The following is a 56,372-nucleotide window of genomic DNA, read 5'->3' as shown; positions in this document are numbered from 1 at the left end:
TAAGCAGCGATAGGCAATGCCATCAATATTTTCTAGTAGAATGTCTAAGTTAAGTTTATTTTCCACAATGGTTTTTTCGGTATTGAGATAATTAGATTGGATTAAAGAATGTTTAAATATAGATTGAGTCTAAGTGGTTAATATTATTGGTGAGTGTAGAGGTGTATACTACCTGAACACCGAGATACTTATTTCAATACTTAAGTATTTTATAAAAAATTCATTTATTCTCTTTTCTACAAATATGATGAAAATACTTAAAACCCTATTCTTATGTATTTCGATTTTATGGAGTACTGCCCAGGCAAGCACTTTTGAATATCAGTGTATGGACGCCTATAAAGATAAAATTGAGACATTCTATCCTAAAGACCAGTCAAGTAATCAGACAGATAAAGATTGGGTATATAAGTTAAAAGGTTACTACTGGTTAGCAAAAGTTGTTGGTCATCCTATTGCTGTATTTATTGTGGCGTTTGTTCCATTCTCTATCCCAATTGTTCTTGGAATTACTGCTGTTGCTTCTTTCTTTGATCTTTTACAAAATGAAAAAGGAATTATTGGAACATATATTATTTTAAAAATGTCTGAGCTCTCTGAAGAAGAAATTGCTAATCAGGATATAGATTCTAAAATCGAAGAAGAAGTACTTGAGTTACAAGAGAATAAATATAGTCGTGACAATAATCTATTCTATATATTTGTAAAACGAGTCAATCGTAAATATAAGAATTCAAATTATTCATATGAAGAAGTTCGCAATGCCGTTATTGAAATTGCTAGTGAAAGTAATGAACTTTGTATGCGTAAAGGAAAGGAGAGATATATCTCCTTAAATCGTCTAATTCGTTTAACTAAAAAGAAACTAAACGCTAAAAAAGGTCTAATAGAAAATGCGCTTTAATTTACCAATTATTCTAATTTTATTCTTAATCACTTTCAATACTCAAGCACAATTGTGTAGTGAGGAGCAAGAAAGAAGCTCTCTGGCCGAAATTACAAGCATCACTAAGAATATGAGTGATGACGGTGTATATATAACGAATCTCATGGATTTAAGACAAGAATATATTAGAGCTTATGTAACTAAAGTTAATCGCATCGAGCGTACTTGTTCTTCAAGGTCAGTTTATCAAGCTATTATTAAGCTCTACGAAAATATTAATTACCCAAGCGTTTATCTTAAATATGTACTTTCGAATCAGAGAAGAGATCTAAATATTAAAGAGTATATTATTGGTGATGAATGGAATCGTACTCATATTAGTGAAAATGATTCGCCAGATGTAGAAACACTAAAGAGCTCAATCTTAATCACTGGACTTGGCGTAGTAAATACTGCCAATAAATTAACACTGAAGAATGTTGGTACAGCTTTTTATCTCGGCCATTTTGCAGGAGAGCACCTTGTTGCTACTGCTGCCCATGTTATTGATCGTGAAAACTTTAAAGATATGCTTTTTCATTTTATTGCCGGACCAAAATTTTCTTTAAAAGCAAAAGAGCTTGTTTTCTATAGTGATGATTTAGATTTTTCGATTGTTTCAATCGACATGGAGGATAAAGAATCAATTCTTATGGAAACTGTAACACCTGTGAAGTTAAATTTTGATAAAGTTGCCGTTGAGGGAACTCCTCTAACTACTGTCGGATTTGGTTTCTTTGATAATGAGAAACTTGGACTAGCACGTTACGAGAATTCTCATGACTGTCAGATTATTTTTGGAGATGATAGAGTAAGAAAGCTTGATAAGGTTTATTCAATTGCTACAGGTTGTGATTCTTCAGGTGGTGATTCAGGATCTCCATTAGTTGATCGTGAAACAGGTGAGCTGGTTGGTATCATCACAAGAATTCAAACTGAGAAAATTGGTTTAACGTCAAAACAATTAATAGAAGAGAAAGAAGCTAATATTTCTAGCATTTGGAATGATGGTAGTTTTGCAACTTCGATGAAGTATATCAAGGCAGAGCTAGAAAAAGTAGATCATCCAACTATTAAAAGTTTATTGGATTATTAATGAATAGAAAGCTCCTTGATTTGTTATATGATAATTCTGCTCTCGTGAAATTTTGCAAAAGCAAGGACATCCCTGTACCAAAAAAATACACTTCAACTCGTAAAAATGATATTAGAGAGAGTTTAAGTGATATTTCTAAATTCACACGTCATGATGAGAAGAAAAATAAATACCTTTATCAGTTCTTTGCTTCAAATGATATAGGTCTTAGAATAATAAAAGTTGATGTTCAAATTGCTCCAAAATGGTCTGTACTTGAAACTAGAGACATGATCGAGGATGTGTTTAAAAATGTTAAACGCATTAAAAGAGCACACTTCTATGTTCCAGTAAAGTCACAAATATATAATCAATTGCTCGAGTTAGGCGGCCGAAGCCGTGGAGAGGAGCTTCTGGCAAGTGTTGATGATGGCCTAAAGTACCTTTCAAAATATGAGTTTGATAAGAATGTTAAAATCGTAAAACTCAATAAAGATTTAAGAGATGAGGTTGTCGATATTGAGTACCTTGCTCACAAGTTTAGTGCAACTTCACGCTGTGAGAATTTTCCCCGTAAGATGTTTTTGGGTTTTGTGGATGGTCTTATTAAGTATGATGTGGACGCGTTAGTTGCTGTTGAGAACGGGAAGGCAATTGGTTTCATCGTTCCAAGTATTACAAGAACTAAGATAGGTCATATAATGTCAATTTCAGTTCATCCGGATGCTCAAGGCCGTGGTGTTTCAAAACTGCTATACTATGAAGCATTGAAATATTTTAAGAAAAAGAAAGTTTCGATTTATGCGGGGGTCTCTTCAACCAACGAAGTTCTTGGTTTTTCGAAGAAGCTCAAGCGAAGAGCAATGTATGCATATCTTGAATTAGTGCGAAAATAAAAAAGCCTCCTTTCGGAGGCTTTGTATTTAGAAATGCTTTTCAAAGCAGTATCGATTGATATAGTTCTTGTCTTTAATAAAGTGCATAAGTGCAGCAACCTGTGAGCACTGTGCTAGTGTGATTGTTTCTTTTTGTTTTTCAAAACATTCAAGTCCTAGGCGAGTGGTATCTTCAGTATAGGCTTGTGCCTCAGCATGAGCTAGGCATTGATCAAAATTAAATGCACCACCAAATTGTGTTCCACATATTGCGCGGGCCTTATTCTTGTCTCTCATGAAGATCATTTCTTCTGCCACTGACATACATTGTTCATAAGTGATTACTGTTAAGTATTTTTCCTGACAGCGATAGAGCATTGAAGAGATATCTTTTTCATATGGCATTTGAATCGCAAAATTCACACAGCCTTGAAATTCGTAGTCACAGCTTGTTTGGTCTTCAAGACATCCTGCTGTGGCATTTAGAGTAAATAGAATGGTAAGTAGTGATAAGATCTTCATTTGCCCCTCTTTGTCCCTTTTTATTCAATATTCAACTTAATTAACTCTATTTAGACCATATGACACCTCCTCCTGTAATTCTTACTTAAAGGGGGCGCGTAAAAGGGGCGCGGGTACCAATCGAGATTTCAGTAGTTTAACTCTCTCCAAAGATCAAATAAGCTAATTATTTCAAGGCCATTAACCGATAGGAATACTACGGATTTTTTGTTTTTTACTAATTTAGTTTAATTAGGGGAGCATCTATCAAAACCCTTGAGGCAGAATTACTCAATTTAGCAAAAGAATGTCGTCTTTACTCTCGAGGTAAAAACCAATCTCTATGCCTTAATCGCGTCGCTAAAACCCTGGAGTCATTAACAAAATCAGTCGATCAGTCGGCGATTTCATCTGATAATCCTTTGACTGCAAGAGAAGCTGAAGTACTAGATTTGGTCTTTCTTGGTTACACGAATAAAGAGATCGCCAATGCTCTTTCTATATCTGAAAAGACTATTGAATACCATATGAGCTCTATTTTCAAAAAGACTCAAGCAAGTAAGCGTACAGAGGCCGTCACTAATGCACTTAAATTCAGGTGGTTAGTAGCCTCCTAGGGAAGTCCCTAGGTGATTTATTTTAAGATAACAAATAAGCTTACAGTAGATATTAACTGTAGGAGAGAAGATGAACGATCAATTAGAAGCAGTACTTGGAAATTTATATAAATTAGTATGTGACGAATCTATTGATGAAGTTAGCATTGGTGCTTATCACGATGTATCAGTTAAAAAAAATGATAGCTGGCACCCTGTACAATGCTTCAATAGTAAAGACGAGTATGAAAGTGTCATCAACGCACTTAAAGATCGTTTTAGTATAACTAAAGATCAAGTGTCCTTCTCTAGATATATAACAGAAGTTCTAACTGTTTCAGTTGTTCTTTCTCCGATATCGATTAAAGGCCCTTCGCTTAAATTAACAAAACTTCCTAAGAAAATTTTATCTCTTGAGGATTATGTCTCTTTAAATGCGCTTACAGAAAAAGGAAAAGATATTATTACAGAAATTGTTGGATCAAATAAAGGTATTCTTTGTGCAGGAGACTTTGGTTCAGGCAAGACAACTCTTTATAATACGATTCTAAATCTCTTACCAAAAGAGAAGACACTCGTTTCTATCGAAACAACGCCATCGATAGTTTTTTATCGAAATTTAGTCACAAGACTTATGCCACGTGGAAAAGATGCTGATTCTATTACCGAGGTCATGAGTGCAGCGGAAGAATCTAGAGGTGACTACATTACACTTAGCTACTTAGATGAAAGATTGAGTTATCCATATATTGATCTTGTTAGAAATAATTCTGTTGGAGTTGCTTGTGCTGGAGGTAGTGGTCCTGTTAATGTAATTGATCGTTTGATCAGACAGTCTGTTGTTTCTTCATATGGATATAACTTAGAAGAAGCTGCTTTGATAGTTTCTGAGGTTTTCAAATATATCATCTTTCAAGAAAAGGAATCAGGAAGTGAGCGACGATTTATTTCTTCAATTCATGAGATAGCATTTGAAAAAGGTGAAATAAAACTTAAGCCTCTATATGCCTCCTAAAAAGGGGCGCGGGTACCAATCGAGATTTCCACTTGTTACATTCCAATCTTAATGCCTTTTAATCTTTTTAGATAAAGTGCAGATATATTCTGTTTTGGAGTAAAGTAGCTTTTCTTTAAGGAATTCCTGATACAATTATCAAAGTCAGTATCGTACTTCCTTTCTATAAGTTGTTTAGCTCCAGTATAATTTATATGAGGCCGATATTTAAATAGCTGTGCTTCAAAACTAGTAAAATGTAGTGATGTGTAAGGATAATCAATGCAAGCTTCAGAGATTCCTGCACGTATCGGATTTTGGTAAATATAGCGATAAACATTATAGAGATAACTTTGATTTGCCACGATTGACCATTTATAGCGATTGCTAAATTTGTGATTAATTCTATCTGTCTTTTTAGAAATTAAATAACTAATTCTCCAATTGAAATGCATCATAAAACGATCGATATTTTCATCAGGAGTAGTCAGAAGTAAATGATAGTGATTTGACATAAGAACAAAACAGTTTATTTCGACTTTTTCTTTCTCTAGAGCATAAATTAGGGACTCTTTACAAATATCCCAAACTTCATGCATAGGAATGCTAAACCAGTCTTTGTTATTGTTACGAGTCGTAACGTGGTAGGGGAATTCTCCTTGTCGAATTAATTTTTTCTTAGGCATTATTACCTCGCTAAAAAAAATGGCGCATTAAGCGCCATAAGTTGTTACTTAATTTTTTTATAAAGTTGATAATTGATACAAGTTATTAAAGGTATTGTGATAAAAAGTCCTAGACCGAGTGCTAGTGCTCCAAGTAGTGCTAGAGCAATGTAAACAAATACAGCTGCTGTTATGATTTTATAATTGTTTGTAAATATTTTTCTACTTTCTTCTAATATCTCCCATGCACTAGACTTATCATTTTGTTTCTCTAGAGTTAAAGGCATAACAAAAAGATAAGAAGCGAAAAAGTAAAGTCCTGGAAGGATAAAGAGAATAAAACCAAAGAATGTAATCAATGATGACAAGGAGCCGCTAATAAAAATTAGATTGAATTTTTCTTTAGGAATTGCAATGAAATCATAAGTTGTAATTTCTTTTTTCGTTTCTGATTTGATGATTGCTGTGTAAAACGATGCTAAAAAAAATGGTGTTAGTAAACCGGAGGCAAATGGGATAATTGAAAGTGCCCATAGTAATAATGAAAAACCTAATGTGAAGCTGCTGTATAACAATGCATTAGATTTATATGTTTGCCATCCACTATCTAGAATTTCTGTTAATTCATTTAATGTTTTTGATTCTTTAAAATTAATTAGTAATTGATTCATTTTTACCTCACTTGTTTTTAGAGGTAATAAGTCTTACACCGATATTGCGCACTTTATTTTCATTTTGATATTAATATTTTTCAAAATGGGGCGCGGGTACATATGAAGATTTCCACTAATAAGTAGTTAGGCACTTGTATTTGGATTGGTTAATTTTCGTCTATAAGTCTTTGAATTCTCGATTAGTACCCGCGCCCCTCACAGATAAAATAGATTTTGCATATTGAGATGCTTTTTCGATATTGTTGAGGGCGAGGTATGCGCCTAGGAATGCGTCGCCAGCTCCGGTCGAGTCGACCACTGTTTCTAATGGGATTGGGTTGTAGTTTTTAATTTGTTTTTTTGATAACTTGCTAATCGTATCTTTTCCTCTTGTTATCAAAATTTCAATCTCGTGATTCTTTACATAGTCATAGAGAAAGTCTTCGTGAGGATGGCCATTAACTAAGCCGAACTGAGCGAGGCTTGCATGTTTTAGATATTTTTCAATATCAATTTCACTAGCATCGTGGAAATCGAAAATGAATTTCGCTTTAGGTGAACAAGCAATAAGTTGATCAATAAATGGAAGGATCTGAGTATATAATGGACAAATGATGTAGCCTTCGAGGGCAGAAATCATGTTCATTTCTTGCGTTGTTAATGCAAAATCTTCAATTACGCCTGATTGGTATTCTGTAAAATTCTTTTCTCCACTTTCAAGGGTTTCGATAAACTGAATTGGTGTCTTACCACTTCGTTCAAGTGGATGAGCTTGGATGTCTTCTTTTTGGCAATGACTGATGATCTCTTGACCATCACTTGCAGCAGGATAGATAAGGCTTGCTCTTAAATTTGAGTTTCTCTTAAAGTGGGTTGCTACATTTAAGGAGCAGCCGCCAAGAAATTTTTCGTTTGATGTTGAATATACATCAAATCCAGCATCACCAATGAAGGTATACATTATTGTCTAAGCCTTCTTACGATATCCATAAATGGTGCAATCTTTTCATAATCCATACGAGTGTCTGTCATAAGCGCGCTTCCAACGATAGCGCCGTCAAGAGCAGGATAGAGTTCATCTAGATTGTTATGAGAAAGGCCAGAACCAATAATGATTGGAAGATCTGGTGCGCCTTCTTTTGCCTCCATAATTTCTGAAACACTAGGAGCAATTCCTGTTTCGCGCCCAGAAACTACGGCGGCAGCACTCTTGTATTCATAAGCTTCTCGAGCTGATTGGGCAAGAGACTTCTCTTCTAACATCGTCGCATACTTAACCTGAATATCTGTTAAGAGCTGAATGTCATCTGCCGCAATCTTTTTTCGATAATCAAGTAAGCCTTTTGGATCAATTTTCATTTCACCACCGTATTCTTCTCGTGCCATGCGATCGACAAAGTAGTCTGTACGAATAAATGAGTTTCCACCGGCCTTAGCAATAGCAAGTGAAGCTTCTGGATCATTGATTAAAAACTCTGAGCCTATAGGATAGTTACCTGCTTGTCTTTGAACCATGTTGGCCACAACACTCATGCTTGCGATGACTTCTTTTGAAGCCTCAATAGTATAAGGTCTGTCATGCTCATTTTCTAAAAGGGCAGCATCAACTCCACACTTTCTTAAGACTTCAAGATCTTCTAGAGCATAGTCGATGACTTTATTTAACCCAGGATGACTCGGGTAGCCAAGTAGAGGGCGAAGGTAAATAACTGCAATTATTGGTTTTGCCTTAAAGTCTAGCATTTAATCTCTCCATGCATGTGTATTGTCATAGTAAACGACGGGTGATTTAATAGTCCAGCAACATTTTGGGGGATCTATGTTACGTCTAATCACAATTGCGCTCGTGTCAATTTCAACATTTGCTATTTGTCAGAAATGGTCTGAACCACAGGTAATTGGTAGGCTTGATAATACTGTTTTAAATGAGACATCTGGAATTGCAATTTCTCAGATTTATGATGATCGAATGTATAACTTAAATGATTCAGGATCAGGCCCTGAGATTTTTTGGACAACTCTCACAGGGAAGAATACAAAGAAAGTTAAAATCAATAATTTCCGACCGTATGATATGGAAGATATGTCTCTAGGTCCATGTGGTGAGCAAAAGTGTGTTTACATCGCCGACATTGGAGACAATAAGAAGAAGAGAAAGTTCCTTTCTGTCGTAGCTCTTAATGAAGCAAAGCTTAAAGATGATGCCAAAGAGATTGATCCTGAATTTGTTTTGAGATTAGTTTATCCAAATAAAGAAAAGTACGATGCTGAAAGTATGGTTGTTCATCCAAGTGGTGATATTTATATTTTAACTAAAATTGTCGATGAAGAAAATCGTCGTGCAATGCCAGCGAAGCTATTCAAAATCGAAAAAGAAAAAATCCAAGAAGGTGTAAAGAAAGAAGAAAAAATGGAATTAAAGGAAGTTGCAATTATTGATCTTCCATTTCATTTGTATAACTACAATCTGTGGGGAAGGATTGCGACAGCAATGGACATCTCTAAAGATGGGAAAACTCTACTTGTTCTAACTTATGGGGCAGTTTTCGAATTTAATATTGAATTTAATTCGTTAGCGGAATTTAATTCTAGAAAATTAGAAGCAAAGACTGACTTTAGAATTGTTAGGACAAAAGATCTTCCTCAACAAGAGGCTATCGCATACGGGCCAAAGGATAACGAATTTATCTACACAACTGAAGTTGAATCAGGTGATGGTGTAAGTGAAATTGTTAGGCACGTTTGTGAATAATTACTTTGTAAATAATTTGTAGCCCAGTTGCATTGCTCTTTCAAAAGAACGGATGAAGAGTCTGCGATAAGGTGGTACAAGGTGGCCATCTTCAGGAGAATAAAGGATTTTCGTCTTAAGGTCACCAACGTAATTTGTTCCAACTCGATTTTGAACACTCATGCGAAACTCGTAAGGAAGCTGAACGTCTAGTGCGTAAAGACCAATTTCTTCGAGAAAGACTCTTTCAGAAATTTCCATATATTTGTACATGATTTCTTTATCAAAAGGTTCGATAAAATAAGGAACTGCTAGCCCCGATTTTAGCATCTCATAATTTATGTCCTGACCTTTATACAAGACTGTTCCAAGTAGACGGCGAGTATTAAGATCCCCATCTCTTCCAAGATCAATTGTTACCATACTTCCAATTGGCACAAGACTTCTTAGAAAGTCTCTAGCATCATGAGATATTTGTCCTTGAGTATTACCATTAAAGTCTACTTCAGGAGTATCAATTCCTAGCATGCGGATATTCTTTTTCTTGCCAAGGAAGTCACTATAAACAGTCATGGTGTCGCCATCATGGATATAGAGGACCTTACCTTCAAAGGATATGGCATAGATCGATAATTGTAGAAGTGCTAGGAGTAGAAGTTTTATTTTTGTCATAATGCTTTGTAATAAAATAAAGTAGTTATGAATAGGTGCCAGATAAGATTTACTTGCTTCGGTGAGTGTCTAACTTGCTGAAAATACGATAACTGGCCAAGAGTTTTACATATAATTACTATCTGGATTTTACGAAGTTTTACTTACGAGTGCTCTCTTTTGCTACATTCTTTACATGAGAAATATTCCTTTATGTATTGCCCTGTTAATTTCACTTACTTCTTGTTCCCAAAGAGCGATGGAAGTTAAAACACAAGCGAATGCCATTATTGGTGGAGAGTCCCTAGCGATTCAAGCAGAGGAACTCAAATATACGGTTGCTATAACTAAAGAAAATGATCTGGCTAAGTCATTTTGTACTGGAAGCCTCATTTCCAAGAATCACATTATTACTGCTGCCCATTGTTTGATTGGCTCTTCTTTTAAGAATATGCAAGTTGCCTTTGTTTCTAACAGTACTAAATTTATTAATATCAAAGAAGTCCACTTGGCACAGGATACTTTGCTAAGAATGCATAACCTCGAATCAGTAAGAGGAGACTTTGGGCATAACTTTGATATCGCTATTCTTGAATTGGAAGAAGAAGCTCCACAGAGTGCTGAAGTTATAGAAATTCTTGATCCTTTGGAAAGTGATAAGGTTTTAAATAGAAAGATTAAGCTTACTGGCTTTGGTCAAGATGCTAATGGAGTTGTTGGTAGGGCCAAGAAGGTTGAAGTAAGAGCAATGGATATAAGGCGCAATCTTTTAGAGCGTTCAATTCTACTTTATGAAGACGACAACGGAGCTTGTCGTGGTGACTCTGGTGGTCCTGCCACGGTTATGATTGATGATAAAACTTACTTAGTTGGGGCGACTCAAGGGTATGCTAAAGCAGCTTTTGATGGTGTTGAGGATCTCGATTGCTCTTCAGGAAAGGGGATGTATACATTCTTACCTGACTATAAGGCATGGATTGAAAGTGTAATTAATAAAACAGAATATAACCCTTCTGATTTTGATTATCATCCATTTGAGTTTGCACAAAATGAAAGAGAAAACTCATCTGAATTAGAATGTGATAATTTAAGCTCTTTAAGCATTGCTCGTTGGCAGGGACTTTATACGTATGCCTCTCGAGTTATCGGTAATTTTAAATGTGATTCGATGAATGCTTGGTTCTCTAAAACAATTTCATATTCGGAGAAGCCTAGTAGTAAGGCGGAATTTATTCAAGGAAAATGGAGGATTGTTGGAAATTATTATTTCTTAAGATTCTTTTCTAACTTAGAAGAGGTAACAATAGATCAGTCTATGCGTATTACAAGGCGAGATCAAATGGTTTTAGGTGTAAGCTCAAATGTGATCTATTTAAATAATTACTATCATGACTTTGTGATCGGAGATAGTGTAAGAAAGCTTTCTCTTTCTGGAGGGAAGCTTTCAAGCGAAAATTACAAAGCCTTGGACGATAGAGCAGACTTTCTACTTAAAAAAGTTAGTGTGGATGAGTAAGGCGATAGAAGTTGTCTCTTGCTAGTCCACTGCTTAAAATTGTTCCCACTCTAAGAAATGTAACACCATCATAATTTCCAAAGTAAAGGGCATCGGCGATATTATCCCATGCTCTTTGCGAGTATAAAGTCCCTGCCAATGCATTCTCCCCGAGAATCCTTACTCCTTGTCGATTTGCTTCTTGAGCAACCCAAAACACAAGGGCCTTAGCATAACTTTGGGCATGTGTAGGTCCATCAAAATTATCCATCTCCAAGCAAGTGAAGTGAAAGTTGATATTGTAAAAATTTTTCTCGGCCTTAAGTTCGTTAACAAGACCAATGATACGGTTATAGCCATGACCTGTATTATCGCTATAAATATCATTATCTGTAGAGATTAAGCCTGCGTTTAACTCTGCTAGGCGATCCCCTCCAGGTGCCACACGCCAGTGGATTCCTGGTACTTTAAAACCTAGTTGAATATGTGAGTGCATTCTAAAGACGTCAATGGCCGCAGATAGTATGCGCTTTCCATGCTGTTTTAAGCTATTAGAATACCACTGATAAAAATCCTTCCCATATTGAGTATACTGTTCGTTATTTGAAAAAAAGAAATTCGGATTTGGTGGGAAAACTTGTGTGAATTTTTGTAATCCAAAACCCCACGCATTATTTAAGGCATTAACACTCTTATATTTTTCTTTTATTGCATTTTGAAAGCTTTCAATTGCTGGATTTGAGTAGGCTTGAATTGCTCCTCTTGTCGGATATCCTGTGCCATAATCGTGGGAGTTATAAGAAGGGTAACGAAGCTCTCCTGCAGGGCCAAGGCTAATATTAATTTCATAAATTTGATTCATCTTGTGACCAAAGTGATAATTAAACGAGTGCATGACATCGTAAAATTCTCCGATGGCATTTTTAGTTGTCCACACAGATAGAAATTCTTTTGAGTAATTACCTTGCTCTGATTTTGACATGGCATCTTGTCCGTATTTTTTCCAAAGCCAATTTGGAATAGGGACGTTACATGTATCTCCAACATTACCACCACATTGATGGAATGAAAGAATTGGAACCCACTTTAGACCTGCTTGAATAATTAAATCACTTAAGAGCTGATAGTATTGCCAATCAAATTGGTTATCATTTTTTTCAACTAATCCCCACCAAATATCTGTACTGACACCTGTTGCCCCCAAGGCCTTTATTTCATGTAACTGTCTTTTAAAGTCTTCAATTTGATATTTGGAATAATCAGAGTTTAAATTATTTGGATCACCTACAAGTAGAGGTGCCATAACATTAAAAACTTTTGCATACGTCGTAAGACTTAGAAATAGGGTAGTGATTATGATTTTCATGGATGCTTTATACTCTAGAAAATTTATCTAGAGTAGTTGTGTTGTATAAATTACTAAACGCTAAGCTGTTGAATTTATTGAAGCGATTTTGCATGTCGAATTTTATTGCCAATTAAATTTTTATGAATAGAATGGCCTTCGGTTTTTACATGTTGAAGGTTTTGTGAATTTAAATAAAGAGATCTCTAAGCATATCGAATCAATCTTTGAAGAGTCTGCAAAGACTTTCTCTAGCTATCAATTGACCAAGGAACTACCTTGCCTTAGTGGGTGTGGAGCATGTTGCTTGAGTCAGGAAATATCTGCTTCAACTTCAGAAATGTTACCTAGTGCATTCCGTCTACTTAATGACGAGGGAATTGAGAGAGTTGAAGAGTTGTTAGATGAACTTGAAGGGACTCCTTCTAAAACTTGTGTCTTCTACCATCGTAACTCTGAAGATGGGACTAAAGGTTATTGTATGAATTATTCAACAAGGCCGGCAGTCTGTCGCTCATTTGGTGTTGCTGCTTACCGAGACAAGAACGGGGGCAAAACAATGAGTATATGTAAGCGCTTAAAAGAAGCGTATCCTGAGGAAGTAAAGAAGTTAGACCCAAACGATGCACCAGTAATAGGTGACTTTGCTAAGCAAATATATCTCTTGGGACAAAGTTCAGATGCTAAGTTAATGCATATTAATGAAGCGCTTTATGAAGCTTTAAAGAAAGTGTGGCTAGGCCACACTTATGATTCTAGTGAAGATTCTTAGTTTCTTCAATTTTATGGATGAAATGCTTGATAACAATTTCATAAAGCTCGTCGCCAATTAATTCGTCTTCAACTCCAAAATCGAGGTTTGGATTATCGTTGACCTCAACGACATAAGCTTTCTTTCCGTCATCTTTAATATCGACGCCAAAGAGTCCATCACCAATTTTTGCACAGGCCTTTGTCGCAGTATCGATTACATATTGTGGAACATCCTCGATCGCTAAACACAGCGAATCTCCTGAGCTATCTTCTTCACCACTTGCGTGATTATAGATCTGCCAATGTTCCTTACTCATAAAGTACTTACAAGCATAGAAAGGCTTTTTGTTAATCACTCCAATTCGCCAGTCAAAATCTGTATAAAGGAACTCTTGAACTAAAATAAGAGCTGACTTATGTAGAAAGTCTTTTAGGCCTTCTTTTAATTCCTCTCTAGTTTCTACTTTTGTCACACCAATTGAAAAACTTCCATCTGGAATCTTTAAAACCATTGGTAACTTCAGCGTTTCAACAAGAAGGTTAAGTGTTGCTTCGTTGTAGTCACTAACAATTTCACTCTTAATCGTATTTATGCCATTCTTCTTAAAGAGGTTGTGTAGATAGATCTTATTCGTACACTTCAAAATAGCATTTGGATCATCAATGACAATAAGTCCTTCATCAACAGCAGTTTTTGCAAATGCATAGGTAGGATTTACTAGAGATGTTGTTGTACGAATAAAAAGAGCATCAAATTCGTTGATTCGTGCAAGGTCGTACTTAGAAATTGTTTCAACATAGAGTCCATTCTTATTACCAATCTCGATGAACTTCTTGATTGCTTCTGGGTTACTAGGAGGAAGCTTCTCTTTATCATCCACTAGGATTGCTAAATCATATTTGTATTGCTTCCTCGCATTTGGAAGACGCCAAATACGATTGTTAAATTTCTCTAGATGGTCAGCGAAGAATGTCTCTTGTGTTTCACTGAGATCAGAAATATGAACAGGTACGATTGAGTTAATCTTCCAAATCTTATTAAAGGCCAAGCGTACTTCAAAAATAGGGACAGGGTAGTTATTAAAAATTACCTTACCAATATTCCTAAAGAGCTTCTCTTTGGTTTCACCAAAGAAGACTCGAAAAGCAATTGAGCGAACTTCCTCTTTATTGTCGATATACTTCGTTGCCACCTCTTGTGCCAAACTTTGTAGTTCGTCGAGATCATAAGTGTAGTGCTTCTTCTTACAAAGGTCGTTAATAGTCTTCACAGTAGGCATGACTTTATGGCCTCTTGCTTCTGCTATAAGAGAAGTGTAGTAGCCAAGAGATAAGTACTTGGAAGAGTTACATAGGTTCAAAACTCTTAAGTTTTTAAGTTGTTGGTACTCTTCTTTTGATAAGTAGTCCTTGGCCGTAATGACCTGGTCAGTTGGGAAGTAGGGTTGCCAATCTTTTAGACGGTCAACGATGACAACAAGTTTTTCCATCTTTTTTTATCTCCACATAAAAATAAAGATATTTTTTTACACAAGAATAATATAAATTATTAAAAAAAAGCGAGAGTTTTTTATGCATATTTTTAGAGATGCAACCTTAGAAGATCTGAACGCACTCCTTGCAATTGAAGAGGAGTCATTTGATGGCGATCGCCTGAGCGCCACGAATTTTAAATACGCCATTACCAAGTCTCATGGGGCCTTAAAAGTTATCCTTGTTAACAAGGTAATTGCTGGCTATATCCTAGTTCTTTTTCACAGAGGGACTTCTTTAGGACGTATTTACTCAATTGCTATAAGTAAAGCCCATCAAGGGCAGGGGCTAGCAAAAAAACTTATGTTATTGGCCGAGAAAGTGGGTTTGGAACACTCATGTTCATATTTGCGCCTTGAGGTTAAACGCACTAATAAGGGGGCCATTTCTCTTTATGAAAAGTTAGGATATAAAGAATTTAAGATAAAACATGACTATTATGAGGATCATCAAGATGCTCTTTGCTATGAGAAGAGGATCCGTAAAGCTCCGCTCAAGGCAAAGAGAAATATCCCTTATTATCAACAAACGACAGACTTCACTTGTGGACCGAGTGCACTGATGATGGCACTTCGCTTTTTACGTCCAAAAATTAAGCTTAATCAAGAGTTAGAGTTAGATCTATGGCGTGAGGCCACAACCATTTATATGGCTTCTGGCCATGGTGGATGTGGCCCTCATGGGATTGCTCTTGCAGCCGCGAATCGCGGCCTTAAAACTGAAATTTACATCAATAGAAAGTCATCTCTTTTTACTGACACAGTACGAGATAAGAAGAAAAAACAGGTGATTGAGCTAGTTCAAAGTAATTTTGAAAAGAAACTCAAGGAAGTAGGTGTAAAAACTCACTTTAAAAATTATGGCATCAGCAAAATCCGTGAGATAATAGAAGGCGGAGGATTGGCCTTAGTTTTAATTAGTGCCTATCGATTGACGGAGACGAAAGTTCCGCATTGGATTGTCATAACTAATATTGATGACGAGTTTATTTATTTTAATGATCCTGATTTGAAAGATAATCAAGATAAGGTCGATAATATAAACATCCCTGTAGGTATTGATGAGTTTGAAAAAATGGCAAAATATGGAAGTGGACAGTTGAAATGTGTTATTTCACTATTTCCATAAATTAGGTATTGGTGACTTATGAATAAGAAAATGGGTGTCCTAAAAGTATATCGTATTTTTGATATCGCTCACGAAGTCAAATTAGACAAAGCTTATGAAAAGCTCAAAAGTCTTACTATCTTAAAAAAGTTTAGCTTAAATAGACCTTCTAAAAATATGCTATTTCAAGATCCTCCTTTGGTGGTTTTCTTAGGAGATCATTCAATCGAAAATATGAAAGTTGCTGTAACTGTTAAACTTTGGAGTTATGGTGCGCTTTCTTTTTCTGTTGATATCGAATGTCCTTTCTTTGTTGAGAAGAAGGAGCTTATTGAATGGGTAGAGAATTGGTCTCAGGGAGACTCTGTAGAGAACTTCTGTCGAGAACGAATCAACTTCTTTGTGGAGTCGTTAGGGGATTCTCTTATTAAGCCTAAGACTTGGGAACAAAGTGAAGAGTATAGTATTTTCGTTACTTCTCCAAAATATCATAATAAGGATTATTGGCTAGAAGACTCTTTTGTTTATCAGTTATTAGCAATGGAAAAGAACGTAAAGCTTAGTCCGGCCATGCTCGCTCCGGTTATCGATTGTACGATATCGTATGGACCGGATGATCTAGTGGCAATCGATTGGGATAATGCATTCGTTTATTCTGAAGTTGATGGACATGATATTTGTGATGTTATTGAATTTGCAAATATACAGCTCCTAGAACTTCGCTACTTTGATGATCTTCTTGATAAGAAGCTTTCAGGTTTATATCGCCAAGTCGTGGAAAAAAATCCTTCTGTCTTTAGTAAAATTTCTGTCTTAGCTAAGGATGCAAGTCAGTTATATTTTGAAACAAGTGAACTTGTCGATCGAATTGAGAATTCCGTTAAGGTTATTGGAGATATTTACTATGCACGCTTATTTCGTATTTGTTTGAAGCGTTTACAAGTAGAACAATGGCAATCTCTTGTGGATCAAAAACTAAAAAACTTACTTGATGTTTCACAAATGTATATGGCAGAAGTAAATAACCATAAAAGTCATTTGATGGAAATTGTCATCATTGTTCTTATTGCTATTGAAGTTATACCATTCGTATACAATATTATTTTAAAGCTTATGTGACTTTAGGATCTGATCGATTTTACTCGCAAATATGAAGTCACTTTCCACAAGATCATCTATCTTATGTGTCCATAAGTCGACTCTTAGTTTTCCAAAACTTATATACAGATCAGGATGATGCCACTGCTCATCCGCAACCTTTGCTATTTCATTTGCAATGGCCATTGGTTGCTCAAACTTTTCACATGTTAGATCAAGACACAAGCGCTTCTTATCATTTGAAAAGCTCCAACGTGGATCAATCTGGTCTTTTAGTTGTAGCTTTTCATCAAGTGGGAGAGGTGGAACTCCGCCTTGACATGGAATACAGCTTTTTTCACTTAATATTGTCATATATTCTCCTACCCAATAACGATTAGAAATTTATAAGTTCGTAGAGGTCTATTGCTGGCTCTTCATACGGATGAGCCTTTCTTAGTGCCTTAATGACATCTTCAATTTTATCATCAGGACAAATGGTTTCAACTTTAAGTTCTATAACTTTCTCAAGCTCTCCACCTTTTCCGATATGTGGATTTGCTTCTAGATTAGGTCTAAATTGTCCTATACCCTCTACTTCAAACGAGCAACGATCATAATTTCCAATTGTTCCTGCTCCAGCATCAAATACCGCATTTTTTACCACTTCTGCATTGGCTTTCGGTACGAAGAAAACTAACTTTTTCATTATCCCTCTTGTTATTCTTGATTCAAGTTACTCTATTTAAGTTTTCGAAGAACTTTACCAAGTACTTTTGTAATTTTATTTTCCTGATCTTCTTTTCTTTTTACAAGATATATTGGTTGCTTAGTCGAATCAAGTTTAGAAATCTTTATTTCATGAAGTTTAAATTCACTTTTCACATTCTTATTGTGTAGATCAACTAGAAAAGTCGGAAAATAGCCAACTGCTAAGCTTGATCGTGATATTGATAAGGCCGTCTCAAGTAAACTTACACGGTATTTGATAAATCGCTTTATTCTTCCATCTGGCCAACCATCAAGTCCTTGCGCCCTTGTTGGAGTATCATTTACAGAAGTAAGAGGAGCGACAAAAGGTAGAAGTTCAAAATCGATTTTTTCACTTATATTTTTCTTTATAAATTTTTCTGTACCATAGAGTCCCATTTGAACGTGACCTATTTTTAAATGATCAAGTTGATGATGAGGAACTGGAATATAAGTCAGGCCGTAATCGACATTACCATTGATGATAGACTCTTCAATTTTTCCAGGTGTTAATTCGCGTATCTCAACTTGAATATCGTCACCAAGTTGAGTCATGATATCTGGTGCTAAGTAAGTAGAAAAAACTTCAAAGGTACCAATCCGACAAATTGTTTCAACTTTAATTTGTTCTTGATTGGCCAGTTGTAAAAGCCTTTCTTCCTCTAGTAATAGTCGATCAATCTCTTGGGCAATTCGCAATCCCGCCTGTGTGATTTTTATACCACGTCCGTCTTTTGTAATGAGATCAACACCAAGCTCTTGCTCCAAGCTTTTGATTGATTTTGAAAGCCCTGCATGAGATATCCCAAGAATTTGCGCGGCTTCTCTCATATTTTTGGTCTGTACAATTGATTTAAAATGTCTGATTTTATTGGTATCCATTAGTTACCAAAGATATATTAATATTCACTTTTGTTCAATAAATTACTTTTGTATATTGTCTCCAACAGTAAAGGAGGAATATATGTATGCGAAATTATTGATATTAAAACTTACTCTTCTTATGTCCATAGGGGCAAGTTTTGGAATGAAGGCCTATGCTCAAGAGGCACCAGCAAATCTAATTTGCAGAAGCGCTTCTGGTTCATCAGTTGGATGTTGGTCATCATTTTACAGTTTCTTTTACGAGAATAATCAATTTAGTTTCACTAAAGAATTATCCACGCCATCGGGAAGAATGTGTGGATGGCCTCCTTACGGTACTCAAGTATTAGCGAAGGGAAGAATTGAGTTCTATAGTTCAACTAATGCTCGTATTTATACAAGTACAGATAAAGATGAGTTAGAAATTGGAGAAGTTATAATCGAGGGAAGTCGAGTAGAGTTGTCTTTATATGATGATGAATTGATTGTCCTTGATAATTGTCGCTCCTATAAATAGTAAACCCTGACCAATATCATAAAAATAATTGAGTTCGGTTCATTAATTTGTTTTGCAAACTGACGAGGAGTAAGAGGTATTTAGGAGGAAATCTAATGATTAGTCTAAAAGAGAGAATCAAATACTTCTTTTCTGCGTCAGTTTATTCAGTTTTATCTTCAGCGGTTTTTGTTGTTCTGTTATTTGCAGTGACACTTCCGTCGATTAACACAACAGCTCGTAATGGAAAGAATGAAAGTGTTAAAGTTGCGATTCATAATGCATATAGTATGGTTAAGTATCTTTATGATGAATCACAAGAGGGGAAGATTACAGAAGCACAAGCAAAGCTTCATGCTAAAAACCTTCTTCAGGCGCTACGTTTTGATGGAAAGAATTATTTCTTTGTAAGTGATAAGAATCTTAATGTTGTTGCTCATGGTGCAGACCCATATAAAGTTGGAAATAATATGGCCAAGTATCAAGACGGTAAGGGAACATTTCTTTATAAGGAATTTCTAAAGATTGGTCTTGAAAAAGGGGAAGGCCAACTAACTTATTATCGTGCTCGAAAGAAAGAAGGTGATGTAATTGAAAAAACATCTTATATCAAATATTTCGAACCATGGGGTTGGGTAATTGGAACAGGTGTCTATCTAGATGATGTTAATGTCGCAGTTTTTGAAGCTAAAAAGAGCACTCTAATTGGTCTTATGATTTGTGTTGCTATTGCTCTTGGCCTTTCTTTGTGGAATGCGCACTCAATGTATGCAAATTTCATTGCTCCAATTAAGTCAGTCATTAGAAACCTTAAACAAGAATATGTAGAGCTAGAGAGAATCGCTAATAATATTAACTCTAGTTCGAGACAAATTCTTGATGTTTCAAGTAAGCAAACTGACTCTGTGGATAATGTTGCTGCGGCCATAACTGAAATAAAGTCTATGGTTGACTCAACAAGGGACAATGCTGATCGATCAAGTGGTCTTGCTAAACATACAGCAAATATTTCAAATGAGTCTAAAGAAAAAATTCTAAGACTTGTGCAGTCTTTTGATATCATCAAAAAAGATAACGAAGAGGTAATTCAAGTCATTAGAGACAATAGTGTTCAGTTAAATGATATCTCGAATACAATCAATGATATTCAAGAAAAGACTGAAGTTATTAGTGATATCGTTTTTCAGACAAAGCTTTTATCTTTCAATGCTTCGGTCGAGGCTGCAAGAGCTGGAGAGCACGGAAAGGGATTTAGTGTTGTGGCAGAAGAAATTGGGGGACTTGCTAAGGTTAGTGGAGAGTCAGCAATTGAGATCGCTACAATAATTGATGAATCAACTCGTCGAGTGAAAGAGTTAACTGATATGACGACAAAGACTGTTGAAAATCTCGTTCAAGTAACAGAGAAAGATTTGCTCGAAGGGCAAAAGTTAATGGCCGATTGTCGTGATGCTCTTGAAGAGTTGGTTGGTCAGTCAATGGAGTCCTCAAGTATGTGTAATGAAATCCTAGGTGCTCTTTCTGAACAAGAAAATGGTATCGCAGATGTTAATACTTCGATTAATACTCTAAATGAGTCGCAATGGCAGCTAAAGAGTTCACAGGAGTCTTCAGCTCGTGAAGTTGAAGATCTAGTTAAGAAGAGTGAACAAATTAAAACAGCAGTTGAGAAATTAGAAAAAATCGCAGCATAACAAGCTAGTAATTGATTCAAATGGCCCTTATAATAGGGCCATGAATCGAAAAATTTATCTCTTTGACTATTTCACTGTAATTGAATCCGAATCACTAAATGTTGAGTTTCATTCTCATATTGCTCAACAGTTGTCTTTCTCCCTAGATTCTTGTCCTTTAAAATATGAGACGGAAGAAGGCGTGTTTGAAAAGAGATTTATTTACCTGCCTTCTTTAACAAAGCACAGATTCCTAAGTGAAAGCTGCCACAATTTAACGATTCTCATTGATGAAGAAGCCAGCTTCAAACTTGATGTTGAACATATTGATACTAGAGTTCTAAAACTTGAAACGATCAATCGCAAGAGTGTCGAAAGCTTTCTTAAACAACTTGGCCTAATATCTAATAAAGAATTGGATGAGAGAATTATCAAGCTATTTCAAATGATTAAAGATTATGAGAACCTTGATGAAGTAAAGTTAAAGGATTTTGCAAACTCGCTTGCACTTTCGGAAAGTCGTCTTTTACATCTATTTAAAGAAGAGGTTGGTGTAACATTTAGAAAGTATATTCTTTGGCAAAAGCTTAAGAGGGCGGTTGATGCACAAGCAGAAGGTCGAAATATTACGGACATTGCCATCGCTGCTGGCTTTAGTGATTCTGCACATTTCTCAAAGTTTTTTAAACAAAGTTTTGGTCTTTCACCAAAAAAAATTTTTAAAAATAGCCAGTTTATACAAGAATAAAATATCCAAGATTCGTATTATCTTCTTAAGGAGAATATATGAAATCAAAGTTACTCGATCTTAATCACCCCGATATAATCAAATTGAAAGATGAAATTCTAGAGCTTTCTCGAGACGAATCTCAAATCATAGGAGCTTGCTACCGTTATGTTAGAGATGAGATTAATTTTGGCTATAACTCAAGTGATGATATTACAGCATCTCAAGTATTACGTGACGGCTACGGTCAGTGCAATACCAAGGCAACACTACTGATGAGTTTACTGACTTCCTGTGGGATTGAGAATAGGCTTCATGGTTTTACGATTGACAAAAAACTACAATACGGAGCAGTTACAGGATTTTTTTATACAATCGCTCCTCGTGAAATTCTTCATAGCTGGGTAGAAGTGAAGTATCAAGGGCAATGGTATAACCTTGAGGGCTTTATTCTCGATTCTGACTACCTGACAGCTATTCAAAAGATGGCCGGTAAGGATGTTCGTTCGTTTTGTGGCTACGGAGTTGCTTGTAAAGATTTACAGAATCCTGAAGTCGATTGGAAAGGTGGAAACTCAACTTATATTCAAAAGGAAGGGATCGTAAGAGATTTGGGATTATATGAAACACCAGATGAGTTTTATCAAAAATATGGAACAAACCCTAAAGGAATAAAAAAATTCTTCTATAAATATTTTATTCGCTTCTTGATGAATAAAAATGTTAGTGACATAAGAAATAGACCTGCTTAACGCAGGTCTTACTTATAAAATTTCATTTAACTTTGAAGTGATTTTTTCATCAGTTGGAGCAATATCAGGAAAGTAGCGCTCTACAATTTCACCATTCGAATTTAGAAGAAACTTTTCAAAGTTCCAGTGAATATCATGCTCTTGGCCTGTGATAAGTCCTTTACTAGTTAGAAGTTGCTCAAAGTCAGGCTTATCATTTCTTACAGCATCTTTTTTTGTTTCAGTAAGGGCCTTGTATAGAGGATGTTGACCTTCACCTTTAACAATGATCTTTTCATTTACTGGAAATGTCACGTTGTACTCAAGAGAGCAGAATTGCTGGATTTCTTCATTGCTTCCAGGTTCTTGTCCAAGGAATTCATTTGCTGGGAACGCAAGAATCTCAAGTCCCTTGTCTTTGTATTCTGAATATAATTTCTGTAATCCTTCATATTGTGGTGTTAGGCCACATTTTGAAGCAACATTAACGATGAGGTATGCTTTTGCATTAAAGTCAGGGATCGTCTTTGTAAGACCTTTTGCATCTTTAAATTGAATTGTATTTAGATTTGTACTCATATTGGTAACCTCCTAAAGATTTTCTATAAGAGGTTACCATAAAGATTTATTTAAGAAAGTTGTGGCGTGCCAATTGAAGCTTTTTATAACTTTCAATTAACTTAAGGTGTTTATCGATTCCCTCAAGATTCATACTTGTCGGTGTTAGGCCGTCGAAACGATTTTCACCTGTTATGGTTTTATTCACTCGCTCCATCAGATCTGGCCCGTACATACGAGTTAGGTTTTCAATGTAATCTTTCATCTCAAGATCGTCGCCAAGTTCAATATCAAGTGCAATATTTAATACTTGATAAAAACGTCTTCGCTCAATAGTATTGTCATTAAACGTACCAAGCATTTCTACTAGCTCTTTTGCATCATCAAATTGTTTTAATGCAAGGTATGTAAGTGCTTTTAACTCGCCAATTACTAATTGTCCCCAAACCGTACTTTCGTCAAATGCCACACCAATTAGTTCTGATACAGGCATATAGTTATCAAGAGAACTTTCTTCAAGTTGACCAACTAACTCTGACAAATCCTCTTCATCAAGTGCGTGTAGGTTTAAAATCGCTTCTCTGTAGTCTAGTGCCTGATTGTGGTTATCCCAAATAAGGTCTTCTGGAAGATAGATTTCAGAATAATTAGGTACCAAGATTCGACAAGCCGCTGCTCCAAGTTCATTGTAGTCAGCAATATATACTTCTTTTTCGAGCTCTTTTAAAATCCCCATCAGGTAGTCATATTCTTCTTGAGTTGTTCCAGAAAAATTCCATTCATTAAATTCATACTGCGGCTTTCCTGCAAAGAAACGCCAAGAAATGATACCTGTTGAATCAATAAAGTGATCAACAATATTATTATGCTCTTTGATCGCAAATTCATTAAATGTTGGAGGGAATGTATCATTCATTCCTTCAAAACTTCGTCCTTGGAGAAGTTCAGTAAGTGATCTCTCAAGAGCAACCTCAAAACGAGGGTGCGCACCAAAAGAAGCAAAGACGCCACCATTTCTAGGGTTCATAAGAGTGACACACATAACTGGAAATTTTCCACCAAGTGAAGCATCTTTAACTACGATTGGAAAACCTGCTTCTTCAAGCTTGTTTATACCTTCCATAATCGTTGGGTATTTTTCTAATACTGATTTGGGTACATCAGGAAGAGTAATTTCATCAACAATGATTTGTTTTTTTACAGCTCTTTCAAAAATTTCAGAAAGACATTGTACGCGGGCTTCATATTTTGTATTTCCAGCACTCATCCCATTACTTACAAAAAGGTTTGCAATAAGGTTGGCCGGTATATAAATAGTCTTTCCATCTGATTGCCTTTCATATGGAAGAGCACAAATACCGCGCTCATAATTTCCTGAGTTCGTATCAACTAAATGTGATGCTGAAAGCTCTCCATCGTTATCATAGGCACAGATAAGTGTTTCATCCATAAGCCCTAGTGGTAAAGAGTCATCTTCTGGAATCTCAAACCATTTCTCATTAGGGTAGTGAACAAAGTCTGCATTTGCGATTTCTTCACCAAGATAGTAATCACTGTAGAAATAATTTGTACTGATGCGCTCAAGGTATTCCCCAAGAGCAGATGCAAGGGCCGCATCTTTTGTTGCACCCTTACCATTTGTAAAACACATTGGAGAGTCTGCGTCTCTAATATGGACAGACCAAACGTGTGGGACTTGGTTACGCCAAGAAGCGATTTCAATTTTAATCCCTAGTCCTGCAAGAAGTTCAGTCATGTTAGCGATTGTCTCTTCAAGAGAACAATCTTTGCCTGGAATCATCGTTTTAGTGTTTTCAACTTCATATTCAAGCTTAACATCGTTTCCTAAAACTTCTTTTGCTTCTATTTTAAAATCGATTTCATTTTGGATGACTCGCTTAACTGTACAGCGCTCCATTGATGCTAGAATCCCTTTCTTATCTTTTTCAGAAATCGTAGCGGGAAGTTCTGCATGAATGACAAATGATTGCTTATAGCGATTGTCAGGATCCACAATATTTTGCTGACTGATACGAATATCATCAGTTGGAATATCACGACTATTACAATAGACCTTCGCAAAGTAGGCTGCACACATGGCAGAGGATGCGAGGAAATAGTCATATGGGCCAGGAGCTGTACCGTCACCTTTGTAGCGAACAGGTTGGTCTGAGATGATTTTAAAGTCGTCGAAGCTTGCTTCGATTTTTAGATTGTCGAGGTATTTTACGTTTACTTGCATGGCGCTATAACTACCATAAATAAGTATGTTATGGCCCTAACGATCTTCCATCCTATAAGAATTACTGCTATTTATCTCATTGTAAGTATGTGAAAATAAATAAATTTAACTTTCTTAAGTTGCCAATTATTGCCATTCCATGATCTTTATTGCGAAAATACTCGTTCAATTTAAAGGAGAAGTTAATGAAATCTATCATTTTAATGCTGGCAATGCTGCCTTGCCTAGTTTTTGGTTATAACCACCCAGACGCAAAAACACTTATGACTGAATACCAAGAATTCCGTTCGATGGTTTCAACAATGAAGCACGATTACCTAGTAGGTGATTGGTATAAGGCCAAAGATTTTGGTGACACAACTCTTATGTGGAACCTTGGTGATAATTTAACAGATCGTGAAGTAATTCGTTTCTTTAGAAGAAAGGCTGACGGTTCTGTTTTCACTGTAACTTATCACCGTTCAGATTATATTGTTGATGGAAGAATTGTTCTTCGTCGTTTTGTTGGACCAGAGCCAACAGGTTGGATCAACCATACGATCGATTATGAAACAGGTGAGCAACTAGGTTCTCAAGGCTGGTGGCCAATGTTTGATGATTCAGATCATGCATTCATGCAACAGTGGGGATTCCACTACTAAGAATTAAAAATGAAAGCCTACAAAAGTAGGCTTTTTTTTATTTTTATTTTTATCTCTGATCTGTCTCATAAAAATTTAAAAACTCTTTTGTTATTTTTTTTATATAAAAAAACACACAAGGAGTTTTTGTGAAAAAAACATCAATCATTTCAATTCTATTTTTCTTAATGTTCAATTCTTTTTCATTCGCGCAGGAAAACGCGATGGTGCGTGTTAGAGCGCTAGGTGTAAGCCCTGATGTTAGTGATAATATCGGTGGTAATATTGCAATTAATAACGAATCAGTACCTGAAGTCGATTTCTCTTACTTCTTCCATCCAAACTTTGCTGTTGAATTAATTCTTGCAACAGCAACTCATGATGTAAATCTTAACGGAACAGGAAGCCTTGGAAGTGTTTCTCTTCTACCTCCAACATTACTTGCTCAGTACCATATGGATTTTGGTATGTTTAAACCATATGTAGGAGCAGGGATCAACTACACAATCTTTTATGGAGAAGTTCCTGGAGACATGGCCTCAACTAAGTACGATGATTCATTTGGATATGCATTACAGCTTGGTACAGATATCAAGGTTGCACAAAATATGTATCTAAACTTTGACGTAAAAAAACTTTACTTACAAACAGATGCAACAGTTGATACTGGATCTGGAGTTGTGAAGGCTGAAGTTGATATCGATCCTCTCCTTGTTGGTATCGGTATTGGTTTTAGATTCTAAAACTCTAAAATGGGGGAGGCTATGTGGCGTAGCCTCCTCTTTAAATTCTCTCAAATGATTTGCACCCGTTAATATTTCCTGTATCATTTTTCTATGATGGAATTTGAAATTAGAATCTTAGAAGGCAAAGAATTTGATAAGTATTATCAGGCACACAAAGAAGCAGTCTTTGAAGAAGACCATAGTTATGTTCTTTGGGATATTCTCTCAGAAGAAGAATTAACTAATATCAAAAGACTAAAAGAGAATATGGGGAGTCCATATCAACTTTGTCTTGCGGCATTCGATAAAGATGAGAATTTCATCGGCTGGAGTTGGGGATTTCAAGAAAATAGTACCACTTACTATATGTGTAACTCTGCAGTTCTTCCTGAGTATCGACGACACGGTGTGTACGGTGCCATGCTTGATAAAACTCTCGCAATCCTTGAAGCAGAAGGATTTCAGATGGTCTACTCTCGCCACTGTGCTACTAATAATGCCGTTATTATCCCAAAGCTTAAGGCCGGCTTTCTTATTTCTAAAATGGAACTAGATGATAAATTTGGTGTTCTCATTCATCTTCATCATTATTTCAATGAGAAGAGAAAGAGAGTTATGGATTATCGTGCCGGGCAAATTAAACCCGACACTGATATTAAAAAACTATTTAAAATTTAACGTACACAAAAGTAATTCATTACTTTTGCATTTACTGACCATGGATCACGCACTGGTGACGGATTCATTAGTCCTGGATGATAAACCTTTCCGCCACGTAGGGCCCAAATATTTTGGTGGATAGAAATACCTCCGTTCCAGTCTCCGTAGGCATCAATGGCCTCAAGCTCTGATCCATTAGGAAGTCTTGCATACATATTGTCACAAGCTTGTTCTGCTTGTCTTAGTGAGTTTACTCTTCCGATTGAGCCATTATGCGTTCCAATGATTGTCAGTTTTCTACCATTTACTTTTAGAGTAGAAGGGAATTTTGTTCTTTGGAAATCTTCAAACATACGTGAAGCAATTTGAGACATCACAACAGAAGGTTGCCCAATTCCTTGATAGTTTTTAGTAGAACCATCTGAGCCTACAAGAGTAAGAGTTACTTGAATATTTCCACGACAGTTTGGAGCAAAAGAGTATGATCCATAGGCCATGTAATCAACAAGTGCACCAGCATTATCAGGAATCCAACCAGGCCTTTGACCATTGTTGATTGAATTAAAAATATATCGAATATTATTCATTTGGACGAATTCTAGTTTTCTATCAACTACTGGAAAATCACGGTAGTAACCATCAAAGTAAGCCTTTAGTGTATTTTCAAGAGTTACATCAAGATACTTATGTTGAGTCGCTAGTCTTACGTTCTTGTCATATAAAGCATCGAAAGTAACAAGCATCTGTAGCGCTTCACTACCTTTTGCTCCAGATTGCATAAGCTCTGAGGCAAGGCCAGTCATCTCACTCATATACTCAGTTCGAGTTTGTGAGTAGGCTTGCTTATAAGCACACAGATCCGCTCCTCTTACAAAAGGGATTGATGACCAGATACGGGCCGCTTGAGCTTGTGCACTAATTCCAATAAGAGCTAGTAGAGCTAGGGATTTCAACTTTTTCATAATATCTCCAATTTGCCTGATTATAGGGGGATATCAAAATTTATCATAGTTACTCGATAAAATTTATACGTATAAAGGCCAGCTATGCTGGCCTCAGTTTTAGTTTTGTGATCTTAAGTAAGCTTCATAGATACATGCGCGGATTTTTTCTTTTCCTTCAGGCATCTTTTTACATTTGAATTCACCCTGTGAATTTTTTCTCTTAGGAGTCCATTCAAAATTAACCATGAATGTTCCTGATTCAGCATTCCAGCTTGGAAAAACCATTAGTCCACCTTGGCTATCATCACTTTCATGCATTCTGATAACAAGTTTTGTAATGAGATGACCTGCGATGGCCCCTGCAAATACATCTGATAGCCAGTGCTTTCGATCGTGTAGACGGCCATAAGATGTTAGCGCCGCAACACCATAAGCAAGGTATGGCACAACTTTATTATCTTTGTAGATTTCTGCAAATACTGTCGCAAATGACCATGCACCTGAAGAGTGTCCAGAGAAGAATGATTTCCCTTCAGTTCCAAATTCATAGGCACCAAGGTCTTTATTAGGTCTTTGACGACCGAAAGTTTTCTTAAAGCCCTCCGTTACAATTTGTGTCGCAATTTGTGACGTTACAACATAAAGTCCTGCTTTCTTTAACTTTCCATCTTCAAGCACTACACCCATAAAGTAAGAACCTGCGGCAGCTCCGCCCATGATTAGGCGTTCGTGGTTATTTGTTGGGTATACTAACTTTTCAGTAAATCCATTTTTGTGGTCTTGAATGAAGTCCATCGTTTCTTCATCTGATGCAAACATTACAAGGCCCAGTGATGTTGATGCTGCTAACATAAGTGCTTCTTTGTCACTTAGACCAAGTGGTATGAAGTAGCCCTTCTTGTTATCACTAGGGTCGTATTTTCTTAGGAATTCAGAGAACTCTTTAGGATTCATCCCGCCACGAATCGTTTCGTTTCCAATTCTTCCTTTAATTCCTTCCATTTCATCGATATTTCTTTGCTCTTCTTCACTACAGCCTTGAATTGTATTTTTACAGCTGTAGATTTCATCAAGCATTCGCTTTGCTTGAGAGCGCATATCAATTTGATTTTCGTCTACTGAGACACAGCCTTCATAACGCCACTCGCAGTTCTCCTGTAGTGGATTGAATGACTTCTGTTCCCAGAAGTAGAGATTCTCTTGTGCCATAGCACTCGATACGAGAGTTGATAGGATTAGACCATTTGTAATTAATTTCTTTATATTTTTCATGAGGCCAATATAGCTGAATGTGTAAAAAAAGCTTCATAAGTGTAATTAATCATAGGGCAGACTAAAAAATAGACACTAGTAAGTTATTAAAATATTTAGAAGAATAAATTACATACCTTAGAAAACTCATGGACGACTAAATAGAAAGCTTGCTATTTAGACAAAAACTTATGAGGAGAATTCGATGAAAAAATTATTACTGGTAGCAATGCTATCTCTAACTGCAGTTGCATCACCTGTTTCTAACTCTGTTATTGCTAAGGCAAAGAAGGCAGTAGAAGAAACTGCAAAATCATATTTTGGACCAAAAGCTTATGTTTACTACTCAAATAGTAGTGCAGAAGATAAAGAGGTTTTCTTTAACGTGCTTTGGACTGAAGAAACGACAGATGTTTTTTACGATGAAGGTGAGCAAATTTATGTTCCTGTAAAAACAGAATGTGAGCAGGAAATGGTTTATTTAGTAGATACTAAGAAAGTTCTACTTACTCAAAATGCTTATTGTTACTAAGAATATAAAAAGGGAGCTTCATGCTCCCTTTTGCTTCTAATAAATATAATCAAGATCTTTATCTCCAAATCTTATATCACTATCAAATTCGAAATGAGCAAGAAATAGTTTATTTTCATGTCTTAGAATGAAAGCAATTTCACCATTGGCGTAATACCAATCTCTTCCGAATAAAAGGCCTACAAATTGAATACCTGAATTGTTGATATCATCGACTAGCTTGCGAAATGCAGGTATATGTTTATCAAGGGTATAAAGAACTTTCTTCTGTTGATCTTTATCGACTTTTACTGGATACCAATCGCCCATATCGACAACCTTATTTTCAAAAACTTCTTGGATAATTTCAAGGCCACCAACTTTTAGATCGGTAATATAAGCATCGACATTTCCATGTCTTTTTAGAAAGTTAAGCTTCTTTGGTAGCTTCATTCTTTTTACATTTCTTTCATCAAAGAAATTACACTCAATAGCACGGCTGTCGCCACCATCGAAATAGTAGGCACCACTTAAGTCATTGATAGGATATGCGATTCCAAAATCTGATTCCTCTGAGTAAATCACCATTTCGCCGTCTTCTATCGATCTAACTGCACTGTGGCCATTGTATGATCTGTTACCGCTATTTTCCAGGATATATGTCGTATTAGGCTTATAGTCTAGAAGTGATACGCTATAAGTGTGACCTGAAACATCATCACTACAAAATAGTTTCGTAAATGTATTGTAATTAATTTGAGATGCCAAAGTTGTATTGGCAGTAAGAGTAATACAAAAAATAGAAATAAGATTTTTACACACAGTTTTCATACAAATTCTCCTTGTTGGCCATTCATAACAAGAAATATTTATATATTGAAATAATATAAAAGTATTTTGTGTATACCAGATTAGTATGGTAGCTAAAAGCTATGAATATTAATCTCAACTATATAGAAGTATTTTGCCACCTAGGACAGAACTTAAATTTTTCTCAGACAGCGAGGGAGCTAAATACATCCCAGCCTGCGATCTCAAGAAAGATAAAACTTCTAGAAGATGAATTAGGTTATGAGCTTTTTGTTCGCTCAAACAAAACAACATCATTAACTCTAAAAGGACAGGCGTTTCTTGATCAAGTCCTGCCTAGTTTTAATACTATTAGTGGCGCTATTCATAATAAAGAACAGAAAATTGATCTGAAAGTTGGGAGTATCTTTGAGGCAGGTGAAAAATATCTCTTATCGGCCCTAAATGACTTACATGAAAATGAAAGAATTGGTCACTTTGATCTCCAGTTCGATTCGGCCATTAATCTTATCGATAAATTACAAGCAGGAGAGTTAGATATCATTATGACTCATATTATTCCTGCTCAAAAGAGCTTGAGCTTTTTTGAAGTTTTTCGTGACGGCACCTACCTCGTTGGCCCTAAGAAAGAGGATGGTAAGCGCAAAAGAAAGCTCGTCACATATCGTAATGAAGACCTTTATACAGAAGAATTCTTACACAAAACTTTAGGTAAAAATTGGAGATCTAAATTTGAAATCATAGGTTGTGTAAACTCACATAAGGCAATGCTTTCTCTTTGTGAAGCTGGTGGCCATTTTTGTGTCGTACCTGAATCAAGTTTCAATAATTCTGGTGGATTAAAAATTTATAAGAAGAAAGACAGTAGTCACGGAATATATATCTGTGTACGACAAAACTTTCTTGAAAATAGAGATACAAAAAGGCTTATTGAAGAATTAATCAATTGTTTAAAATAGCTTTTCTATTCTTTACCTTTCCTAAATTGACAGCTTCTAGTGTGCACTTGAATATAAATTCATTCATTTGGAGATTATATGGAAAATGTTTCAGCACTAAGAGATGCGGAAAAGGAGCTTTTTGAGTTAACTCAAAAGGTTGCGGCTCTACGTAGAGATCAAGCCTCGCAAGAAGTTAAAAATTATACATTTCGAAGCACTGCAGGTGCAGTGAATTTATATGATCTTTTTGGGGATAAGGATCAGCTCATTATAATACACAATATGGGACAAGGATGCCGTTATTGTACATTGTGGGGAGATGGAATTAACGGTTTTGTTTCTCATATTGAGAGCGTGTGTTCACTCGTTTTGGTATCAAAAGACAGGCCAGACGTACAACGTCGTTTTGCAAATGAGAGAGGGTGGCGTTTTAATATGTTATCTCATGGGGGAGGAGAATATATTAAGGATCAAAGCGTCGTTGCAGGTGAGGAGAATATGCCTGGAATTGTCTGTTACCAAAAAGTTGGCACTAAGGTGTATCGAAAAAATTCTGCGGCATTCGGTCCTGGAGATGAATTTTGCTCTATGTGGAATATTCTATCTTTGGCCGGTGTATCATCCAGTGACTGGACGCCGCAGTATAGTTATTGGAGTCGTCCTGAGCAATTAGATGATGGAGGAGAGAATCTTATCTAGTCGTTTCGACTTTAATTCTTGGCTATATGAAAATCTTTCGAATACAACTCTTGCCATTCACCTTCATTGAGGTTTAAAGGGTAACCGATTGATATAATTAGAGAATATCAAGATAATTTGGTTGGTCTAATTAAATGGAGTTTAATCTCTATTATACTAATCGCTAAGTCATTTACTTAGAGGAACGTTTGTGGAGCTTGACTTATATATTTCATTTACAAGATATTTAACGACTTTTGTTTTTTCATTCTTCGTTTATCAGTTCTTTGCTAGCCTTGCGAATTATTATCAGATACGTGATCGCAATATTCTTTGGCCAGCGGCCATGTGTATTTCAACTGCATGCTACTGTTTTGTTTTTGCTTTTAATACGCATTTTATTAATCAGAAGTTATCTGATTTTATTCTTATTGTATTTTGGATATGTGCCTACTCATCATTCTATTGTTACCTAAGAACGGTTGAGATTTATTTCGGGCATAAAGTTAAAGGTCTTTCATTTGCTAAGACATTTTGTCTGTTCTTCGTTGTTACTCAGCTTATTTGTTCCTTCACTACACTTGCTTTTGATTTTAACTTTCTCTTTGATAAGCATAATTATGTAAAAGATAGTCTCTTCGCTAGAACAATGAATTTTAATGTTTCTCCAAATTTGATAGGGAAGGCACTTGGGGGGATCGGTGCCCTTGTGGTCTTTTATTCATGCACAATGGTCTGGTTAGAATTAAATCGATTAAAGAAGAAGGAGCGCCTCTTACGGTTAGGAATTATAATAAGTTTTTTAGTCGTATTAAATGATTCACTTCTTGGACTTGAAGTAACTGGAGCAATTCTACCTCTGTATTATTTTGGGAACGCATTTGAAGCAGTTAGATTTAATATTTACTACCGTAATTTAAGTTATCGAAAAATGTATAACCTAGAAACAGAGGTTATTAGACTTTCTAAAATTGCACAATTTGGCTTCGCTGCCGCAAGTATTGCTCATGATATTAGGAATCATATTTTCATTATTAAAATATCTATTGAGCGCTTAATTAGGGGGCGATCAACAAACCCTGAAGAGACGTATCTTTCAATTGATAAACATACAGATAAGATAACTGAAATCACTAATCTCTATATGGATGTCTTCAAGAAGAATACTAATAATATTAAGTCTGATACGACGATTAAATTTGTCATTGAAGAAGCCTTAGAGCTAGTTTCTGCAAAATTTAAAGAGGCCGGCGTAAAATTAGATGTGGCCATAGAAAACTTTGACTTATGCTGCAATCAAACAGAGGTAACGATTTGCTTAGTTAATATATTAAAAAATGCTCTTGAGGAGGTCTCTCAAGAGGGGAAGTACGATGCTCCTTGGGTCAAAATTAAGACGGATGCAGAAACCCGTAAGTTGTCGATTATAGATTGTGGGCATGGAGTGATTACTGTGAGTAAAGAGGAGCTTTTTAGTCTCGGCTATACGACCAAGGGAAGTGCTGGCGGGCATGGAATAGGTCTTGCTATCACTAAGGAATTACTGGGACGGGCCGGTTTTAGGCTCGATTTAAACTGCGATGAGCTAAATACTACATTTGTGATTGATTTTTGACAGGTAGGTTAAAATTACATGTTAAGCTGATTAAATTTTATTTCTTAGGTATAAGGTTCTCTATAAGACATTAAAAATAAGGAGAATCATATGAAATCAATTTCTTTAGCAATCTTAATTGCACTTTCAGCATTTGGAGCGAATGTATCAGCAAACTCTGATATTAATAACTTTGTATCTGACCTAAAAAGCTTTGACGGTAAGTCTGGTAAGGTAATCATGAATGGTGAAGAAAGAGGAAATTGTACTGTTCTTATTGAGAAGGATAGTGATGCTGTAAGAGTTGAGTTTGATACTCCTGAACTATATGCAAATCCTGTTTCAGTTGCACTCCTTGATAGTGCAGAATTAACAGATGCAGATACTCTTCTTGTTTCAACAAACTCTAATCGTCCAGGTGGAGATGCTTGTGGTGATTTTGGTGGTGCTTCTAACTATAAAGAGACAATTTCAATTGACGAAAACTCTGTATCAATTAATGTTAGCTACCGTTGTTTTCTATTCAAGAAAAATAAAATTAACTACACTTGTGAGTTAAACTAAGAAGTGTCTAAAGTTTAATCTTGGACATAGTTTTTTCAAAGAACAAATATAAAATTCAAAATTAAGATATAAAGGGATTATGAAAATAATCCCTTTTTTTATTTCCCTAGTTTCTATCACTAATATTTTTGCTGCGCAGACTTGTACTCTTGATGGCAATGTCAAAACATGTATTGAAGGTACTAAGAAAAGTATTTCAAAATATTTTGAAAAGACTAATGGCCTTTCTTCCCAAGAGTTCTATTTAGATAATAGATTAGTAAAGCAGAAATTCTATACAATCGAGGGAGAACAGATTTCAAGTATTACCTTTGATTATCAAAGTGATTCATTATTCTTTAAAACAGTATTTAATACTCAGGGGAACCATGTACAGTCAAAGGTATTAGTACAAAAGATAAATAATCAAGAAGTTATTTTAAAAGAATATGGTTTTAATAAGAGAACCCATGTTTTAGAAAGTATTGACACTATATCTGAAGGTACTATTGTCGAGAGAAAAGTTATTAATACAGACGGTGAAGATTTTAAATATAAGTTTATCTACGATGCTGATCGCATTATCGGATTTGATGTTTTCAATAATGATGACGTCAAAATCGGTGACTATATTCAAAATGAAGTAGGTGAGGTTGATGGTGGGCCTAAAGATGCCACTGTGAAAATTGCTGTTATTGATTCTGGCTTTGATCATAACCATGTCGATATTCAAGATCATATCCTAATCAATTCAAATGAATCTTTTAATAAAGAAGATAATGATGGTGATGGATTTATTGATAATATTTTGGGCGTCCATTTTGATGGTGATAGCGATATCAAGTTTATGAATCCATTTTCAGGATTCTTACCTCGAACGGGTGCTCCTTCTGTTCAAAAAGCTGCAGTTTACGGAATCCCATTTGAAACGATTAAGGCCAAGGGAACAACTGGTCCAATTACATCGCATGGAACGCATGTTTCTTCAATTGCATTACGTGGTTTAAAGTCGGCATCTCTTCTGGCCTTTGCTGGAGATTTTGGAGAGTCGAAATATCTCGATATGATTTCAGCAAAGCTACAGAAATCAGAAGTTGATTTCGTAAATATGAGTTTTTCATTTCCGCACCAGTCACTAGGGCTAGTTGATCGTAAAACATATCGAAGTATGCAAAACCTATTCTTGAACAATCCTGAGGTTGTCTTCTTTGTGGCCGCTGGAAATGATGGGCGCTTTCTGAATGGAAGCCGTGATTGTATGTACCCAGCTTGCTATACTTATCCTAATGTTGTGACTATTGGTGCTACAACAGATAGTGATTGGCGAAATGATGAAAATTATGAAATGGCAGATTATTCAAACTATAGTTCTAGCTTTGTTGACTTTTTTGCTCCAGGAACAAAAGTTGAGGCGGCCCTTCTTGGTGATATGAAAATACGTCACTCGGGAACATCGATGGCCTCGCCAATGGCCCTTAATATGGCGGCCCATCTTATGGAACAAAACCCTAATATGAGTGCATTAGAAATCGTTGAGTTAATGAAGGAACAGAGTATTAAGAAGAACTCAATTGAGTCAAAATTTGGAGTCATAAGACCTTTACCAACTAGCTTGAGATAATTTTAATAAATTCGAATGTTTTTAGGTGTTTTAATTATTTTAAATATAGTATATTTAATGTATGAGCATCGAAGAATATAAGGTACTTACTAGATATGTAACGACCTTCGCATTTGCGTTTTTCTTATACCAAGCTTCTATAGGGGTTTATACCTCTAGAAAGTTGCTTAGTCGTAAGGTCTTCTGGCATATCGCAATGTGTTTGGGAGCAGGCTCATACGCCATCCTAATTGCCGTCAATACTCACGTTTCAGATATTAAGCTTTCAAATTTTCTTCTACTCACTTACTGGTTCTTCGCATATTTCACTTACTATTGTTATATAAAGGCAATTGAAGGCTTTCTTGGTCAGGATATAAAGTTATTAAAGCCGGCCAAGATTTTTTGTATAGGTCATTCTATTTTCCAAGTTATAGGAGGTTTCCTTTACCTGCTAACAGATATCGACCTCATGTTTATTCCTCGCACAACTCCTCCATCAACTCTTTTTACTCAAGCATTAAACTTAACTATATATCCAAGCGTTTTAGTTGTTGTTGTCGGATTTTTTGGAATTATAACAATTCTTTATACGACGGTAGTGATTTGGAGTGAGTTAAATAAGAGAAAGGGCAAGGAGTATCTTTTTAAAGCAGGTATTCTTCTTACTTTATTTGTATCTTGTTGGGATACATTAATTGGTACTGAAACAATTGGATATCTAGTGCCGATCTATTACCTAGGTTATGTCTTTGAATCAATGCGCTTTAATATGTACTATCAAGACTTGGCCTTTACTAAAATGTACAACCTTGAAAAAGATATGGTTAAGCTCTCTAAAGTTGCTCAATTTGGTTTTGCTTCTGCAAGTATTGCTCATGACATAAGAAATCATCTCTTTGTCTTAGGTACGACTAACGATAGACTTGATAAAATGGTAGATAAGGAACTCTCTCCCTATACGCAAAAGCTGCGTCGTCATATTGGAAAGATCCTTGAAGTAACTGACCTTTATATGAATATTTTTAAAAAGAATTATTCATCATCGAAAGAAAAGATCTCTGTTTCCCAAATAACACAAGATGCTCTTGAACTAGTTAGTGATAAGATTGCACGTCATAGTGTTAGAGTTGAAATAGAGATGGATGATTTTGCAATTGAGGGAAATGAAACGGAACTTAGTCTTTGCTTGGTTAATCTCATTAAAAACTCTTTAGATGAGATTAAAACTACGGATTCACCATGGATCAAGGTCGTAGCATCTTCAACTGAGCGCTTTGTTAAAGTTATCGATAGTGGAAAGGGGATACCGGCCAAAGTTCAAGAAGGTATCTTTGAGTTAGGACACTCGAAGAAGAAGTGCGGAAACGGACATGGAGTCGGCCTTGCAATTACTAAGCAGATTATTGAGCGCTCGGGATATAAGCTATTTATCGATAATGATAGTGAAAACACTACCTTCGTCATTAATTTTTAGATTTCGTTAAGATTCTATTAGTGTTTTATTTATTGAGATCATCATGCTAGAAGTTGGAAAACATATTTAGTATTAGGGAGCTCAATATGAAAACAATTTTTAAGTCACTCATTATGATGAGTGCAGTCAGTGCGTTTGCACATTCTTCAAATTTAACATTTATCATCACTTCGGATTCAAAGCTTGGTGCTATCATTGGTTTTAGTGATTCAAGTTTTAATTATGAAGTTAGTGATGCTGTTAGAGCACGCCAATTTTGTTTTGTGGGTGATGCATCACAAGTATGCAGTCAAATTCATCAAGCAGCACAGGATATGAATGGGCGCTATTATCAAGGGGCACACGATCGTATTGAGATTCTTAGCTGTGAAGAAGATTTCGCGACAGACGAATACTCAAATGATGAAATCACTGTTGAATATAATCTAAGTGATGATTATGGTTCAGATTTTAAAGTAGTGCGTTCAATTACTGATTGTGTAACAATTTAATTGTTTCTTACTCACAGGCCTTATAGGCTTTTAGTGTTTCATGATAAGCAATTTTGTGATCAATAATTTCATTAGGGTACTCTGAAGTTCCGTACTCGGGTACCCATTTCTTTATATATTTAAAGTCAGGATCAAATTTCTTTTGCTGTGTATAGGGATTAAAAATTCTAAAATATGGAGCGGCATCACACCCTGTTCCAGCAACCCATTGCCAATTACCATTATTAGAGGCCAGCTCAAAGTCATTCAATTTACGTGCAAAGTACTCCTCCCCCCAACGCCAGTCAATGAGAAGGTCTTTCACGAGAAAAGAGGCCGCAATCATTCGCACGCGATTATGCATGTGGCCTGTCTCATTAAGCTCTCTCATTCCTGCATCAACGATTGGATAACCGGTTTTTCCTTCACACCATTTTTTAAATAGACTCTTGTCATTATTCCACTTAATCTGGCCGTACTTTTCTCTAAATGGCCCATCGACCACGTGAGGGAAGTGATACATGATTTGAATGAAAAATTCTCGCCAAATTAGCTCACTAAGCCAGACTTGATTTCTCTTAAAGCCCACTTGGGCACACTTTCGAGGAGAGACTGTTCCAAAGCGTAGATGTATACCAAGCTTTGAGGTTGCATCTAGTGCTGGGATATCACGGTTTTGATCGTAGTTATCGATGATCTTACCTTTAATCGTCTTCACTTGATCCTTGGCCTTCTCATTGTAAGTAAAACCTAGCTCATTTAAACTTGGAAAGCCTTTCGCTTTAAACTTGTGAAAGTTATTAAAGAATTTATGAGTCTCAATTGTTGCAATATCTTTTGGTGCAAGTGTACTAAGCCACTTATTTTTAAAAGGTGTGTAGACAACATAAGGTTTACCATCTTCTTTTAAAATATCATTTTTTGCAAAGATACAGTGGTCTTTGTAGCGTGAGAATTTTATATCTTCACTTTTTAGAATCTTCTCAACTTTGTTATCTCTTTTTATCGCATAAGGCTCATAGTCCTCATTTGTAAAAACTTCCTCAATAGTATAGGTTTCACATAAATCTTTGTATGCTTCTTCTGGAGTTGAGTGATATACAAGAAGATCACTTCCTAGTTCAATTAGTTCTTCCTTGAGTTCTTGAATTGCATCGTGAATGAAGCTTACTCTTAGGTCATCTTCATCTTTTAACTTGGAAAGAATATTTTTATCAAAGATAAAGATCGGTATAACTGGTTTATTAGACTGAAGGGCATAGAGTAAACCACGATTATCTCTAAGTCTTAAGTCTCTTCTAAACCAAAATATATTAACTTCTTCTTTCTTTCTCATTCTATGCAATATTTTTTAGAAGCTTCAAGTCTTTTGGATAAGGCCCAAAAATGTATTGATCTTGAAGGTAAGTTTTCTTGTGTGTATTCGTTAGTATGTTCAAAAAGGAATTAACTGTTAAATAGTTAGATATTCCATTCTTATAGTCTTCCATCATTTTTATGAGAATATCTTTCTCATGCGCTGTGAGATCTTTCTTGAAATAGCCAAAAACATGAAAACACGCATTTAGTCGATTCTTTCTTGTAGGGAGAATATCGAGTGTTTCCATGAAGAGCTTAAAGTATTTTGAATAGACTTCACTAACATCAAGTTTTTCATGATTGGCAGCTATTCCACCTAGGAGTCTTAAGTTGTTCTGATTATGTTCCATAATAGAGTACTTATACATTTGATGAAATAGTTGTAGCTCTCTTATCGATCCATCGAGTTGTTGAAATCTTAAATGAGAGAATATTTTTTTTACAAAGTTTTCTCGTAGCTCCAGATTTTTAATTCTACCACTGTCAATAAATGGGAGAGTTGGCATCGTATCCATAATATATTGAGCATATAGTCCTGTTGATTTCGTAACGTAGTTTTCATCACTAAGGGTAATTGTTTTTACGTTGTCAGTTCCACAAGTAGGGGACTTTCTTGTAAAAATATGACCATTTATTTCCTCGTTAGCTATACGTGCATGAATATTTTGATAAACCTGATTTGCTTTTTCCGTAAGGTCTTTTTTAGTAAACTTTGATCTTAAGCGTACTTCATTAGATTGTTTATCAACTTTGAACAAATGTACTTCTTCTCGTGGAACTCCTAGACCCATTTCAAACTCAGGGCATACTGGTACAAAGTCTACAAATTTTGATAGTTCAGAGTAGACCCAGTCTTCACGACAATGACCACCATTATAGCGAATATTCTCACCGAGCAGACAAGAGCTTATGGCAATTTTAGGACGCAAAGACATTGGGTTCTCCTTGTTTAGCAATTAGTGCTTTGTTTTAATTAGTTTAGAAACATCAAAGTGAAGATCTTTCGCCTTGGCAATAAGCTCAAGGTAGATCTTCTCATCAAGTTCTTTTGTTCTTGAAAGAATCCACAGATACTTTCTTGAACTATCTCCAACCATAGCGTATTCGTAATTTTCGCCTAGATCTAAGATCCAATAATTTCCTGCAAAGATTGGCAGCTTAATTCCACGTAGAAAGAATTGTACCTTTAACTTAGCATTAGTTTCTTTATCAACAACCCAAGCACGGGCCTTGGCAGTTTTTAATTCTCCTGTTGGTGAACCTTGGCGACACGTATTTAAAACTTCGATATCACCATCAGAACGTAGACTGTAATTTGCTGTAACTGCAGCACAGCCTTTTTGAAAACTCTGTTCAAAGCGAGCAATTTCATACCACTTACCAAGATAGCTTTGTAGATCAACATAATCGACAGTATCTAGTGGAAGTGACGATCCAGAGAAAGTTAGTGAACTTGATAAAATGGCAATAAGTAACATGAGCTTCTTCATTTCTTCTCCTCTTAAATTTTATTCAGCATGGTTATTAGTCTCACCAAAAATTTTGTATAATTTTTGGCTACGATAGTTAAAAATTTTATTAATATCTTTTTTGACAAAGGCACCTGCGACCATACTACCTAGTTGTCCCATGGGAACCATGTAGGAAACATTATCTGTCATTAAAGTACCGTTTGCGTACACCTTAAATCCATGGGTATGAACCCATTTTTTATAAGGGCCTTTTAACTGAGTATCAGTAAATTCATTATTTTGATCATAACTTGATATTTCTGTTTTCCACTTAAATGGCAGGCCATAAAGACTTAGTTGATAATCAATAATTGTTCCTGCTTCTATTTGTGGAGTACTTTTTCCTAGGACTTTAAAGCTTAAAGAATCAGGCGTTATTGTTTCAAGATTTTTCTCGTCACTAAAGAAGCCGAAAACCTCATCTAGTGGCCTTTCTACCCATTGAACTTGTTTAAATTCTTTTTCTAAACCCACCAGATTATGTAGAGCATCTTCCAGATTTTCAAATTTGAATGAATAGCCTTTATCTAAGAGATTCTTTGGGTAAACGTTTTGTCCGTCTAACACTAATGTCGACATTTCTCCAAGTGCTATCTTTAAAGCAAAACCTGGAGCAGGAAGGATTGTTGGTCGTTTTAAAACTTTTCCCATTACTCTTGTAAAATTAGAATTTGAATAGGCTTTTGGAGCAACCGCATTAAATGTACTTTCTTCGAAATCATTTTCAACAAGAAAGCGATAGATGGCCACCATATCTGCAAGATGAATCCAGCTCATCATCTGTTTTCCACTACCAAGCTTTCCTGCGACTCCTAGCTTAAATGGGATGAGCATCTTTTCAAGAGCACCGCCATTACTTGCGAGCACTATCCCTGTTCTTACATGATTAACCAAGATATCCTTATTAATGAGTCTCTCTGTTTCTTTTTCCCATGCAATACAAGTCTTAGCGAGAAAGTCACTTCCAAAGCTTGCTTGCTCATCTAAGACTTGATCTCCACTTCGATTGCCATAGATTCCTATCGCACTTGCGCTAATAAATTTTTTAATCGAAGTTTTATTTTCATTTATAGTGTTGACGAGTAGTCGAGTTGATAACACTCGAGAGTTTACGATTTCTTCTTTCTGTTTTTTAGACCATCTTCTTGCACCAATATTTTCACCAGCAAGATGAATGATAGTATCTACAGAATTAAATGCGTCTTTATCGACTTCACCTTTTTGTGGATCCCAGTAAAAGCATTTGATTGGAATATTAAAAGAAGCCTGTGCCTTCTCAGGATTTCGACTCAGTACTCGAATATCTTCATGGCCATGAATGGCCAATTCATGAATTAATTCACGGCCGATAAGCCCTGTTGCACCAGTAATTATAATTCCCATTAATTACTCCTTGTATAGGTCTTGTATATATAATATAATATACAACAGTTAAACACCTAATTGTGAGATATTGAGGTTAAAAATGAAGCAAAATGTAGCAATTCGAATAATATCAGGTATTTGTAATGTTCAGCCTCACACAATTCGCATGTGGGAGAAGAGATACAATGCTTTTAGCCCAATTCGCGATGAGGGCGGTCAACGTTTGTATGGCCCAGAAGACTTGGCCCGCGCCAAGATGATTGCTTCACTCATTAAGTCTGGGCAAACCATCTCCAAAGTAGCGAGGCTGTCTTTAGACGAGCTTAAAGAACTTAGTATTGCTATTAGTGAATCAAGTCTCTCTGAAGAAGATAAGGTTGCTCAATCAATTGATAAGCTCTTTTCAGCATTAGCTATATACAAAATTGAAAGTGTGAGAAATGAAATAGAGTTTCTAAGGTTAAGTCTTAGTGCCCAAGACTTTATCTTCTCAGTAGTTCTACCAGTTATGCAAAAAATTGGAAGACTTGTCTTTGAAGGAAGTTACAGTGTTACTCAAGAACATATTATTTCGACGATTATACGCGATCAAATGAGCCAGATACGTCTTCCTAATAATGATCTAAATGGACGTTATGTTCTTGCAACTCCGGAAGGAAATTTGCATGAGCTTTCAATTATGATTGCAGATATTCTATGTCGAACAAGAAGGGTTGGAACTTACTATCTAGGTGCCGCAAATCCAGCAGAGTGTCTTGCTGAAGCAATCAATGCCCTAAACTGCAAGGGGCTCATCCTAGGTGCTGTTTCATCTGATAGCTGGGATTACTTTAAGAGTATTATTCCATATCTTCAAAAAATTGACGACAGACTTGAGCGTCAGATTGAAGTCGTTATTGGTGGAGGCTATCCAATAGAGCTTCCTGAATTCAAAAATATTCAGCTTGTCGAGATTATTGGTGATTTCGAGACTTTTGATAATACTTTCCTCGCAAAAGTGGCCTAATTAACGCAATATGTTTTGTCATATTATTGTTTGATAGGTAAAACTTCCTCACTTTTATAAGGGGGAATTATGAAAAACGCACTTATGATGCTAGTGGCGCTATTTATTAGCACACAAGTATTCGCAATTAATGGATCAAATGAATGTCTAAGATTTGAAAATGATGCTGTTAAGGTTGAAGCAATTCAATTCACTGCTGATCTTTTAAATTACGATTCTGTAGAAGCTTTTTGTACAGCTGATCGTCTATGGGATCTAGAGGTTAGTCATGCACCTAATTTCTGGCCAGTAGGTGAGGAAGAGGATCACCATGTTAAGTTAATGCTACACTATGAATACCATAGCTGTACTATCTACTATAACCAAACTCAAAAGAAGTTAAGTCGTCAGCGTTGTTACAATACTTGGTAATCTAGACTATATATTTTCATATATTTAAGGCCCACGATTGTGGGCCTTTTTTGTCATTTTTTTCATGATTCTTCCGATAAATAAATATCATGATGAAATCGCATTCTAAAATACTTTCAATTATAATCTTGGCCTTCTTTAGTCTTCTGGGCAAGGCCGAAGAAAAACAAGTCTTTGAGTTTGATGATAATAAAGATGGAAAGATTGATAATATTTTTCGCTACCAAAGTCAGCGACTTGTTGAGCATCTGAATGATCGTAATTACGATGGAAAATTTGATTATCAGATGAAAGTTGTTGGAAATTTAACGACGATTGAATCTGATAATAACTTCGATTTAAAATTTGATCGAATTGAAATCATTGAGAAACTCGAGAAAGAATCGATTTATAAACTTTACCGTATTGAAAACGATAAGCGTCTTTTGGTTATTGAAAAAAGAATTCAAAATATTCAGCATAGCGAAGCGATAAATACGTGCTCATATGAGAGCTTTTTAAAATCCATCAACTCGCTTGATGATTTGATTTCTGATTTTGATCCAATTCTACAAAAACTTAATAATGGTTTTTATGAATTTACACCCGGAGTACAAATACATAAGAGCTGTTTAGAAAACTTTGGTGATGATAATTTTGAAACTCTTATGAGAAACTCTCTTGATAAAGGAATGAGTTGTCTGTCAGAGCTTGGAACAAATAATAAAGAGACTGGAGCAAAAGCTGAGATCGCCAATATTATCAATCTCTTAAATATTCAATTAAGTGGTAAAGTAAAGCCGACATCAGTTATATGTCATCAAAATGATTATTCTTGGCAAGGAACAATTGCTAACGCATCTGTTGGTAACAACAAATTGAAAAACTTAGGGGTGGATGGCCCATATGTCTCACTTAATCCAAAAATGAAGTCAGGGTTTTTAAACTCAATTAAAAATGGTCCACCTAGAGATGAGCTTGAAGGAATTGTATTTCATGAGCTTCTACATAATTTAGGATATCGACATGGCCATGGAATTGATGTGAGTTATGGTTGTGAAGTTTGTTGTTTCTCTGATAAGAAATCTGCAAAAGTAGCGGCCTGTAATATCTGTCTTGGGGGTTATGATCCAAAAAATGAGATTGATCCAAACTATTTAAGAGATATGGCAACGCTATCAAGTGAAACGGGATTAGTAAGTGCAGAACTCTTTATTTATAAGAATATTAGTCGAATTCCTGTGAATCAAAAAAATATTGATTCTATCTTTCTTGGACTGGCCACACGTGGTGCTGGTGTAATGCAAGAGTTTATGAAGCAAATGAAAGATCGAGGTCTTAAAGTGTCTCAAGATAGTGGCCGAATTAAGAAGCTAGTTAAAGAAGCGAATAATTATCGACCAGTTAATAACTTCATTGCTGAAGTGAATAAAGCATACGCTACAGCTATAATTACTGCTTATGTTGATAAAAAAGCCTTCTCAGCAAAGTTTAAGCTCTCTAAGAAGATAAAATCGCAAGATTTAAGAGATATTGCAGATCGAAATGAAAGGGATTCAGATGCCTCGGCCAAGCTTGCTAGAGGAATCGAGATGATCGAAGAGCTCTTTTAATCTATCTAATTATTGTATCATGTAAATATTATTAATCGGATTTACATACACTTCTGCTCAGCCTATATTCCCGAAAAATCATTATTTGGGAGATTACTCATGAAAAAAATTATAATTCTAGCATTTTTTGCATCGTCTGTTTTTGCAAACACTCTAACTAAGCAAGAAGAAAGTAAAGTTGTTACTGAGATTGATAATATCTGTGGTGATACTTGGTGTGAAGGTGATTTTAATTTTAGATTTGATACTCTTAAGTGTAATGCAGAAACTAACTCTTGTGTTTTAGACTTTGTTATTCTTGATGAAGTATGGGGTGATGATGACTCTTATACAGCAACAGAATATGCAGCAACATGTGAAATCAAGGGATATACAAAGTACGATCAAATGATTGAAGTATCTCGTAATGGTTGGCCAAGACTTAATCAAGATTTTTACTTTGCAGTTACTGATTGTGTGACTGAACAAGAAGAAGTTGTTTACGATAAATTAGGATACTAAAAAATAAAAGGCCTCTTAAAGAGGCCTTTTTTATTTCTTTAACTTGTAAGGTAAGCCAGTTTCTGGATTTTTTAGAACACCTTTAGTAAAAGCGCTCGGTATTTTCTTGCCATTTGATAAAATCGTTACATTTACCTGATTGGCCTTTGGTAGCGAATCGTATACGAACGAGATCTCATTACCTTCAAATAGCTTAATATTCTTATCATCACTTGGCTCAAATACTGTGTCATATTCTTTAAAAGCATACATTTCATCTAAGAAGCTAAACTCAATTGGACGGCCATATTGATTTGCCCAACCAAGCGCATACTTTGCACTTTGAACCAGAATTTTAATTCCACTTGTACACTCTTTGCCGTACTTAAAAAATCCAGTCATATCTAAGCTTTGAGCTTGTTTTAGTGAAAAAGTATAGCGAGTTAACCCACTTGATTGATTAGACTTCTTTTCAACTAGAGCAGTTGATTTATGTTTTGTTTCAAATTTCGCGCTATCTCCCCAAACTGGAATTTCATAGCGGCACCATTGCTCAAGAGTAACTTTAAAATTTAGCTCATTAGTAGGTGCATATAGATCAAAGCTAAATGGCCTTGCTGTAGTTTGAACTGCGGCAGCATTGAAGCTAAGAAATAAGGCCGCAATTGATAGTAACTTCTTCATAATATGTGTCCTTAATTAATTATTGTTGATTCTCAATACCACGGCCACATTAATTAGCCAGCTTAATTGTAATTCTTATTGCCTTTAAGTTTATCGAGATTTAGGATAGTTAGCGCTAGGAGGTGAAGTTGGTGTAATTCCAACACTGTCCCGCAACGGTAAAGTCCGATCCCAAGCTAGCAAAATTTTAATCCCGAGGAGGAATCTATGAATGAAGCGCAATTAAGCGAAGCTATTGCACGCGCGAAAACTACGGTAGTTAGGGCCGTCTTCCCTAATAGTACAAATCACTACGATACATTATTTGGTGGTAACACGCTTAAGTGGATGGATGAGGTAGCCTTTATCACTGCAACTCGATTTGGCCGCAAGAAATTTGTAACTGTCTCAAGTGACCGAGTTGACTTCAATATGCCTATTCCAGGTGGGCATTTTGCCGAGCTTGTAGGAGAGATTACGAAGGTTGGCAATAGCAGTCTTGTTGTTGAAGTAAGACTAATGCTTGAAGGTATGTACGAAGAGGGACAAGTTGAAGCAGTAAAGGGGAGTTTCACTCTTGTTGCTATTAATGATGATCGCAAACCTGTACCTATTTTCTCATAAAATTTAAAATAGCCTCGTTAATAAATTTAGTTTAAAATGCTCTCATGCCATATTTTGAAGATGAAGTTTTTGATACTGATAATATTAGCGAGGTTAGTGAGTTCAAGGGTAGTGAATTTATCTGCTGTGAGTTCAACGGCCTTGATATAAGTGAGATAGATGTATCTGGGGCCAAGTTCATCGAATGTTCTTTCAAAGGTTCAAACTTAAGTAACTTGAAGTTGCTAGGTGCCACATTTCGTGATGTTACATTCAATGATTCTAAATGTATTGGTTTAAACTTCGCAGACTGTAACACTCTTTTCGAACTTAAGTTTAAAAATTGTATTCTAGATTATGCATCTTTTCAGGACTGTACAATTCATGGGGCGCAATTTACTTGCTCATCTCTTAGAGAGACAGACTTTTCTCAAGGGACATTTGAGGAGAGTGATTTCTCTGAAAGCGATCTTCAGGGAACAAATTTCTCAAGGGCCAATTTAGAAGGCTCTAAATTTCTTAATGCACGAAATTTTTATATCGATATTGCAAATACAAATTTAAAAAACTGTAAGTTTTCAATGCCTGAAGTCCTTAACCTTTTGAGTCCTTTTGGTATTGAAATCGAATAATATTTTTTTAAGCTAGGAAGGCAAAATGAAAAATCAAGGCAAGTTCTCAAGTCGAGTTAAGGATAAAATCCGCTCTCAGATCAACAGTGCAACTTCTCCAAAGCACCTCTATTCTCAAAAGGATTTCATGTATGAGAGAAAGGGGCCATGGCCTCAACCTTCTCCTGTACACCCTTGGGGAGAGTCTCCTGCGGTTATTCATGTACCACTTAGAGAAACTCTTGATTGGTGGATGTTTATTGGCTCTCGTTATGTGGCCACTCTAGCTCTCTCTCCATACTACTTTATAAAGGGTCTAATCTTTCCTGGCCTTAAAGAAGTAACAAATAAAGAATTCGAAGATCTTCTAAACTATTCCATGATGAGTAAATTTCTAACAGATAAATTGGATGATGAAGATTGGAAGTGTTTTAGTGATTATAATAAAGACGAAAAGAACTGGTTTATCGTTGACCTTGATGCAGTTCGTGTTGTTAAGCCTTTAGAAGGTATTCATGTGAGCGCTACAAAAACACTTCTTTATAAAGAAGGGAAACGTTTCAAAGTTCAAGCAATTTACGTTCAAAAGACAGAGACGGTATTTGATATTTCCAATCCATGTGATGCTTGGGAGTTGGCGAAATACTTTGTTCTTCAAGGTGGTGCTCTATGTGCAACCCTTGTTGTTCATCCTCTTTTACATTTTCCTTTTGATTCAATTAACGCCATCTCAAAAACATCTCTTCCAAAAGATCATATTCTTTTTAGATTATTATCTCCACACTTCAGATTTACTCTTCCTCTAGAGAATGCAGTCTTGAATTATAAGAGTTCACTTCTACAAGAAAAGTGGTGGATGACTTATGCTCCTTACCCAGGAGGACCTGAAGGTTTAAGAGATTTACTAGTTGAAGGATATAAAGGTATTAAAGGTAATCTTTCATACCCGCCATTTTCTTATTCACTAAAATCGCCAAGTGTAGAGGGTAAGTATGGCATTTACTTAAAACGCTACTACGAAGTATTTTATAATTTCGTAAGAGATATTTTAGCTGATGTGAGTACCGATGACTTTTGGATTAGTAAGTGGGCCGATTACTGTAATCAGCATGTAAATGAATTTCCTTCGAGTAAAGAAATTTTCGAAGATGATAAATTAGTTCGAGCGGTCACGACTTATCTTTTTACCGTTACTGTTGCACACGCTACGGATCACTATAATTACGGAATCCTTGATAAAAGAAAAGTTCCACTGCGACTAAGACAAGCAGCACCGACAAAAGATACAAAGATGATCAAGAGATCAAAGCTGGTCAATGCTATCGATCAGATGAAATACTCAATGGCCGATAATCTATTCTTTTCACCGACTACTGTGACAAAGCTAATTAATGCTCGCTATAAGTTTAAAGATCCAAGGCAAAGAAAAATTGCTGAAAACTTCAAGAAGGAGCTTAAAAATTTGGATAAATCTTTAAAAATAGAGGGGATAGAGTACATGCCATTAAAGAAAATATCAGCAAGTATTCAATTCTAACTTGCCATAGATCGTTGGCAATATTTTTTGTTGCACAGCTTTTTTAAGGAAAATTACAAATAGCACTGAGCGCTTAAATTTATCTTTATTTTTAAGCGCTTATCTACTATTAATATCTTAATTATCTAAACAAAACTTGTGTTCGTGGTATTAATAAATAGTTATGAATCCAGTAAACCCTATTAATAAGATCATTAGATTCTTGGCCCTTAGGGAGCCTGATCTATCTGTAAGAGATCTTTCACAATTGAGCCTGTATATTTATACAGTTTTCTTAACTGCGCCCTTAATGTGGGGGCATTTGGTTATTGCCTACTTCTTTTGTGACAACCCTCTTCTTTATCAAATTGGAATCGGTACATGTTTAATACATTTTTTTAGTCCCGTTTTTTATTATTTTTTTGGTTCTTTATCACTAGCTCTTAATATTACAATTTTAGCAGGCTTTATTCATGAGTTCTCTTGGTCAATTTTAACGGGAGGATTTTTTAGTGTTTCTCCTATCTGGTTTGCAGTTTTACCTATGATTGCAGGTTTGATTGGAACCAGGAGAGATTTACTCCTATGGTTTATTTTATCTATTCTGGCCGCAACTTATTTATTCATCTTGCACCTAAATGGTGTTGTTCTACATAGTTACTTGAATGAAACAGGAGAAGTTTTAGGTCAAGTTCTGATCATGATTGGCTTTATTCTTTTGAACTCTCTTTTTATGTTTGTTTACATGATTGATCGAGATCGCTTCTACCAAGCGATTGTTGAAAAAAAGGAACAGATTGATACTCTCTTAACATTAGTAGGACATGATATCAGTAACCCTCTTACAGTTGTTAATCTCTCTGCTAAAAGGCTTAGTAAGTTATTGGCCACTAATGATGATGCTGATATTCAAAAGTGCTTAACTCGTATTAATTCATGTACTTCGGGAATAAGCAATATTTTAACTCAGATTCGTGATCTACAATCAATTAAGCAAGGTAAGGTTGAGTTAAAATTTGAGAAAGTATATCTGAATCATATCATTGAATATCTCTATCGAGTTTTTGAATCAAAATTACATGATAAGAATATCACCTTAAAGTATGATTATAATGCAAACCAGAATGTTTACTTCATGGGGAATTCCACAGCATTAAAATATCAAATTTTTGGCAATCTGTTATCAAATGCGATTAAATTTTCAGAAACAGGCCAAGAAATCGAAATATCCGTTACTGAAAGAAGTGATGGAGTTCAAGTTAATCTAATTGATAAGGGTGTAGGAATTGAGGAAGAGTTATTAGAAGTATTATTTGAAAATAATGCGATTCCTTCTAAAATTGGAACAAGTGGAGAAAAAGGAACAGGATTTGGAATGTCCATAGTTAAGACCTTTGTCGAACTTAGTCATGGCAGTATTTCTGTGCACTCAAAAACAAAAGCAGTATCACCTGACAATCACGGTACACAATTCTCTCTGTTATTTAAAAAGACTCTGTTTTCTTAGACCAAACCTCTGTGCTTTTGATATAATAAATTAAAATTATAACAAAAGAGGAATTATGAGGTCGACAAACCCGACACTAAGAAATGACGTCTTTAAGGCGGGAACTTTATCAGATGAAAGAATGTCTTTTTCTGGAGTATTTAATAAAGGGATGATTCTCTTTGCTCTAATGCTTATGACATTTATTTATACATGGAATGTAACTCTAGGTACTCTGGAGAATTCAATGCAACCACAAATGGGTATGTATCCGTTGATTGGTGGTATTGGCGGTTTTATTTTCGCTCTTATTACGATCTTTAAACCAAAGTTGGCCATGTTTACAGCTCCTGTTTATGCTCTATGTGAAGGCCTTCTTCTTGGGTCAATTTCTGCAATCTATGAATTTCAATTTCAAGGGATTGTCTTTAATGCTGTAACGATTACTTTTTCTGCCTTCATTACTTTATTCTTTCTTTATCGTTGGGGCCTTGTAAGAGCAACAGGGATGTTTAGAAAGGTAATCATGACGGCGATGTTTGCAATCATGGGTGTTTATCTCGTAAGTTTCATTATGTCTTTCTTTGGAACAACGATCCCAATGATTCACGGAAATGGCCCAGTGGGAATTGGATTTAGCCTTATTGTAGTAGGTGTTGCTGCATTTAGTTTAATTCTAGATTTCGACTTTATTGAAAAAAGTGTTGATCAGGGAGCACCAAAATATCTTGAGTGGTATGCGGGCTTCTCTTTAATGGTTACTCTTGTGTGGCTATATATTGAAGTATTAAGACTTCTTTCAAAATTAAATCGACGCGATTAATTTTTTATATTCATGGACCAACTTGCTCCAAAGAGTATTTGGTCCATGACTAACTTGTTGGCCGTTAGCTCACTTCCCGTTTCTCCATTTCTTTGCTCAAGCATTAGTCGATATTCATCAAATAGATTTCTATTCTCAGGCAATTGCTTTGCCATCTCTTCTAAAATATAAGCTGCTTGTGCAAATTCTTTTGCTACTTCAGTTTTCGATTCTCCTGCGATCTTATAGCTAGGATAGACTTTATTAAGATGATTTTTGAAATCAGTGAGAAGCTTTGTCGTATATTTATTCTCTGTTGGAATAGTGTGATTTGCCCAGCTCTTTACTTCTTTTATATTTGTTTGATGAGCATAGAACTCAAGTGTGCGATCGTAGTCGTATCCCCATTTTGATTTTTTTACAATAACACCCTGGCAAACAACTTTTAAAGCATCATCAGAAATATTTGAGACACTTACCTTTGAAATACCAGTGATCTTTTCAATGGATTCACTTTCCATATCGCGACAATCATACTGACAACTAAAAATGACTTCCTTTGGATAGGGAGCCGAAAAATCATTTTGGATATACTTCTTCGTAGCATAGTCCGCAAGACAAAATCCGGGACTTGGGATAGCCGCTAAGATATTTAGTGAAAGTATTCCAATGACTGCGGCCTTCATTACTTACCAGTCATTCCTTGGTAGAGCGCAAACCAGATGTAAATACTTAGAACAAGTAAGACTAGTTTAAAACTGATACGCCAGTAATTTAGTGGTTTTTTATTTTTCATGGGCGCGATTATATGTATCTCATTAGACTTAGGCAAGCTTGTAAGTTGTTGGAATTATTTTTAAAATAGTCTTTTAGTCAAGTATGGACGTTGAATTTCCGAAAAGTGAATGAATAATTAATCTTTATTAAGGACGTTCATGAAGTTTATTAAGAACCCTTCTTTTATCTTAATCTTTTCACTTCTTTTAGGTGTTTTTCCTCAGGTCTATTTTGTAAAAAATAATCTACCTGAAATTGATTGGCGAACACCCGCTTCAACACAAAGTAGCGCTTATGAGATTTGGGGAGAGATGATGGAAGCATCTGTTGGCTATAATGCTAAAGCAATAGGTGTCAAAGGCTCTGGCCGACGCTCTATTACATGGGGGGCGGAGAAAGAAGGCTCCTCTTCGTATGTAACTAGAATTCTAGGTCCAGATGTTAGAGCATTTATGGATATTCTTCCAACTGAAGAGTCGAAGCGTCGCAAATTTTTAAAAGAATTCTTCACAAAATGGATGAACAATACCCCGGGTCAATCAAGTCGTGTATGGGTAGATGAAAACGGAACTCGCTACGATCCTGCACAAGAGCTCTTCGATGAAAAAGGGCGAAGTAAGGCCATGGATATTTCCTTTCTGAATGGTTTTAATCCAGAAGAAGCGTCTTTGGATGAACTTGAGGAAATGTGGAATGAGTGGGGAAGTAAAACAAATAACAGTCCATTTAGTTATCTTTCGCCTCTAACGAGAAGGCAATTCTTTAAAGGTGAGTTTCCACATATCGAAACAGAATTGAAACCTTACTACCGTATGGTTCCAAATATCGGTATTTTTCAAAAATATATAGATGATATCGAGCCAACTTCGGTTGGTTGGGAAATTCTATTTAAACCTCAAAAATCATATGGTGAATTCCAAGAGATGATTGCGTGGTTTAAAAAGACAATGGGAAGAAATGGAGAGTTGTTTCAGGCCCCTGGACATCAACGTATGGTCGTTCCAGTTGGGAAAAAATTTAATCGTCAAAAAGCTGCAGAACTTACTAAAGTCGCTCAGGCCCTTATTGTTCTTGAGGGAATTGCCGGGCGCTCAGGAATCGAAACGGCAGACTATAAAGAAATTCTTGATGATTGGGAAATATCAAATGGAATTATCGATGGAGAAGAAACCAATAGAGGACCTTTAAGAGTTGATTATGAAGGTCGTTTTGTAAATGATTCGATTTCAATTGAATTTCGCTCTGGAACAAAGAATGCAAGAGTCGCACGTTTTATTCAAGCCTCACTTGCTTCACGTTTTTCTCGTAATGACTTTTCTGGAATTGAAAAGATTCGCTCTTGGACTCTCATTGATGAAGAGACGATACATTATGCAGAAGCTTCCGATTTAAAGCATCGCTTTGGTCTAACAATGGAACAAGCGAAGAGGGCCGCCGATAAACTTAATCAAGCATCCCTTGAAGGCTATAATGTCGTCCTTTGGAATTGGTATAATGAATGTCCGATTCTTGGGAAAACTAAGAAGACGATTCTTAAAAATTTAACAAGGGATTATCTCATTGATGTTGGAAGCTTAAGACATACTAATCGAGAGAACTTGAAAAAGGCCATCATCTCTTTACAAAGAGAATGGGTTGCTTCTTCAAATATCACAGAAGACATCAGAAAGTACATGATGCCGCAGAGAAGTTTTTCTGACACAGAAAACTTTCATAAATTCAAACCAGGTACGAATATGCCAATAGACGTAAATAAAGTTGATCTTGGTATTGAGTATTCTGCAAAATTTCCCCTTAAGTATCAGGGTGATTTTGCTATGATTGAAAATGAAGATGGCGATTATAATCGCCAAAGGCTTATGGACGGTAAAATGTCATGGCTTCAAACTCGTGTGGATATGTCTCCTGATGAAAAAGAAGCATACCTTGAAAAACTTGCAACTGATCTTCGTGATCGTTTAGGTGGAGAAGGGGAAGTTGAAAGACTGTATGAAGATGGGCATGGCCACGGTCTTGATATTGCTTTTAAAATCCGTGACTCTAAAGATCGATCATGGAGAGTTGAGTGGGATGGTATTGGCCGAAATTATACTCCAGCAGGTGATGTCATTATTGACTCGGTTCGAGCTGGATCTATTGAAGTTGTCACACCTAAATTTGAACCAAATATGGATGAGATGCAGGCGGTATTTGATACTTTTCAAAAGAATAATGCACTTCCATATATTAAGGCCGGTGGTGGTCACTTAAATATTGATTTAACAGTCTTTGATGGTAAGCCTCACGAGTTTGCTCGCTTTCTTGCTGTCTTCAATGAGTATCGTTCTGTGATTGCATTTATGTTTCAAGATTTAAATCGAGTTAAGAGTGCGGAGCCAGTTGCTATCTCAGATGAGTTTGCACAAAAACTTGCTAATTGGAATGGGACAGAAACTGAACTAAAAAAAGCACTTTATAATGAAGGCTATTTTAATAAACGTGTTGGACGTAAGGCCCGTTACACTCACTTAGATGTTTCGGCATATTTCCAAGATGTTATCCCTGAGAAATTTATTAGTGATGATTTCGATATATCTAATCCAAAAGTTCCATGGCGTCCTGCTTTTAGAGTTAATCCGAAAATCAGAAAGGCCGAGGTTCGTTTAATGAATGCTCCTCGTGATGCTTATGAGAGTGCTCTACAAATGAAGTTATTCAGGGCCATCTTAAATAAGGCCTTAAATACAACAGATGAGATTTCAGGGGAGTTACAAAATGTAAGTCATGAAGAATATCTTAAGAATCCAGCAAGGCTTATTGAAGATCTTAAGAAAATGACAGATGACTTAGGACTTGAAATGCGAGAATATCGTCCAATTATTGGTGAAGGTCTTGCAAATGTAGAGCAGTACACAAATATGAGGTTTTATCGTCCACTTAAAGATCAGCTTGTGAATAATCCTGTTTTTGATGGTTGGGAAAAAGCTGTTAGGCCAAGAGGGAAAAACTCTGCAATAGCTTCGGAAGGAAAGGCGTATACTGGGCCGATTTATCCCGAAGCTTTAGAGTTTCAAGAGCTTCGCGTGGAATCGGCCAAACAAGGTGAGATTAATCGTGCGACACTTGATCCTAACTTCTATGGTGGAAAGCAGTTTTCACGTAAGACAAATTGTGTGGAGGCAATTAAAAAATTAATTGCAAATTAAAATGAAGCTTAAGCAAATTTATACGACATTAATCTTAGAAGATGCAAAGCATGTAAGGGAAATGTTAGAGAGCGCTGGTATCAAAGTACATTCTTCTAGTGGCCACTTGAATCAGCATATTTACTTAAACTCTGCAGCTGCCCAAGAGTATTTGATTTCTGTTGAAGAATTATATTATATCGATGCTAAGTATATCTTAGAGAAAAACGGCATCGAAGTTTTAAACCTTGAAGAAAGTAAGTCACAAAAAGAAGTGGATTATATGCACGACTCATTAAGACTTGCTATCTTTGGTATGATATTTGTTCCTGTCGTTCTGAATCTTTTATCTCTTTATAAATTCGGATTAGGAATTAAGCACAAAGAAAAATTAAAATTCTTTCGTATCACACAAATAATTATTCTCAATGTCATCGGTCTCGCATTTTGGAGTACCATGCTTTATAATAAATATTACTTATCACAGTAGTTTGTAATTGTTATTTTATTTATCTTAATAGGAAGGCCATTATCTCTTCATCAAAAGGAATCGAGGAGGAGAAATGAAGGTCCTATTTGTCTTATTATTTTCATTAATGACATTTGCTAATCAAAAAGTTTTATCAAAGCGTACTGTTACACTACCAGTTGATATTAGTACGGCCAAACTTAAGTGGACGAGCCTTGGTTATGGTGAAACTTTCTTTGTTAAAGTTATTGTTCCGGAGCTTGCTGGTGAGACGATTATGAATCACCGTAACGTAGGTGAAGATGGACCATGTATGTTCACGTACGATACACAACACCTTGAAGATGTTATTGGCAACAACCCTGGCGTCGAAGATATTGATTTTGAAATAACTCTGACAAAGTTCTTTTCTAAAGATGCGCAAGGTCAATGTCGTGTGTCTCTTCAAGAAAATATTAACGCAAATATTCGTGGATTTAAGTTTACACACACTCTAAGTCATCAAATGCCAAATAGAGTTGGTGAGGATTGTTTCTAACGAAGGTCTTTGAATAGAAATTCAAGTCCATTTAATTTGATCTCGGCAAGCTCTTCAAGGAGTCTGCCGAGCTCTCCTTGTGGGAAGCCCTTTTGCGAAAACCACACGAGGTATTCATCAGGAAGATCAATAAGAAGTCGGCCCCTGTACTTTCCAAATGGCATCGTGGTCTGGACGA

61 protein-coding genes and 1 riboswitch (2 of these 62 only partly in view) are annotated in these 56,372 nt (G+C 35.9%); of the genes, 37 read left to right on the top strand and 24 right to left on the bottom strand.

Annotation, left to right across the window (positions count from 1 at the left end):
• Positions 1-66, bottom strand: the beginning of a protein-coding gene (locus ACMAYL_RS04900) for a PAS domain-containing protein (protein ID WP_392991225.1). The gene continues 1,110 nt to the left of window position 1, outside the view; 66 of the gene's 1,176 nt are visible here — the first part of the coding sequence; the start codon lies at positions 64-66; its stop codon lies beyond the left edge, outside the window.
• Between the two features lie 178 nt (positions 67-244).
• On the opposite strand from ACMAYL_RS04900, the gene ACMAYL_RS04895 reads away from it, so the two are divergent.
• The 3 genes from ACMAYL_RS04895 to ACMAYL_RS04885 are packed head-to-tail and all read left to right on the top strand — an operon-like array spanning position 245 to position 2,896.
• Positions 245-904, top strand: a complete 660-nt coding sequence (locus tag ACMAYL_RS04895) for a hypothetical protein (protein WP_412470818.1) — start codon at positions 245-247, stop codon at positions 902-904.
• A complete protein-coding gene (locus ACMAYL_RS04890; RefSeq protein WP_412470817.1) occupies positions 894-2,021 on the top strand; it encodes a S1 family peptidase in 1,128 nt (375 codons plus the stop codon). Before ACMAYL_RS04895 ends, ACMAYL_RS04890 begins: the two co-directional genes overlap by 11 nt.
• A complete protein-coding gene (locus tag ACMAYL_RS04885; protein ID WP_412470816.1) occupies positions 2,021-2,896 on the top strand; it encodes a GNAT family N-acetyltransferase in 876 nt (291 codons plus the stop codon). The genes ACMAYL_RS04890 and ACMAYL_RS04885 overlap by 1 nt, the downstream gene beginning before the upstream one ends.
• A gap of 27 nt (positions 2,897-2,923) precedes the next feature.
• Here the strand turns inward: ACMAYL_RS04885 and ACMAYL_RS04880 are convergent, their stop codons facing one another.
• Entirely contained in the window at positions 2,924-3,397 is a 474-nt protein-coding gene (locus ACMAYL_RS04880) for a hypothetical protein (protein ID WP_412470815.1), read from the bottom strand.
• 401 nt (positions 3,398-3,798) lie between these two features.
• On the opposite strand from ACMAYL_RS04880, the gene ACMAYL_RS04875 reads away from it, so the two are divergent.
• Both ACMAYL_RS04875 and ACMAYL_RS04870 read left to right on the top strand, forming a co-directional pair.
• Positions 3,799-3,993 carry a response regulator transcription factor gene (locus ACMAYL_RS04875; RefSeq protein ID WP_158246772.1) on the top strand — a complete coding sequence of 65 codons (195 nt, stop codon included), beginning with the start codon at positions 3,799-3,801 and terminating at the stop codon, positions 3,991-3,993.
• Between the two features lie 70 nt (positions 3,994-4,063).
• Positions 4,064-4,987 carry an ATPase, T2SS/T4P/T4SS family gene (locus tag ACMAYL_RS04870; protein ID WP_412470814.1) on the top strand — a complete coding sequence of 308 codons (924 nt, stop codon included), beginning with the start codon at positions 4,064-4,066 and terminating at the stop codon, positions 4,985-4,987.
• A gap of 35 nt (positions 4,988-5,022) precedes the next feature.
• On the opposite strand, the gene ACMAYL_RS04865 is transcribed toward ACMAYL_RS04870, so the two are convergent.
• The 4 genes from ACMAYL_RS04865 to ACMAYL_RS04850 form a co-directional block, all read right to left on the bottom strand.
• Positions 5,023-5,652: a transposase gene (locus ACMAYL_RS04865; protein WP_392991239.1), complete on the bottom strand. Its 630-nt coding sequence runs from the start codon at positions 5,650-5,652 to the stop codon at positions 5,023-5,025.
• Positions 5,653-5,696: 44 nt separating this feature from the next.
• Positions 5,697-6,302, bottom strand: coding sequence for a hypothetical protein (locus ACMAYL_RS04860; protein ID WP_412470813.1), 606 nt, complete (start codon positions 6,300-6,302; stop codon positions 5,697-5,699).
• Positions 6,303-6,462: 160 nt separating this feature from the next.
• The gene (locus tag ACMAYL_RS04855) at positions 6,463-7,245 is read right to left on the bottom strand and encodes a PfkB family carbohydrate kinase (protein WP_412470812.1); all 783 of its coding nucleotides are present in this window, start codon (positions 7,243-7,245) and stop codon (positions 6,463-6,465) included.
• Positions 7,245-8,027 (bottom strand): BtpA/SgcQ family protein, encoded by a 783-nt coding sequence (locus ACMAYL_RS04850; RefSeq protein ID WP_412470811.1) that lies wholly within the window; start codon positions 8,025-8,027, stop codon positions 7,245-7,247. Before ACMAYL_RS04850 ends, ACMAYL_RS04855 begins: the two co-directional genes overlap by 1 nt.
• A 76-nt stretch (positions 8,028-8,103) precedes the next feature.
• On the opposite strand from ACMAYL_RS04850, the gene ACMAYL_RS04845 reads away from it, so the two are divergent.
• On the top strand, positions 8,104-9,036 hold the full coding sequence (locus tag ACMAYL_RS04845; RefSeq protein ID WP_103216654.1) for a hypothetical protein: 933 nt from the start codon (positions 8,104-8,106) through the stop codon (positions 9,034-9,036).
• On the opposite strand, the gene ACMAYL_RS04840 is transcribed toward ACMAYL_RS04845, so the two are convergent.
• Positions 9,037-9,687: a thermonuclease family protein gene (locus ACMAYL_RS04840; protein ID WP_412470810.1), complete on the bottom strand. Its 651-nt coding sequence runs from the start codon at positions 9,685-9,687 to the stop codon at positions 9,037-9,039.
• Between the two features lie 175 nt (positions 9,688-9,862).
• On the opposite strand from ACMAYL_RS04840, the gene ACMAYL_RS04835 reads away from it, so the two are divergent.
• A complete protein-coding gene (locus ACMAYL_RS04835; RefSeq protein WP_103216656.1) occupies positions 9,863-11,182 on the top strand; it encodes a S1 family peptidase in 1,320 nt (439 codons plus the stop codon).
• On the opposite strand, the gene ACMAYL_RS04830 is transcribed toward ACMAYL_RS04835, so the two are convergent.
• Positions 11,166-12,527, bottom strand: coding sequence for a family 14 glycosylhydrolase (locus ACMAYL_RS04830; RefSeq protein ID WP_412469781.1), 1,362 nt, complete (start codon positions 12,525-12,527; stop codon positions 11,166-11,168). The two genes, ACMAYL_RS04835 and ACMAYL_RS04830, sit on opposite strands and share 17 nt — an antisense overlap.
• Positions 12,528-12,690: 163 nt before the next feature.
• Here ACMAYL_RS04830 and ACMAYL_RS04825 point away from each other — a divergent pair, with 163 nt between their 5' ends.
• The gene (locus ACMAYL_RS04825) at positions 12,691-13,278 is read left to right on the top strand and encodes a YkgJ family cysteine cluster protein (RefSeq protein WP_412469780.1); all 588 of its coding nucleotides are present in this window, start codon (positions 12,691-12,693) and stop codon (positions 13,276-13,278) included.
• Here ACMAYL_RS04825 and ACMAYL_RS04820 read toward each other — a convergent pair.
• Positions 13,262-14,749, bottom strand: a complete 1,488-nt coding sequence (locus ACMAYL_RS04820) for a RimK family protein (protein WP_103216659.1) — start codon at positions 14,747-14,749, stop codon at positions 13,262-13,264. The two genes, ACMAYL_RS04825 and ACMAYL_RS04820, sit on opposite strands and share 17 nt — an antisense overlap.
• An 82-nt stretch (positions 14,750-14,831) precedes the next feature.
• On the opposite strand from ACMAYL_RS04820, the gene ACMAYL_RS04815 reads away from it, so the two are divergent.
• Together ACMAYL_RS04815 and ACMAYL_RS04810 are read left to right on the top strand one after the other, a co-directional pair.
• Positions 14,832-15,920 carry a GNAT family N-acetyltransferase/peptidase C39 family protein gene (locus tag ACMAYL_RS04815; RefSeq protein WP_412462841.1) on the top strand — a complete coding sequence of 363 codons (1,089 nt, stop codon included), beginning with the start codon at positions 14,832-14,834 and terminating at the stop codon, positions 15,918-15,920.
• 18 nt (positions 15,921-15,938) lie between these two features.
• Positions 15,939-17,018: a hypothetical protein gene (locus ACMAYL_RS04810; RefSeq protein ID WP_103216661.1), complete on the top strand. Its 1,080-nt coding sequence runs from the start codon at positions 15,939-15,941 to the stop codon at positions 17,016-17,018.
• Here the strand turns inward: ACMAYL_RS04810 and ACMAYL_RS04805 are convergent.
• The 3 genes from ACMAYL_RS04805 to ACMAYL_RS04795 are packed head-to-tail and all read right to left on the bottom strand — an operon-like array spanning position 17,004 to position 18,608.
• Positions 17,004-17,351 carry a 4a-hydroxytetrahydrobiopterin dehydratase gene (locus tag ACMAYL_RS04805; protein WP_412469779.1) on the bottom strand — a complete coding sequence of 116 codons (348 nt, stop codon included), beginning with the start codon at positions 17,349-17,351 and terminating at the stop codon, positions 17,004-17,006. The two genes, ACMAYL_RS04810 and ACMAYL_RS04805, sit on opposite strands and share 15 nt — an antisense overlap.
• A gap of 22 nt (positions 17,352-17,373) precedes the next feature.
• Positions 17,374-17,685, bottom strand: a complete 312-nt coding sequence (locus ACMAYL_RS04800; protein ID WP_412469778.1) for an NGG1p interacting factor NIF3 — start codon at positions 17,683-17,685, stop codon at positions 17,374-17,376.
• Positions 17,686-17,717: 32 nt separating this feature from the next.
• Positions 17,718-18,608, bottom strand: coding sequence for a LysR family transcriptional regulator (locus ACMAYL_RS04795; RefSeq protein ID WP_412469777.1), 891 nt, complete (start codon positions 18,606-18,608; stop codon positions 17,718-17,720).
• An 82-nt stretch (positions 18,609-18,690) separates the two neighbouring features.
• On the opposite strand from ACMAYL_RS04795, the gene ACMAYL_RS04790 reads away from it, so the two are divergent.
• The 4 genes from ACMAYL_RS04790 to ACMAYL_RS04775 all read left to right on the top strand — a co-directional run bounded on the left by ACMAYL_RS04790 (position 18,691) and on the right by ACMAYL_RS04775 (position 22,238).
• Positions 18,691-19,107 carry a hypothetical protein gene (locus tag ACMAYL_RS04790; RefSeq protein ID WP_412469776.1) on the top strand — a complete coding sequence of 139 codons (417 nt, stop codon included), beginning with the start codon at positions 18,691-18,693 and terminating at the stop codon, positions 19,105-19,107.
• 95 nt (positions 19,108-19,202) lie between these two features.
• The gene (locus tag ACMAYL_RS04785; protein WP_412469775.1) at positions 19,203-20,780 is read left to right on the top strand and encodes a methyl-accepting chemotaxis protein; all 1,578 of its coding nucleotides are present in this window, start codon (positions 19,203-19,205) and stop codon (positions 20,778-20,780) included.
• Positions 20,781-20,820: 40 nt separating this feature from the next.
• Positions 20,821-21,507 (top strand): helix-turn-helix domain-containing protein, encoded by a 687-nt coding sequence (locus tag ACMAYL_RS04780; protein WP_412469774.1) that lies wholly within the window; start codon positions 20,821-20,823, stop codon positions 21,505-21,507.
• Between the two features lie 38 nt (positions 21,508-21,545).
• On the top strand, positions 21,546-22,238 hold the full coding sequence (locus ACMAYL_RS04775; protein ID WP_412470809.1) for a transglutaminase-like domain-containing protein: 693 nt from the start codon (positions 21,546-21,548) through the stop codon (positions 22,236-22,238).
• A gap of 12 nt (positions 22,239-22,250) precedes the next feature.
• Here ACMAYL_RS04775 and ACMAYL_RS04770 read toward each other — a convergent pair whose 3' ends face one another.
• A complete protein-coding gene (locus ACMAYL_RS04770) occupies positions 22,251-22,796 on the bottom strand; it encodes a glutathione peroxidase (protein WP_103216669.1) in 546 nt (181 codons plus the stop codon).
• A gap of 46 nt (positions 22,797-22,842) precedes the next feature.
• Positions 22,843-25,017: an OsmC domain/YcaO domain-containing protein gene (locus ACMAYL_RS04765; protein ID WP_412469772.1), complete on the bottom strand. Its 2,175-nt coding sequence runs from the start codon at positions 25,015-25,017 to the stop codon at positions 22,843-22,845.
• A 185-nt stretch (positions 25,018-25,202) separates the two neighbouring features.
• On the opposite strand from ACMAYL_RS04765, the gene ACMAYL_RS04760 reads away from it, so the two are divergent.
• From ACMAYL_RS04760 to ACMAYL_RS04750, 3 genes are all read left to right on the top strand, one after another.
• A complete protein-coding gene (locus ACMAYL_RS04760) occupies positions 25,203-25,658 on the top strand; it encodes a hypothetical protein (RefSeq protein ID WP_021266502.1) in 456 nt (151 codons plus the stop codon).
• 128 nt (positions 25,659-25,786) lie between these two features.
• Entirely contained in the window at positions 25,787-26,380 is a 594-nt protein-coding gene (locus ACMAYL_RS04755; protein WP_412462833.1) for an OmpW/AlkL family protein, read from the top strand.
• A 93-nt stretch (positions 26,381-26,473) separates the two neighbouring features.
• Positions 26,474-27,040, top strand: a complete 567-nt coding sequence (locus ACMAYL_RS04750) for a GNAT family N-acetyltransferase (protein ID WP_392991269.1) — start codon at positions 26,474-26,476, stop codon at positions 27,038-27,040.
• Here the strand turns inward: ACMAYL_RS04750 and ACMAYL_RS04745 are convergent.
• Both ACMAYL_RS04745 and ACMAYL_RS04740 read right to left on the bottom strand, forming a co-directional pair.
• Positions 27,037-27,984 carry a hypothetical protein gene (locus ACMAYL_RS04745; RefSeq protein ID WP_412469771.1) on the bottom strand — a complete coding sequence of 316 codons (948 nt, stop codon included), beginning with the start codon at positions 27,982-27,984 and terminating at the stop codon, positions 27,037-27,039. The genes ACMAYL_RS04750 and ACMAYL_RS04745 overlap by 4 nt on opposite strands.
• Positions 27,985-28,083: 99 nt before the next feature.
• Complete coding sequence (locus ACMAYL_RS04740) at positions 28,084-29,238, bottom strand: phosphatase PAP2 family protein (protein WP_412470808.1); 1,155 nt, start codon at positions 29,236-29,238, stop codon at positions 28,084-28,086.
• 184 nt (positions 29,239-29,422) lie between these two features.
• On the opposite strand from ACMAYL_RS04740, the gene ACMAYL_RS04735 reads away from it, so the two are divergent.
• Entirely contained in the window at positions 29,423-29,749 is a 327-nt protein-coding gene (locus ACMAYL_RS04735; RefSeq protein ID WP_412470807.1) for a hypothetical protein, read from the top strand.
• Between the two features lie 36 nt (positions 29,750-29,785).
• On the opposite strand, the gene ACMAYL_RS04730 is transcribed toward ACMAYL_RS04735, so the two are convergent.
• On the bottom strand, positions 29,786-30,559 hold the full coding sequence (locus ACMAYL_RS04730) for a hypothetical protein (RefSeq protein WP_412470806.1): 774 nt from the start codon (positions 30,557-30,559) through the stop codon (positions 29,786-29,788).
• Between the two features lie 101 nt (positions 30,560-30,660).
• Here ACMAYL_RS04730 and ACMAYL_RS04725 point away from each other — a divergent pair, with 101 nt between their 5' ends.
• The 7 genes from ACMAYL_RS04725 (at position 30,661) to ACMAYL_RS04695 (ending at position 37,862) form a co-directional block, all read left to right on the top strand.
• On the top strand, positions 30,661-31,497 hold the full coding sequence (locus ACMAYL_RS04725; RefSeq protein ID WP_103216677.1) for a LysR family transcriptional regulator: 837 nt from the start codon (positions 30,661-30,663) through the stop codon (positions 31,495-31,497).
• A 78-nt stretch (positions 31,498-31,575) separates the two neighbouring features.
• On the top strand, positions 31,576-32,178 hold the full coding sequence (locus ACMAYL_RS04720) for a DUF899 family protein (protein WP_392991273.1): 603 nt from the start codon (positions 31,576-31,578) through the stop codon (positions 32,176-32,178).
• A gap of 190 nt (positions 32,179-32,368) precedes the next feature.
• Positions 32,369-33,772, top strand: coding sequence for a sensor histidine kinase (locus ACMAYL_RS04715; protein WP_412470805.1), 1,404 nt, complete (start codon positions 32,369-32,371; stop codon positions 33,770-33,772).
• A 90-nt stretch (positions 33,773-33,862) separates the two neighbouring features.
• Complete coding sequence (locus ACMAYL_RS04710) at positions 33,863-34,315, top strand: hypothetical protein (protein ID WP_412470804.1); 453 nt, start codon at positions 33,863-33,865, stop codon at positions 34,313-34,315.
• A 79-nt stretch (positions 34,316-34,394) separates the two neighbouring features.
• Complete coding sequence (locus tag ACMAYL_RS04705; RefSeq protein ID WP_412470803.1) at positions 34,395-35,915, top strand: S8 family serine peptidase; 1,521 nt, start codon at positions 34,395-34,397, stop codon at positions 35,913-35,915.
• 61 nt (positions 35,916-35,976) lie between these two features.
• Positions 35,977-37,371, top strand: coding sequence for a sensor histidine kinase (locus tag ACMAYL_RS04700; protein WP_412469766.1), 1,395 nt, complete (start codon positions 35,977-35,979; stop codon positions 37,369-37,371).
• An 86-nt stretch (positions 37,372-37,457) separates the two neighbouring features.
• Positions 37,458-37,862 carry a hypothetical protein gene (locus ACMAYL_RS04695; RefSeq protein ID WP_412470802.1) on the top strand — a complete coding sequence of 135 codons (405 nt, stop codon included), beginning with the start codon at positions 37,458-37,460 and terminating at the stop codon, positions 37,860-37,862.
• 7 nt (positions 37,863-37,869) lie between these two features.
• Here the strand turns inward: ACMAYL_RS04695 and ACMAYL_RS04690 are convergent, their stop codons facing one another.
• From ACMAYL_RS04690 to ACMAYL_RS04675, 4 genes are read right to left on the bottom strand one after another with little or no spacing between them, the layout of a single operon-like run.
• Positions 37,870-39,177, bottom strand: coding sequence for a cryptochrome/photolyase family protein (locus ACMAYL_RS04690; RefSeq protein WP_412469765.1), 1,308 nt, complete (start codon positions 39,175-39,177; stop codon positions 37,870-37,872).
• A 1-nt stretch (position 39,178) separates the two neighbouring features.
• A complete protein-coding gene (locus ACMAYL_RS04685; protein WP_412470801.1) occupies positions 39,179-40,135 on the bottom strand; it encodes a YbgA family protein in 957 nt (318 codons plus the stop codon).
• A gap of 21 nt (positions 40,136-40,156) precedes the next feature.
• Positions 40,157-40,690: a lipocalin family protein gene (locus ACMAYL_RS04680; RefSeq protein WP_103216687.1), complete on the bottom strand. Its 534-nt coding sequence runs from the start codon at positions 40,688-40,690 to the stop codon at positions 40,157-40,159.
• A gap of 18 nt (positions 40,691-40,708) precedes the next feature.
• A complete protein-coding gene (locus ACMAYL_RS04675) occupies positions 40,709-42,094 on the bottom strand; it encodes a TIGR01777 family oxidoreductase (protein ID WP_412470800.1) in 1,386 nt (461 codons plus the stop codon).
• Between the two features lie 82 nt (positions 42,095-42,176).
• Here ACMAYL_RS04675 and ACMAYL_RS04670 point away from each other — a divergent pair, with 82 nt between their 5' ends.
• The 4 genes from ACMAYL_RS04670 to ACMAYL_RS04655 all read left to right on the top strand — a co-directional run bounded on the left by ACMAYL_RS04670 (position 42,177) and on the right by ACMAYL_RS04655 (position 45,586).
• Entirely contained in the window at positions 42,177-43,082 is a 906-nt protein-coding gene (locus ACMAYL_RS04670) for a MerR family transcriptional regulator (protein ID WP_412469762.1), read from the top strand.
• Between the two features lie 69 nt (positions 43,083-43,151).
• The gene (locus ACMAYL_RS04665) at positions 43,152-43,493 is read left to right on the top strand and encodes a hypothetical protein (protein ID WP_103216690.1); all 342 of its coding nucleotides are present in this window, start codon (positions 43,152-43,154) and stop codon (positions 43,491-43,493) included.
• Between the two features lie 89 nt (positions 43,494-43,582).
• Positions 43,583-45,085: a hypothetical protein gene (locus ACMAYL_RS04660; protein ID WP_412470799.1), complete on the top strand. Its 1,503-nt coding sequence runs from the start codon at positions 43,583-43,585 to the stop codon at positions 45,083-45,085.
• 99 nt (positions 45,086-45,184) lie between these two features.
• The gene (locus ACMAYL_RS04655; protein ID WP_412462825.1) at positions 45,185-45,586 is read left to right on the top strand and encodes a hypothetical protein; all 402 of its coding nucleotides are present in this window, start codon (positions 45,185-45,187) and stop codon (positions 45,584-45,586) included.
• Between the two features lie 30 nt (positions 45,587-45,616).
• Here the strand turns inward: ACMAYL_RS04655 and ACMAYL_RS04650 are convergent, their stop codons facing one another.
• On the bottom strand, positions 45,617-46,249 hold the full coding sequence (locus ACMAYL_RS04650; RefSeq protein ID WP_412469760.1) for a hypothetical protein: 633 nt from the start codon (positions 46,247-46,249) through the stop codon (positions 45,617-45,619).
• A gap of 85 nt (positions 46,250-46,334) precedes the next feature.
• A riboswitch (cobalamin riboswitch) is annotated at positions 46,335-46,439 on the top strand.
• A 17-nt stretch (positions 46,440-46,456) separates the two neighbouring features.
• On the opposite strand from ACMAYL_RS04650, the gene ACMAYL_RS04645 reads away from it, so the two are divergent.
• The 5 genes from ACMAYL_RS04645 to ACMAYL_RS04625 all read left to right on the top strand — a co-directional run bounded on the left by ACMAYL_RS04645 (position 46,457) and on the right by ACMAYL_RS04625 (position 51,267).
• The gene (locus ACMAYL_RS04645; RefSeq protein ID WP_392856563.1) at positions 46,457-46,852 is read left to right on the top strand and encodes an acyl-CoA thioesterase; all 396 of its coding nucleotides are present in this window, start codon (positions 46,457-46,459) and stop codon (positions 46,850-46,852) included.
• A gap of 44 nt (positions 46,853-46,896) precedes the next feature.
• Entirely contained in the window at positions 46,897-47,463 is a 567-nt protein-coding gene (locus ACMAYL_RS04640) for a pentapeptide repeat-containing protein (RefSeq protein ID WP_412470798.1), read from the top strand.
• A gap of 25 nt (positions 47,464-47,488) precedes the next feature.
• Positions 47,489-48,979 carry a hypothetical protein gene (locus ACMAYL_RS04635; protein WP_412462823.1) on the top strand — a complete coding sequence of 497 codons (1,491 nt, stop codon included), beginning with the start codon at positions 47,489-47,491 and terminating at the stop codon, positions 48,977-48,979.
• A 163-nt stretch (positions 48,980-49,142) separates the two neighbouring features.
• A complete protein-coding gene (locus tag ACMAYL_RS04630; RefSeq protein WP_412469758.1) occupies positions 49,143-50,465 on the top strand; it encodes a sensor histidine kinase in 1,323 nt (440 codons plus the stop codon).
• 55 nt (positions 50,466-50,520) lie between these two features.
• Positions 50,521-51,267, top strand: coding sequence for a Bax inhibitor-1/YccA family membrane protein (locus tag ACMAYL_RS04625; RefSeq protein WP_103216698.1), 747 nt, complete (start codon positions 50,521-50,523; stop codon positions 51,265-51,267).
• Here the strand turns inward: ACMAYL_RS04625 and ACMAYL_RS04620 are convergent.
• Entirely contained in the window at positions 51,264-51,932 is a 669-nt protein-coding gene (locus tag ACMAYL_RS04620; RefSeq protein ID WP_412469757.1) for a hypothetical protein, read from the bottom strand. The two genes, ACMAYL_RS04625 and ACMAYL_RS04620, sit on opposite strands and share 4 nt — an antisense overlap.
• 249 nt (positions 51,933-52,181) lie before the next feature.
• On the opposite strand from ACMAYL_RS04620, the gene ACMAYL_RS04615 reads away from it, so the two are divergent.
• The 3 genes from ACMAYL_RS04615 (at position 52,182) to ACMAYL_RS04605 (ending at position 56,194) form a co-directional block, all read left to right on the top strand.
• Positions 52,182-55,208: a hypothetical protein gene (locus ACMAYL_RS04615; RefSeq protein ID WP_412470797.1), complete on the top strand. Its 3,027-nt coding sequence runs from the start codon at positions 52,182-52,184 to the stop codon at positions 55,206-55,208.
• The gene (locus ACMAYL_RS04610; protein WP_146037758.1) at positions 55,198-55,677 is read left to right on the top strand and encodes a hypothetical protein; all 480 of its coding nucleotides are present in this window, start codon (positions 55,198-55,200) and stop codon (positions 55,675-55,677) included. Before ACMAYL_RS04615 ends, ACMAYL_RS04610 begins: the two co-directional genes overlap by 11 nt.
• 73 nt (positions 55,678-55,750) lie before the next feature.
• Positions 55,751-56,194, top strand: coding sequence for a hypothetical protein (locus ACMAYL_RS04605; RefSeq protein WP_412470796.1), 444 nt, complete (start codon positions 55,751-55,753; stop codon positions 56,192-56,194).
• Here the strand turns inward: ACMAYL_RS04605 and ACMAYL_RS04600 are convergent.
• Positions 56,191-56,372, bottom strand: partial view of a DUF3820 family protein gene (locus ACMAYL_RS04600; RefSeq protein WP_103216703.1) — the 3' portion only. The gene runs 37 nt beyond the window's last position; the window shows 182 of its 219 coding nt (coding positions 38-219); its start codon lies off the right edge, out of view; the stop codon is at positions 56,191-56,193. The two genes, ACMAYL_RS04605 and ACMAYL_RS04600, sit on opposite strands and share 4 nt — an antisense overlap.

The sequence above is a fragment of the Halobacteriovorax sp. RT-2-4 genome, from assembly GCF_047085445.1.
GTDB lineage: Bacteria > Bdellovibrionota > Bacteriovoracia > Bacteriovoracales > Bacteriovoracaceae > Halobacteriovorax_A.
This window is presented reverse-complemented; position numbering and strand designations above follow the sequence as displayed.

Coding starts and splice junctions, on each gene's coding strand:
- ACMAYL_RS04635 (WP_412462823.1), top strand. CDS start 47,489: ATGAAAAATCAAGGCAAGTTCTCAAGTCGAGTTAAGGATAAAATCCGC.
- ACMAYL_RS04800 (WP_412469778.1), bottom strand. CDS start 17,685: ATGAAAAAGTTAGTTTTCTTCGTACCGAAAGCCAATGCAGAAGTGGTA.
- ACMAYL_RS04780 (WP_412469774.1), top strand. CDS start 20,821: ATGAATCGAAAAATTTATCTCTTTGACTATTTCACTGTAATTGAATCC.
- ACMAYL_RS04865 (WP_392991239.1), bottom strand. CDS start 5,652: ATGCCTAAGAAAAAATTAATTCGACAAGGAGAATTCCCCTACCACGTT.
- ACMAYL_RS04890 (WP_412470817.1), top strand. CDS start 894: ATGCGCTTTAATTTACCAATTATTCTAATTTTATTCTTAATCACTTTC.
- ACMAYL_RS04670 (WP_412469762.1), top strand. CDS start 42,177: ATGAAGCAAAATGTAGCAATTCGAATAATATCAGGTATTTGTAATGTT.
- ACMAYL_RS04765 (WP_412469772.1), bottom strand. CDS start 25,017: ATGCAAGTAAACGTAAAATACCTCGACAATCTAAAAATCGAAGCAAGC.
- ACMAYL_RS04740 (WP_412470808.1), bottom strand. CDS start 29,238: ATGAAAAATATAAAGAAATTAATTACAAATGGTCTAATCCTATCAACT.
- ACMAYL_RS04625 (WP_103216698.1), top strand. CDS start 50,521: ATGAGGTCGACAAACCCGACACTAAGAAATGACGTCTTTAAGGCGGGA.
- ACMAYL_RS04700 (WP_412469766.1), top strand. CDS start 35,977: ATGAGCATCGAAGAATATAAGGTACTTACTAGATATGTAACGACCTTC.
- ACMAYL_RS04785 (WP_412469775.1), top strand. CDS start 19,203: ATGATTAGTCTAAAAGAGAGAATCAAATACTTCTTTTCTGCGTCAGTT.
- ACMAYL_RS04790 (WP_412469776.1), top strand. CDS start 18,691: ATGTATGCGAAATTATTGATATTAAAACTTACTCTTCTTATGTCCATA.
- ACMAYL_RS04660 (WP_412470799.1), top strand. CDS start 43,583: ATGATGAAATCGCATTCTAAAATACTTTCAATTATAATCTTGGCCTTC.
- ACMAYL_RS04690 (WP_412469765.1), bottom strand. CDS start 39,177: ATGAGAAAGAAAGAAGAAGTTAATATATTTTGGTTTAGAAGAGACTTA.
- ACMAYL_RS04640 (WP_412470798.1), top strand. CDS start 46,897: ATGCCATATTTTGAAGATGAAGTTTTTGATACTGATAATATTAGCGAG.
- ACMAYL_RS04805 (WP_412469779.1), bottom strand. CDS start 17,351: ATGACAATATTAAGTGAAAAAAGCTGTATTCCATGTCAAGGCGGAGTT.
- ACMAYL_RS04645 (WP_392856563.1), top strand. CDS start 46,457: ATGAATGAAGCGCAATTAAGCGAAGCTATTGCACGCGCGAAAACTACG.
- ACMAYL_RS04770 (WP_103216669.1), bottom strand. CDS start 22,796: ATGAGTACAAATCTAAATACAATTCAATTTAAAGATGCAAAAGGTCTT.
- ACMAYL_RS04655 (WP_412462825.1), top strand. CDS start 45,185: ATGAAAAAAATTATAATTCTAGCATTTTTTGCATCGTCTGTTTTTGCA.
- ACMAYL_RS04880 (WP_412470815.1), bottom strand. CDS start 3,397: ATGAAGATCTTATCACTACTTACCATTCTATTTACTCTAAATGCCACA.
- ACMAYL_RS04820 (WP_103216659.1), bottom strand. CDS start 14,749: ATGGAAAAACTTGTTGTCATCGTTGACCGTCTAAAAGATTGGCAACCC.
- ACMAYL_RS04735 (WP_412470807.1), top strand. CDS start 29,423: ATGAAAAAATTATTACTGGTAGCAATGCTATCTCTAACTGCAGTTGCA.
- ACMAYL_RS04725 (WP_103216677.1), top strand. CDS start 30,661: ATGAATATTAATCTCAACTATATAGAAGTATTTTGCCACCTAGGACAG.
- ACMAYL_RS04760 (WP_021266502.1), top strand. CDS start 25,203: ATGAAATCTATCATTTTAATGCTGGCAATGCTGCCTTGCCTAGTTTTT.
- ACMAYL_RS04710 (WP_412470804.1), top strand. CDS start 33,863: ATGAAATCAATTTCTTTAGCAATCTTAATTGCACTTTCAGCATTTGGA.
- ACMAYL_RS04830 (WP_412469781.1), bottom strand. CDS start 12,527: ATGAAAATCATAATCACTACCCTATTTCTAAGTCTTACGACGTATGCA.
- ACMAYL_RS04895 (WP_412470818.1), top strand. CDS start 245: ATGATGAAAATACTTAAAACCCTATTCTTATGTATTTCGATTTTATGG.
- ACMAYL_RS04680 (WP_103216687.1), bottom strand. CDS start 40,690: ATGAAGAAGCTCATGTTACTTATTGCCATTTTATCAAGTTCACTAACT.
- ACMAYL_RS04620 (WP_412469757.1), bottom strand. CDS start 51,932: ATGAAGGCCGCAGTCATTGGAATACTTTCACTAAATATCTTAGCGGCT.
- ACMAYL_RS04845 (WP_103216654.1), top strand. CDS start 8,104: ATGTTACGTCTAATCACAATTGCGCTCGTGTCAATTTCAACATTTGCT.
- ACMAYL_RS04855 (WP_412470812.1), bottom strand. CDS start 7,245: ATGTATACCTTCATTGGTGATGCTGGATTTGATGTATATTCAACATCA.
- ACMAYL_RS04695 (WP_412470802.1), top strand. CDS start 37,458: ATGAAAACAATTTTTAAGTCACTCATTATGATGAGTGCAGTCAGTGCG.
- ACMAYL_RS04720 (WP_392991273.1), top strand. CDS start 31,576: ATGGAAAATGTTTCAGCACTAAGAGATGCGGAAAAGGAGCTTTTTGAG.
- ACMAYL_RS04885 (WP_412470816.1), top strand. CDS start 2,021: ATGAATAGAAAGCTCCTTGATTTGTTATATGATAATTCTGCTCTCGTG.
- ACMAYL_RS04750 (WP_392991269.1), top strand. CDS start 26,474: ATGATGGAATTTGAAATTAGAATCTTAGAAGGCAAAGAATTTGATAAG.
- ACMAYL_RS04705 (WP_412470803.1), top strand. CDS start 34,395: ATGAAAATAATCCCTTTTTTTATTTCCCTAGTTTCTATCACTAATATT.
- ACMAYL_RS04850 (WP_412470811.1), bottom strand. CDS start 8,027: ATGCTAGACTTTAAGGCAAAACCAATAATTGCAGTTATTTACCTTCGC.
- ACMAYL_RS04815 (WP_412462841.1), top strand. CDS start 14,832: ATGCATATTTTTAGAGATGCAACCTTAGAAGATCTGAACGCACTCCTT.
- ACMAYL_RS04835 (WP_103216656.1), top strand. CDS start 9,863: ATGAGAAATATTCCTTTATGTATTGCCCTGTTAATTTCACTTACTTCT.
- ACMAYL_RS04665 (WP_103216690.1), top strand. CDS start 43,152: ATGAAAAACGCACTTATGATGCTAGTGGCGCTATTTATTAGCACACAA.
- ACMAYL_RS04810 (WP_103216661.1), top strand. CDS start 15,939: ATGAATAAGAAAATGGGTGTCCTAAAAGTATATCGTATTTTTGATATC.
- ACMAYL_RS04795 (WP_412469777.1), bottom strand. CDS start 18,608: ATGGATACCAATAAAATCAGACATTTTAAATCAATTGTACAGACCAAA.
- ACMAYL_RS04605 (WP_412470796.1), top strand. CDS start 55,751: ATGAAGGTCCTATTTGTCTTATTATTTTCATTAATGACATTTGCTAAT.
- ACMAYL_RS04730 (WP_412470806.1), bottom strand. CDS start 30,559: ATGAAAACTGTGTGTAAAAATCTTATTTCTATTTTTTGTATTACTCTT.
- ACMAYL_RS04745 (WP_412469771.1), bottom strand. CDS start 27,984: ATGAAAAAGTTGAAATCCCTAGCTCTACTAGCTCTTATTGGAATTAGT.
- ACMAYL_RS04650 (WP_412469760.1), bottom strand. CDS start 46,249: ATGAAGAAGTTACTATCAATTGCGGCCTTATTTCTTAGCTTCAATGCT.
- ACMAYL_RS04615 (WP_412470797.1), top strand. CDS start 52,182: ATGAAGTTTATTAAGAACCCTTCTTTTATCTTAATCTTTTCACTTCTT.
- ACMAYL_RS04685 (WP_412470801.1), bottom strand. CDS start 40,135: ATGTCTTTGCGTCCTAAAATTGCCATAAGCTCTTGTCTGCTCGGTGAG.
- ACMAYL_RS04860 (WP_412470813.1), bottom strand. CDS start 6,302: ATGAATCAATTACTAATTAATTTTAAAGAATCAAAAACATTAAATGAA.
- ACMAYL_RS04675 (WP_412470800.1), bottom strand. CDS start 42,094: ATGGGAATTATAATTACTGGTGCAACAGGGCTTATCGGCCGTGAATTA.
- ACMAYL_RS04840 (WP_412470810.1), bottom strand. CDS start 9,687: ATGACAAAAATAAAACTTCTACTCCTAGCACTTCTACAATTATCGATC.
- ACMAYL_RS04630 (WP_412469758.1), top strand. CDS start 49,143: ATGAATCCAGTAAACCCTATTAATAAGATCATTAGATTCTTGGCCCTT.
- ACMAYL_RS04775 (WP_412470809.1), top strand. CDS start 21,546: ATGAAATCAAAGTTACTCGATCTTAATCACCCCGATATAATCAAATTG.
- ACMAYL_RS04870 (WP_412470814.1), top strand. CDS start 4,064: ATGAACGATCAATTAGAAGCAGTACTTGGAAATTTATATAAATTAGTA.